This is a genomic window from Cyanobium sp. NS01 (genome assembly GCF_014280235.1).
Classification (GTDB): Bacteria; Cyanobacteriota; Cyanobacteriia; order PCC-6307; family Cyanobiaceae; genus NIES-981.
In genome coordinates this window covers 2,083,722-2,136,976 of the sequence record NZ_CP047940.1, presented here as the reverse complement: position 1 = coordinate 2,136,976, position 53,255 = coordinate 2,083,722, and the positions used below count along the sequence as shown (strand labels likewise).

61 protein-coding genes, 2 tRNA genes and 1 other RNA gene (2 of these 64 cut by a window edge) are annotated in these 53,255 nt (G+C 69.8%); 26 read left to right on the top strand and 38 right to left on the bottom strand.

The features are described from left to right. The 3 genes in view from CyaNS01_RS11135 to CyaNS01_RS11125 are tightly spaced (at most 56 nt apart) and all read right to left on the bottom strand, a layout consistent with a single transcriptional unit that may run on beyond the window. Positions 1–130: the 5' portion of an energy-coupling factor transporter transmembrane protein EcfT gene (locus tag CyaNS01_RS11135; protein WP_186697134.1), read on the bottom strand. Its footprint begins 821 nt before the window's first position; only the first 130 of its 951 coding nucleotides appear in the window; it begins with the start codon at positions 128–130; its stop codon lies off the left edge, out of view. Positions 131–141: 11 nt separating this feature from the next. After that, complete coding sequence (gene der, locus CyaNS01_RS11130; protein ID WP_186697133.1) at positions 142–1,506, bottom strand: ribosome biogenesis GTPase Der; 1,365 nt, start codon at positions 1,504–1,506, stop codon at positions 142–144. Positions 1,507–1,562: 56 nt separating this feature from the next. Then, entirely contained in the window at positions 1,563–2,054 is a 492-nt protein-coding gene (locus CyaNS01_RS11125; RefSeq protein ID WP_186697132.1) for a DUF1823 family protein, read from the bottom strand. 23 nt (positions 2,055–2,077) lie between these two features. Here CyaNS01_RS11125 and dusB point away from each other — a divergent pair, with 23 nt between their 5' ends. After that, positions 2,078–3,115, top strand: a complete 1,038-nt coding sequence (dusB, locus tag CyaNS01_RS11120; RefSeq protein ID WP_186697131.1) for a tRNA dihydrouridine synthase DusB — start codon at positions 2,078–2,080, stop codon at positions 3,113–3,115. On the opposite strand, the gene cobI is transcribed toward dusB, so the two are convergent. After that, positions 3,064–3,852, bottom strand: coding sequence for a precorrin-2 C(20)-methyltransferase (gene cobI / locus CyaNS01_RS11115; RefSeq protein ID WP_186697130.1), 789 nt, complete (start codon positions 3,850–3,852; stop codon positions 3,064–3,066). The two genes, dusB and cobI, sit on opposite strands and share 52 nt — an antisense overlap. Here cobI and CyaNS01_RS11110 point away from each other — a divergent pair. Then, complete coding sequence (locus CyaNS01_RS11110) at positions 3,851–4,420, top strand: acireductone dioxygenase (RefSeq protein WP_186697129.1); 570 nt, start codon at positions 3,851–3,853, stop codon at positions 4,418–4,420. The two genes, cobI and CyaNS01_RS11110, sit on opposite strands and share 2 nt — an antisense overlap. Positions 4,421–4,634: 214 nt before the next feature. Here CyaNS01_RS11110 and CyaNS01_RS11105 read toward each other — a convergent pair. Further along, positions 4,635–4,708 (bottom strand) — tRNA-Arg (locus tag CyaNS01_RS11105). Positions 4,709–4,797: 89 nt separating this feature from the next. On the opposite strand from CyaNS01_RS11105, the gene CyaNS01_RS11100 reads away from it, so the two are divergent. Beyond that, positions 4,798–5,679: a hypothetical protein gene (locus CyaNS01_RS11100; protein WP_186697128.1), complete on the top strand. Its 882-nt coding sequence runs from the start codon at positions 4,798–4,800 to the stop codon at positions 5,677–5,679. Between the two features lie 22 nt (positions 5,680–5,701). Here CyaNS01_RS11100 and CyaNS01_RS11095 read toward each other — a convergent pair whose 3' ends face one another. Together CyaNS01_RS11095 and rsmI are read right to left on the bottom strand one after the other, a co-directional pair. Continuing rightward, positions 5,702–5,929: a hypothetical protein gene (locus tag CyaNS01_RS11095; protein ID WP_186697127.1), complete on the bottom strand. Its 228-nt coding sequence runs from the start codon at positions 5,927–5,929 to the stop codon at positions 5,702–5,704. 35 nt (positions 5,930–5,964) lie between these two features. Further along, entirely contained in the window at positions 5,965–6,831 is an 867-nt protein-coding gene (gene rsmI, locus CyaNS01_RS11090; protein WP_186697126.1) for a 16S rRNA (cytidine(1402)-2'-O)-methyltransferase, read from the bottom strand. Positions 6,832–6,893: 62 nt separating this feature from the next. On the opposite strand from rsmI, the gene CyaNS01_RS11085 reads away from it, so the two are divergent. Further along, positions 6,894–7,820, top strand: a complete 927-nt coding sequence (locus CyaNS01_RS11085; RefSeq protein WP_186697125.1) for a 3'(2'),5'-bisphosphate nucleotidase CysQ — start codon at positions 6,894–6,896, stop codon at positions 7,818–7,820. 26 nt (positions 7,821–7,846) lie between these two features. Here CyaNS01_RS11085 and CyaNS01_RS11080 read toward each other — a convergent pair whose 3' ends face one another. From CyaNS01_RS11080 to CyaNS01_RS11045, 8 genes are all read right to left on the bottom strand, one after another. Continuing rightward, positions 7,847–9,973: a polyribonucleotide nucleotidyltransferase gene (locus tag CyaNS01_RS11080; protein ID WP_186697124.1), complete on the bottom strand. Its 2,127-nt coding sequence runs from the start codon at positions 9,971–9,973 to the stop codon at positions 7,847–7,849. A 90-nt stretch (positions 9,974–10,063) separates the two neighbouring features. After that, positions 10,064–10,366: a 30S ribosomal protein S14 gene (gene rpsN / locus CyaNS01_RS11075; protein ID WP_186697123.1), complete on the bottom strand. Its 303-nt coding sequence runs from the start codon at positions 10,364–10,366 to the stop codon at positions 10,064–10,066. Positions 10,367–10,402: 36 nt separating this feature from the next. Next, positions 10,403–11,056: an endonuclease III gene (nth, locus tag CyaNS01_RS11070; protein WP_186697122.1), complete on the bottom strand. Its 654-nt coding sequence runs from the start codon at positions 11,054–11,056 to the stop codon at positions 10,403–10,405. Between the two features lie 12 nt (positions 11,057–11,068). Then, positions 11,069–12,157 carry an RIP metalloprotease RseP gene (gene rseP / locus CyaNS01_RS11065; protein WP_186697121.1) on the bottom strand — a complete coding sequence of 363 codons (1,089 nt, stop codon included), beginning with the start codon at positions 12,155–12,157 and terminating at the stop codon, positions 11,069–11,071. Then, on the bottom strand, positions 12,158–12,919 hold the full coding sequence (locus CyaNS01_RS11060) for a pentapeptide repeat-containing protein (protein ID WP_186697120.1): 762 nt from the start codon (positions 12,917–12,919) through the stop codon (positions 12,158–12,160). It abuts the gene before it with no gap. A 30-nt stretch (positions 12,920–12,949) separates the two neighbouring features. Then, positions 12,950–14,221, bottom strand: a complete 1,272-nt coding sequence (gene serS, locus CyaNS01_RS11055; RefSeq protein WP_186697119.1) for a serine--tRNA ligase — start codon at positions 14,219–14,221, stop codon at positions 12,950–12,952. Positions 14,222–14,890: 669 nt separating this feature from the next. Next, positions 14,891–15,151, bottom strand: a complete 261-nt coding sequence (locus CyaNS01_RS11050; RefSeq protein ID WP_186697118.1) for a NifU family protein — start codon at positions 15,149–15,151, stop codon at positions 14,891–14,893. Positions 15,152–15,524: 373 nt separating this feature from the next. After that, positions 15,525–16,639, bottom strand: a protein-coding gene (locus CyaNS01_RS11045) for an IS3 family transposase (RefSeq protein WP_370561479.1) whose coding sequence is annotated in 2 segments (ribosomal slippage) — positions 15,525–16,378 and positions 16,378–16,639 — 1,116 coding nt in all. Because the reading frame shifts where the segments join, the coding sequence is not laid out codon by codon here. Positions 16,640–16,839: 200 nt separating this feature from the next. Between CyaNS01_RS11045 and lepA the strand changes: the two genes are divergently transcribed. The 6 genes from lepA to CyaNS01_RS11015 all read left to right on the top strand — a co-directional run bounded on the left by lepA (position 16,840) and on the right by CyaNS01_RS11015 (position 21,600). Then, positions 16,840–18,648, top strand: a complete 1,809-nt coding sequence (lepA, locus tag CyaNS01_RS11040) for a translation elongation factor 4 (RefSeq protein WP_186697117.1) — start codon at positions 16,840–16,842, stop codon at positions 18,646–18,648. 246 nt (positions 18,649–18,894) lie between these two features. Next, complete coding sequence (locus CyaNS01_RS11035; protein WP_186697116.1) at positions 18,895–19,329, top strand: hypothetical protein; 435 nt, start codon at positions 18,895–18,897, stop codon at positions 19,327–19,329. A gap of 158 nt (positions 19,330–19,487) precedes the next feature. After that, entirely contained in the window at positions 19,488–20,048 is a 561-nt protein-coding gene (locus CyaNS01_RS11030) for a hypothetical protein (protein ID WP_186697115.1), read from the top strand. Beyond that, positions 20,045–20,503: a hypothetical protein gene (locus CyaNS01_RS11025; RefSeq protein ID WP_186697114.1), complete on the top strand. Its 459-nt coding sequence runs from the start codon at positions 20,045–20,047 to the stop codon at positions 20,501–20,503. Before CyaNS01_RS11030 ends, CyaNS01_RS11025 begins: the two co-directional genes overlap by 4 nt. Next, positions 20,500–21,003 (top strand): prepilin-type N-terminal cleavage/methylation domain-containing protein, encoded by a 504-nt coding sequence (locus CyaNS01_RS11020; RefSeq protein ID WP_225875653.1) that lies wholly within the window; start codon positions 20,500–20,502, stop codon positions 21,001–21,003. The genes CyaNS01_RS11025 and CyaNS01_RS11020 overlap by 4 nt, the downstream gene beginning before the upstream one ends. A 9-nt stretch (positions 21,004–21,012) precedes the next feature. Further along, positions 21,013–21,600: a prepilin-type cleavage/methylation domain-containing protein gene (locus CyaNS01_RS11015; RefSeq protein WP_186697113.1), complete on the top strand. Its 588-nt coding sequence runs from the start codon at positions 21,013–21,015 to the stop codon at positions 21,598–21,600. 161 nt (positions 21,601–21,761) lie between these two features. Here the strand turns inward: CyaNS01_RS11015 and CyaNS01_RS11010 are convergent, their stop codons facing one another. Continuing rightward, entirely contained in the window at positions 21,762–22,238 is a 477-nt protein-coding gene (locus CyaNS01_RS11010) for a type IV pilin protein (protein ID WP_186697112.1), read from the bottom strand. Between the two features lie 395 nt (positions 22,239–22,633). On the opposite strand from CyaNS01_RS11010, the gene CyaNS01_RS11005 reads away from it, so the two are divergent. Together CyaNS01_RS11005 and CyaNS01_RS11000 are read left to right on the top strand one after the other, a co-directional pair. Next, complete coding sequence (locus CyaNS01_RS11005) at positions 22,634–23,458, top strand: ABC transporter permease (RefSeq protein ID WP_186700701.1); 825 nt, start codon at positions 22,634–22,636, stop codon at positions 23,456–23,458. Positions 23,459–23,536: 78 nt separating this feature from the next. Next, a complete protein-coding gene (locus CyaNS01_RS11000) occupies positions 23,537–23,785 on the top strand; it encodes a hypothetical protein (RefSeq protein ID WP_186697111.1) in 249 nt (82 codons plus the stop codon). Here CyaNS01_RS11000 and CyaNS01_RS10995 read toward each other — a convergent pair. The 3 genes from CyaNS01_RS10995 to trmH all read right to left on the bottom strand — a co-directional run bounded on the left by CyaNS01_RS10995 (position 23,772) and on the right by trmH (position 25,925). Continuing rightward, a complete protein-coding gene (locus tag CyaNS01_RS10995; protein ID WP_225875652.1) occupies positions 23,772–24,470 on the bottom strand; it encodes a fructokinase in 699 nt (232 codons plus the stop codon). The two genes, CyaNS01_RS11000 and CyaNS01_RS10995, sit on opposite strands and share 14 nt — an antisense overlap. 48 nt (positions 24,471–24,518) lie before the next feature. Beyond that, positions 24,519–24,869 (bottom strand): hypothetical protein, encoded by a 351-nt coding sequence (locus CyaNS01_RS10990; RefSeq protein ID WP_186697109.1) that lies wholly within the window; start codon positions 24,867–24,869, stop codon positions 24,519–24,521. Positions 24,870–25,235: 366 nt separating this feature from the next. After that, on the bottom strand, positions 25,236–25,925 hold the full coding sequence (trmH, locus tag CyaNS01_RS10985) for a tRNA (guanosine(18)-2'-O)-methyltransferase TrmH (protein ID WP_186697108.1): 690 nt from the start codon (positions 25,923–25,925) through the stop codon (positions 25,236–25,238). A 15-nt stretch (positions 25,926–25,940) separates the two neighbouring features. Between trmH and CyaNS01_RS10980 the strand changes: the two genes are divergently transcribed. Both CyaNS01_RS10980 and CyaNS01_RS10975 read left to right on the top strand, forming a co-directional pair. Beyond that, positions 25,941–26,282 carry an MGMT family protein gene (locus CyaNS01_RS10980; RefSeq protein WP_186697107.1) on the top strand — a complete coding sequence of 114 codons (342 nt, stop codon included), beginning with the start codon at positions 25,941–25,943 and terminating at the stop codon, positions 26,280–26,282. Next, positions 26,275–27,705, top strand: a complete 1,431-nt coding sequence (locus CyaNS01_RS10975) for a 16S rRNA (cytosine(967)-C(5))-methyltransferase (protein WP_193912791.1) — start codon at positions 26,275–26,277, stop codon at positions 27,703–27,705. Before CyaNS01_RS10980 ends, CyaNS01_RS10975 begins: the two co-directional genes overlap by 8 nt. Before the next feature lie 12 nt (positions 27,706–27,717). Here the strand turns inward: CyaNS01_RS10975 and CyaNS01_RS10970 are convergent, their stop codons facing one another. The 3 genes from CyaNS01_RS10970 to CyaNS01_RS10960 are packed head-to-tail and all read right to left on the bottom strand — an operon-like array spanning position 27,718 to position 31,158. After that, positions 27,718–29,952: a transglycosylase domain-containing protein gene (locus tag CyaNS01_RS10970; RefSeq protein ID WP_370561511.1), complete on the bottom strand. Its 2,235-nt coding sequence runs from the start codon at positions 29,950–29,952 to the stop codon at positions 27,718–27,720. Between the two features lies 1 nt (position 29,953). Then, positions 29,954–30,934 carry a chlorophyll synthase ChlG gene (gene chlG, locus CyaNS01_RS10965; RefSeq protein WP_186697105.1) on the bottom strand — a complete coding sequence of 327 codons (981 nt, stop codon included), beginning with the start codon at positions 30,932–30,934 and terminating at the stop codon, positions 29,954–29,956. A gap of 8 nt (positions 30,935–30,942) precedes the next feature. After that, positions 30,943–31,158, bottom strand: coding sequence for a DUF2862 domain-containing protein (locus CyaNS01_RS10960; protein ID WP_186700697.1), 216 nt, complete (start codon positions 31,156–31,158; stop codon positions 30,943–30,945). Positions 31,159–31,271: 113 nt separating this feature from the next. On the opposite strand from CyaNS01_RS10960, the gene hisF reads away from it, so the two are divergent. The 3 genes from hisF to ubiE all read left to right on the top strand — a co-directional run bounded on the left by hisF (position 31,272) and on the right by ubiE (position 33,187). Then, complete coding sequence (hisF, locus tag CyaNS01_RS10955; RefSeq protein WP_186697104.1) at positions 31,272–32,075, top strand: imidazole glycerol phosphate synthase subunit HisF; 804 nt, start codon at positions 31,272–31,274, stop codon at positions 32,073–32,075. Between the two features lie 76 nt (positions 32,076–32,151). Further along, a complete protein-coding gene (locus CyaNS01_RS10950) occupies positions 32,152–32,478 on the top strand; it encodes a hypothetical protein (protein WP_186697103.1) in 327 nt (108 codons plus the stop codon). After that, positions 32,465–33,187 carry a bifunctional demethylmenaquinone methyltransferase/2-methoxy-6-polyprenyl-1,4-benzoquinol methylase UbiE gene (ubiE, locus tag CyaNS01_RS10945; RefSeq protein ID WP_186697102.1) on the top strand — a complete coding sequence of 241 codons (723 nt, stop codon included), beginning with the start codon at positions 32,465–32,467 and terminating at the stop codon, positions 33,185–33,187. Before CyaNS01_RS10950 ends, ubiE begins: the two co-directional genes overlap by 14 nt. A gap of 64 nt (positions 33,188–33,251) precedes the next feature. Here the strand turns inward: ubiE and CyaNS01_RS10940 are convergent, their stop codons facing one another. Together CyaNS01_RS10940 and CyaNS01_RS10935 are read right to left on the bottom strand one after the other, a co-directional pair. Then, positions 33,252–33,581, bottom strand: coding sequence for a hypothetical protein (locus CyaNS01_RS10940; protein ID WP_186697101.1), 330 nt, complete (start codon positions 33,579–33,581; stop codon positions 33,252–33,254). A gap of 81 nt (positions 33,582–33,662) precedes the next feature. Continuing rightward, positions 33,663–33,815 carry a hypothetical protein gene (locus CyaNS01_RS10935; protein WP_186697100.1) on the bottom strand — a complete coding sequence of 51 codons (153 nt, stop codon included), beginning with the start codon at positions 33,813–33,815 and terminating at the stop codon, positions 33,663–33,665. Positions 33,816–33,988: 173 nt separating this feature from the next. Here CyaNS01_RS10935 and glyQ point away from each other — a divergent pair, with 173 nt between their 5' ends. The 7 genes from glyQ to CyaNS01_RS10900 all read left to right on the top strand — a co-directional run bounded on the left by glyQ (position 33,989) and on the right by CyaNS01_RS10900 (position 39,477). Beyond that, positions 33,989–34,906 (top strand): glycine--tRNA ligase subunit alpha, encoded by a 918-nt coding sequence (glyQ, locus tag CyaNS01_RS10930; protein ID WP_186697099.1) that lies wholly within the window; start codon positions 33,989–33,991, stop codon positions 34,904–34,906. Continuing rightward, complete coding sequence (locus CyaNS01_RS10925; protein ID WP_225875651.1) at positions 34,903–35,094, top strand: hypothetical protein; 192 nt, start codon at positions 34,903–34,905, stop codon at positions 35,092–35,094. Before glyQ ends, CyaNS01_RS10925 begins: the two co-directional genes overlap by 4 nt. An 87-nt stretch (positions 35,095–35,181) precedes the next feature. Then, positions 35,182–37,173 carry a ComEC/Rec2 family competence protein gene (locus CyaNS01_RS10920; protein WP_225875650.1) on the top strand — a complete coding sequence of 664 codons (1,992 nt, stop codon included), beginning with the start codon at positions 35,182–35,184 and terminating at the stop codon, positions 37,171–37,173. Positions 37,174–37,214: 41 nt separating this feature from the next. After that, a tRNA-Ser gene (locus CyaNS01_RS10915) sits at positions 37,215–37,299 on the top strand. Then, positions 37,275–38,645, top strand: coding sequence for an META domain-containing protein (locus CyaNS01_RS10910; RefSeq protein WP_186697097.1), 1,371 nt, complete (start codon positions 37,275–37,277; stop codon positions 38,643–38,645). The genes CyaNS01_RS10915 and CyaNS01_RS10910 overlap by 25 nt, the downstream gene beginning before the upstream one ends. Before the next feature lie 235 nt (positions 38,646–38,880). After that, complete coding sequence (locus tag CyaNS01_RS10905; protein ID WP_186697096.1) at positions 38,881–39,072, top strand: hypothetical protein; 192 nt, start codon at positions 38,881–38,883, stop codon at positions 39,070–39,072. 57 nt (positions 39,073–39,129) lie between these two features. Further along, positions 39,130–39,477: a YciI family protein gene (locus CyaNS01_RS10900; protein ID WP_186697095.1), complete on the top strand. Its 348-nt coding sequence runs from the start codon at positions 39,130–39,132 to the stop codon at positions 39,475–39,477. On the opposite strand, the gene CyaNS01_RS10895 is transcribed toward CyaNS01_RS10900, so the two are convergent. The 7 genes from CyaNS01_RS10895 to CyaNS01_RS10865 form a co-directional block, all read right to left on the bottom strand. Further along, positions 39,448–39,690: a hypothetical protein gene (locus tag CyaNS01_RS10895; RefSeq protein ID WP_186697094.1), complete on the bottom strand. Its 243-nt coding sequence runs from the start codon at positions 39,688–39,690 to the stop codon at positions 39,448–39,450. The genes CyaNS01_RS10900 and CyaNS01_RS10895 overlap by 30 nt on opposite strands. A 50-nt stretch (positions 39,691–39,740) precedes the next feature. Further along, on the bottom strand, positions 39,741–40,754 hold the full coding sequence (cbiB, locus tag CyaNS01_RS10890; protein ID WP_186697093.1) for an adenosylcobinamide-phosphate synthase CbiB: 1,014 nt from the start codon (positions 40,752–40,754) through the stop codon (positions 39,741–39,743). Positions 40,755–40,788: 34 nt separating this feature from the next. Then, on the bottom strand, positions 40,789–41,751 hold the full coding sequence (locus CyaNS01_RS10885; RefSeq protein ID WP_225875649.1) for a hypothetical protein: 963 nt from the start codon (positions 41,749–41,751) through the stop codon (positions 40,789–40,791). Positions 41,752–41,822: 71 nt separating this feature from the next. Continuing rightward, positions 41,823–42,818, bottom strand: coding sequence for a ketol-acid reductoisomerase (gene ilvC, locus CyaNS01_RS10880; RefSeq protein WP_186697092.1), 996 nt, complete (start codon positions 42,816–42,818; stop codon positions 41,823–41,825). A gap of 64 nt (positions 42,819–42,882) precedes the next feature. Further along, the gene (locus tag CyaNS01_RS10875) at positions 42,883–43,485 is read right to left on the bottom strand and encodes an ATP-dependent Clp protease proteolytic subunit (protein ID WP_186697091.1); all 603 of its coding nucleotides are present in this window, start codon (positions 43,483–43,485) and stop codon (positions 42,883–42,885) included. Positions 43,486–43,545: 60 nt separating this feature from the next. Continuing rightward, positions 43,546–44,244 (bottom strand): ATP-dependent Clp protease proteolytic subunit, encoded by a 699-nt coding sequence (locus CyaNS01_RS10870; RefSeq protein WP_186697090.1) that lies wholly within the window; start codon positions 44,242–44,244, stop codon positions 43,546–43,548. A 31-nt stretch (positions 44,245–44,275) separates the two neighbouring features. Continuing rightward, positions 44,276–45,442, bottom strand: coding sequence for a PIN/TRAM domain-containing protein (locus tag CyaNS01_RS10865; protein WP_225875648.1), 1,167 nt, complete (start codon positions 45,440–45,442; stop codon positions 44,276–44,278). Positions 45,443–45,524: 82 nt separating this feature from the next. Between CyaNS01_RS10865 and hemW the strand changes: the two genes are divergently transcribed. Continuing rightward, positions 45,525–46,877 carry a radical SAM family heme chaperone HemW gene (gene hemW, locus CyaNS01_RS10860; protein ID WP_225875647.1) on the top strand — a complete coding sequence of 451 codons (1,353 nt, stop codon included), beginning with the start codon at positions 45,525–45,527 and terminating at the stop codon, positions 46,875–46,877. On the opposite strand, the gene panB is transcribed toward hemW, so the two are convergent. Next, positions 46,765–47,577 carry a 3-methyl-2-oxobutanoate hydroxymethyltransferase gene (gene panB, locus CyaNS01_RS10855; RefSeq protein ID WP_186700684.1) on the bottom strand — a complete coding sequence of 271 codons (813 nt, stop codon included), beginning with the start codon at positions 47,575–47,577 and terminating at the stop codon, positions 46,765–46,767. The two genes, hemW and panB, sit on opposite strands and share 113 nt — an antisense overlap. Positions 47,578–47,627: 50 nt before the next feature. Between panB and ffs the strand changes: the two genes are divergently transcribed. Further along, an RNA gene (ffs, locus tag CyaNS01_RS10850) (signal recognition particle sRNA small type) lies at positions 47,628–47,724 on the top strand. Between the two features lie 131 nt (positions 47,725–47,855). Here the strand turns inward: ffs and ftsZ are convergent. The 6 genes from ftsZ to glsA all read right to left on the bottom strand — a co-directional run. Next, complete coding sequence (gene ftsZ, locus CyaNS01_RS10845) at positions 47,856–48,968, bottom strand: cell division protein FtsZ (protein WP_225875646.1); 1,113 nt, start codon at positions 48,966–48,968, stop codon at positions 47,856–47,858. A 266-nt stretch (positions 48,969–49,234) separates the two neighbouring features. Further along, complete coding sequence (locus CyaNS01_RS10840; protein WP_186697088.1) at positions 49,235–50,050, bottom strand: cell division protein FtsQ/DivIB; 816 nt, start codon at positions 50,048–50,050, stop codon at positions 49,235–49,237. Then, positions 50,047–50,457: a hypothetical protein gene (locus CyaNS01_RS10835; protein ID WP_186697087.1), complete on the bottom strand. Its 411-nt coding sequence runs from the start codon at positions 50,455–50,457 to the stop codon at positions 50,047–50,049. The genes CyaNS01_RS10840 and CyaNS01_RS10835 overlap by 4 nt, the downstream gene beginning before the upstream one ends. Further along, positions 50,454–51,623, bottom strand: coding sequence for a D-alanine--D-alanine ligase family protein (locus CyaNS01_RS10830; RefSeq protein WP_186697086.1), 1,170 nt, complete (start codon positions 51,621–51,623; stop codon positions 50,454–50,456). Before CyaNS01_RS10830 ends, CyaNS01_RS10835 begins: the two co-directional genes overlap by 4 nt. 29 nt (positions 51,624–51,652) lie before the next feature. Continuing rightward, positions 51,653–53,077, bottom strand: coding sequence for a tRNA (N6-isopentenyl adenosine(37)-C2)-methylthiotransferase MiaB (miaB, locus tag CyaNS01_RS10825; RefSeq protein WP_225875645.1), 1,425 nt, complete (start codon positions 53,075–53,077; stop codon positions 51,653–51,655). A gap of 61 nt (positions 53,078–53,138) precedes the next feature. Further along, positions 53,139–53,255 carry the final stretch of a glutaminase A gene (glsA, locus tag CyaNS01_RS10820; RefSeq protein WP_186697085.1) on the bottom strand. 1,725 nt of this gene lie beyond the right edge of the window, so the window shows 117 of its 1,842 coding nt (coding positions 1,726–1,842); its start codon lies off the right edge, out of view — the gene reads right to left on this strand; it ends in the stop codon at positions 53,139–53,141.

Here is a 53,255-nt window from a genome sequence, read left to right as displayed (position 1 = left end):
TCACCAGGAAGGCCATGGTCCAGGCCAGCTTGAGGCGGGGATCCAGCCGCCGCAGCCAGCTGCCACGCCCGCCCTCACCGCCCTCCTCGGCCACGAACTGGCCGATCGGCATCTGGCGGAGGAGGTCCAAGGGCAGGAGGCTCAGCGGCCGCGATTCTGCTGGCGCAGCTGATCGCGCTCGGCGTCGCGCTGCTGCTTGCCACGCCAGAACAGCTTGATCGGCGTGCCCTCGAAGCCCAGGCCCTCGCGGATCTGGCGCTCCACGTAGCGGCGGTAGGTGTCGCCGAACAGTTTGGGCTCGTTCACGAACAGGGTGAAGCTGGGCGGCCGCACCGCCACCTGGGTGCCGTAGTAGAGCCGGCCCTGGCGGCCGCCGCGGCTGGTGGGCGGCGAGCGCCAGCTCAGGGCCTCGGTGAGCACCTCGTTCACCACCGAGGTGGTGACGCGGCGGCGGTGCTGCTCCACCGCCAGCAGGGCCAGCGGAAAGATCGCCTGCACCCGCTGGCCGCTGAGGGCAGAGGTGAACAGCATCGGCGCCCAGTCGAGGAAGTAGAGCTTGGCCCGGAGCTCGCGCTCCATCGCCGGCATGGTGTGGCTGTCCTTCTCGATGGCATCCCACTTGTTCACCACCACCACGCAGGCGCGGCCGTCCTCCTCGATGCGGCCCGCCAGGCGCTGGTCCTGCTCGGTGACGCCATCGAGGGCATCGATCACCAGCACGCACACATCGCTGCGCTCGATCGCCTTGAAGCTGCGGTTGATGCCGAAGTATTCGGGGCCGTAGCTCACCGAGCGGCGGCGGCGGATGCCGGCGGTGTCGAGCAGCTTCCAGCTCTTGCCCTCCCGCTCGATCGTGGTGTCGATCGTGTCGCGGGTGGTGCCGCGGATCGGGCTCACGATCGCCCGGTTTTCGCCGCACACGGCGTTCAGCAGGCTGGACTTGCCCACGTTGGGGCGGCCGATGATCGCCAGCTGGATCGGCTCCTCGCTCTCCACCTGCTCGGTGGGGGGCAGGTGGCCGATCACGGCGTCGAGCAGGTCGCCGGTGCCGGCGCCGTGGATGGCCGAGATCGGATGGGGTTCGCCCAGGCCAAGCCCCCAGAAGTCCGCCGCCATCGCCAGGCCGGCATCGGGCGACTCGCACTTGTTCACCGCCAGCAGCACCGGCACCCCCTGGCCCCGCAGCCACTCGGCGATCGACTGGTCGGCGCCGGTGCAGCCCTGCTGGCCATCCACGATCACCAGGGCCACGGCCGCCTCGGCCAGGGCCAGGTTGGCCTGCTCGCGGATCTCGGGCAGGAATTCACTGTCGTCATCGAACACCAGGCCGCCGGTGTCCACCACCCGGAAGCTGCGGTCGCCCCAGAAGCCCTCCTGGTAGGTGCGGTCCCGCGTCACGCCGGGCTGGTCGTGCACGATCGCCTCGCGGCTGCGGCAGAGCCGGTTCACCAGGGTGGATTTGCCCACGTTGGGGCGGCCGATGATGGCGACGACCGGTAAGGCCAAGAGTCTTATCGCAACGACTGTCCTTCCTTGACAGTACAGATGGGTCGGCAGGGCGCTCAGGAGATCGGCGGGTCGCCGGGGTGGCCGCGCACCGGATCGGCGGGGGCGTCCAGCAGCGGCGGCAGCGGCCCCAGCTCCGGCAGCGGTTCGCCGCGCTCGGCCAGCTGGGCCAGCAGCCAGGTCACCGCCGTGGCGCGGCGGGTGCGGCGCGGGTAGAGCTCGCCGATGCGGTAGCCGCCGAAGCCCAGTTGCTGCTTGAGCAGCTGCTTGTGGGGCTTGGCGATCGAGCGGGTGAGCCGAACGCTGGCGGGGCGCTCGGCGATCAGCTGCGGGGCGAGGGGGAACGACTCCCGCCAGTCCGCCCCCGTGGCCGGGCCCGCGCTCCAGGTGCCGGAGCCATCGGGCCCATACCCCAGGCGCGGCCAGATCAGCTCACACACGAAGCGATCGCTGAGGCGGTCGGCCAGCACCGCCTCCAGCAGCGCCCGGCTGAGGGGGTAGGCCTCGGCCGCCGGGGCGGCCTGGGCAGGAGCGGCGGGGGGAAGCACGGCCTCATCCCAGAATCCTCGCCATGATCGCCGCCCCTGCCCCTGAACTGCTGCTGCTGGCCGGCCACGGCACGCCGCGGCGGTTGCGCTGCAGGGTGCTGCAGTCGCCCCTGGCGGGGGTGAGTGATCGGATCTTCCGGGGGCTGGTGCGGCGCTGGGCCCCCGATGCCCTGCTGTTCACCGAGATGGTGAACGCCACCAGCCTGGAGCTGGGCCACGGCCTGCAGAAGGTGGAGGAGCTGGGGGCTGAGAGCGGGCCGATCGGGGTGCAGCTGTTCGACCACCGGCCGCAGGCGATGGCCGATGCGGCCCGGCGCGCCGAGGCGGCGGGCGCCTTCCTGATCGACATCAACATGGGCTGCCCCGTGAAGAAGATCGCTCACAAAGGCGGCGGCAGCGGCCTGATCCGCGACCCCGAGCTGGCCGCCCGGATTGTGGACACGGTGGCGGCGGCGGTGTCCATTCCCGTCACGGTGAAGACGCGGCTGGGCTGGTGCGGCGGCGGGGCTGACACCGCCGTGGCGTGGTGCCGCCGGCTGGAGCAGGCCGGCGCCCAGCTGATCACCCTGCACGGCCGCACCCGCGAGCAGGCCTTCAGGGGCCGTGCCGACTGGGGGGCCATCGCCGCGGTGAAGCGGGCCCTGAGCATCCCGGTGATCGCCAACGGCGACGTGGCCAGCCCCGCCGATGCCCTGCGCTGCCTGGCCGCCACCGGCGCCGATGGCCTGATGGTGGGCCGGGGAACCATGGGGGCGCCCTGGCTGGTGGGCCAGATCGACGCCGCCCTCAGCGGCCGGCCCATCCCCCCCAGCCCGGACGCCGGTGAGCGCATCCTGCTGGCCGCCGAGCAGTTGCAGGCCCTGGTGGCGGCCCGGGGGGATCACGGCCTGCTGATCGCCCGCAAACACATGGGCTGGACCTGCCAGGGCTTCCCCGGGGCGCCGCGGCTGCGCCATGCCCTGATGCGGGCGCCGACGCCGGCCGATGCCCTGGCCCTGCTGGAGGACGCCTACGGCAGCACCGCCGGCCAGCCCTGGCGGATCAGCAGCAGCGAGAAGTAGGGCTGCTCCGCCGCCGGCAGCGCCAGGGCCGGGGCCACCTGCTGGTCGGGCCAGCCCACCCGCTGGGCGAACAGGGCTGCCTCCAGCAGGCCCCGGGCCGCCAGCAGGGGGCGCACCCAGCGCCAGCGGTGGCCCAGCTTGAGCAGGGCCAGCACCGTGGCGGAGGCCGCTGCCTGCGCCAGCAGCGCCTCCAGCTCGGCAGGGCTCTCGGGGGTGGGCCGGATCAGCAGGCTCTCCTGCTGCAGGGCCAGGGGCCAGGCGCCGGCCGCCGCAGCCGCCGCCACCGACGCGATGCCGGGGATCAGCCGCAGCGGGCAGCCGGGATGGCGCTGGCGCAGGGCCAGCAGCACATAGCTGCTGCTGGCGAACAGCGACACGTCGCCCTCACACAGCAGCACCACCGCCAGGCCAGCGGCCACCTCCGCCGCCAGGGCATCGGCGGCGGCGTGCCAGGCGGCGATGCGGGGGGCCGCCTCCGCCACCATCGGGAACAGCAGCGGCAGGCGGCGCTGCTGCGGACTCAGCCACGGGGCGGCGATCGCTGCGGCCATGCCCTCGGCGCCCTCGCGTGCCACCGGGTAGGCCACCACGGCGGCCTGCCGCAGGCTGCGCACCGCCGCCACGGTGAGCAGCTCCGGGTCGCCGGGGCCCACGCCCACCAGGGTGAGACCAGGTGTGGCAGGGGCAGGGCCTGCTGCTGCAGTTTCTAGGCTGTCGCCCAGCGGCGCGGACGCCATGACTCTCCTGGCCATCTATCGGAACCCTGCCACCCCAGGCGGCCAGCCCGAGCTGGCCCTGCGCAGCAGCGATGGCGCCAGCATCGCCGCTGAGCTGGCCCAGCGCGGCATCACCTTCCAGCGCTGGCCCGCCCGGGCCCAGCTGCCCGCCGGCGCCGACCAGGCCCAGATCCTCTCCGCCTATGCCGCCGAGGTGGCCCGGGTGCAGGAGGGGGGCGCCTACCCCAGCGTGGATGCGATCCGCCTGGCCCCCGACCACCCCGATCGCCAGGCCCTGCGTCAGAAGTTCCTGGCCGAGCACACCCACAGCGAAGACGAAGTGCGCTTCTTCGTGGAGGGCCGCGGCCTCTTCTGCCTGCACCTGGGGGAGGAGGTGGCCCAGGTGCTGTGTGAAGCCGGCGACTGGATCGCCGTGCCCGCCGGCACCCGCCACTGGTTCGACATGGGTCCCGAACCCCACTTCTGTGCGCTGCGGTTCTTCGTCAACCCCGAGGGCTGGGTGGCGCAGTTCACAGGCGATCCGATTGCCCAGGCCTATCCCCTGCTCGATGCGCTGCAGGTGGCTTAGCTGTGTGTTCTCGCCAGGCCAGAGGCCTCAGCCAGCGCTCCCGGGCCGTCTCGGAATGAGGCAGAAGAGCCCGCTGGGATCGTGATTGACGCTGCACGGATCCACATCCACAACAACTGCGTGGCACGCACCCCATCGGCGGCGAGCTTCCGCTCGAAGGCGCCCAGCTCCGGCGCCTGGGTGAGCTTGAAGCGGCCCTGCTGAGCTGTGACAGCGCCCCCTGATGGATTCGAACCATCGACCGGCTGCTTAGAAGGCAGCTGCTCTATCCAGCTGAGCTAAGGGAGCGGGTCGGCCCGGCGGGCCGGCTGGGGCCATTGTGCCAGCAGCTCCCGGTCAGGCCCTTAAAGTGCCCTGCTGCTCTGGTTGGACGGTGGATGGTGGCTAGCCGGCTTTCCGAGGGCCAGAAGAAGGAGATCGTGGCGCGCTACCGGGCGGGAGACACCAGCACGGAGCTGGGCAAGCTGTATGGCTGCAGTGCCAACACCATCAGCCGCACCCTGAAGGCGTGTCTCGATTCGGCTGAGTATGAGCAGCTCAAGCAGCGGCGCGGCAGGCAGGCTGCTGCCGCAGCGCAGCCGGCCCCGGCCGCCGCCGCTGCTGCTCCGCCGATCCGCCTGCAGGAGAAGCCCCCAGAGGCCGAGCCGGCGCCACCAGCGGCTGAGCCGGCCGCCGGATCCGAGCCAGCAGAGAGCATTTTCGATCCGGATGAAGACCCCGTGGATGGCGGTCGACGGCGGGTGTGGGCCATCGACGACGCCGATGACTTCGGCGACGACCCCGACACGGACGACACCAACGCCGACGACCCCGACGGCGAGGACGCAGGCAGCGAGGACGACGGCCCTGAGACCTTCGTGACCGTGCCGGTGCTGGCCCTCGACCATTCGCCTGAGCCGATCAGCTGCCGGCCCCTCTCCGAGGCGGAGCTGCCCAGCACCGCCTTCCTGCTGGTGGACAAGATGGTGGAGTTGCTGGCCAGGCCGCTCCGGGAGTTCACCGAACTGGGGCCCCTTCCCCAGGACGAGGAGGAGCGCCAGGCGGTGGGCGTGTTCGGCAATCAGCGCCTGGCCAAGCGGCACTGCGGCCGCAACCAGCGGGTGATCCCACTGCCGAATCCCAGCCTGCTGCTGCTCACCGCCCCCTACCTGAGCGCCCAGGGCATCAGCCGCGTGGTGATCGATGGCAGCCTCTACGCCCTGCCGGAGCCAGGCACCCAGGCCGCGGCGAACCCCCCGGCCAGCGGTTCCGAGGCCTAGTTCCGGGGCCTAGTTCCGGGGCCTAGTTCCGGGGCCCCGGCCAGAGCAGGGCCGCCGAGCATCCGCCACTGACCACCCCGGCCACCAGGGCCAGCCCCACCAGGAAGCCGGCTGGCAGGGGGGCGGTGCTGCCCGCCCCCACCCAAAGCTTCGGGCGCTGCTCCAGGTTCTGGGCGCCCAGGCAGAGCAGCAGCAGCAGCAGAGCGCCGCCGGAGAGGCTGGCCAGCACCAGGCGCAGGCGCACGAGCATGGCAGCGGAGCGCGATCTGGCAGGAGTCTGCCTGCTCAGCCGCCGCGGTGCAGCAGGGCGTAGAGATCGCGGCGGCTGTGGCCGCTGCGCTCCGCCAGGTTCCGGGCCGCATCGCGGCCGCTGAGGCCGCCGGCCACCAGGGCTTCGAGCTCCTGGAGCAGAGCTGCCTCATCCCAGGCGGCTGGAGCCGCGGCCGGGGCGCCACCCAGCACGAGAGTGCACTCCCCCTGGGGAGGGGTGCGGCGGAAGTGCTCCAGGGCCGCCATCACCGTGGGGCCCACCTGCTCCTCGTGGCGCTTGGTGAGTTCGCGGGCCACCCGCAGGGGCCGGTCTCCGACCGTGGCCAGTAGGTCTTCGAGCAGATCCAGCAGGCGATGCGGCGCTTCGTAGAGCACCAGGGTGCGCTCGTCCTGGGCCAGCTCCTGCAGGCGCTGGCGGCGTTGGCTGGCCCGTGGCGGCAGGAAGCCCTCGAAGCAGAAGCGGCCGCAGGGCAGTCCACTGCTCACCAGGGCGGTGGTCACGGCGCTGGGTCCGGGGACGCAGATCACGGCCAGCCCGGCGGCGCGGGCGGCGGCCACCAGGAGTTCGCCGGGGTCGGAGATGCCCGGCAGGCCCGCATCGCTGATCACGGCGATGGCCTCACCGGCCTGCAGGGCGGCCAGCAGTTCGGGCAGCCGGGCGGCCTGGTTGTGCTGATGGAACGACAGCAGCCGCGGGCCATGGTCGCGGCCGCGCAGGCCCAGCTGGTGCAGCAGCAGGCCACTGCGGCGGGTGTCTTCGCAGGCGATGCGGTTCACCCCCGCCAGCACCTGCCGGGCCCGGGGCGAGAGGTCGCCGAGATGGCCGATCGGCGTGCCCACCAGGTAGAGCACCCCCGGCGCCGGTTCTGGCTGTTGGGTCACGGGATCAGGTCGCTTCGGGGATCAGCTGGGTTCTCCTGCACAATGCCCCCTGCAGCACCAGCATGTTGGCCACCACCCTCACCCTGCCCTCAGGCATCGCCCTGGAGGAGCTGCTGGCGGTGCTGCGGCGGCTGAGCTGGGGCGCAGCCGACATCCTGCGCGCCTATGCCCGCGGCGAGCAACCCCCCTACGGCTTTGCCGCCGCCCTCAGCGTGGACTCCGGCGGCGAGGGGCCGGTGAGTGCCGCTGACCTGGCCGTGAACCGCTGGTTGCTCGATGGCCTGGGCGGCGCCTTCCCTGACGCCGACTGGACCCTGCTCAGCGAGGAGACCGCCAGCGAGCAGCTCACGGCCGGCCAGCCCCTGGCGGCCGAGTGGATCTGGATCCTCGATCCCCTCGATGGCACCAAGGACTTTCTGCAGGGCACCGGCGAGTACGCCGTGCACCTGGCCCTGGTGCGCGCTGGCGCGCCGGTGCTGGGGGTGGTGCTGCTGCCGGAGATGGAGGAGCTCTGGATCGGCGTGGTGGCAGCTGATGGCAGTGAGGCCTGGTGCGAGAGCCGCAGCGGTGAGCGCAGCCCGGCCCGGCTCAGCGGGCGGCGCGAGCTGGGGGAGCTGGTGCTGGTGGCCAGCCGCAACCACCGCGACCAGCGGCTGGAGCAGCTGCTCGGCGCCCTGGAGCTGGGCGACACCAAGGCGATCGGCAGCGTGGGCGGCAAGGTGGCCACGATCCTGCGGGGCGAGACCGACCTCTACATCTCGCTTTCGGGCAAGAGTGCCCCGAAGGACTGGGACATGGCCGCGCCCGAGGCGGTGCTGCGGGCGGCCGGCGGCAGCTTCAGCCACGCCGATGGCGCGCCGCTCACCTACAACAGCGGCGACGTGCGCCAGGCCGGCTGCCTGATTGCCAGCCATGGCCTGGCCCACGGCCAGCTGTGTGAGCGGGCCGCGGCGGCCATGGCCGTGATCGACCCTGGCTTCCCGCTCTGACCCCAGCCCCTCAGACGGGCCCCGGCTCAGACGGGCACGGGGGTGTCGGCCTGGGGCACGCCGCGCAGGGTGAGGTTGATGCGGCCGCGGTTGTCGATCTCGCGCACGCGCACGGTCACCTGATCGCCCACATTCACCACATCCTCCACCTTCTCCACCCTCGATTCGCTGAGCTGGGAGATGTGGATCATGCCCTCCTTGCCGGGCAGGATCTGCACGAAGGCGCCGATGGGGATCACGCGGGTGACCCCGCCGCTGAACACTTCCCCTTCCGTGATGCGGCGGGTGAGGCCCTCGATGATCCTCTGGGCCTCCTCGGCGGCGGCGCCGTCGTGGCTGGCAATGGTCACCACGCCACCGTCTTCGATGTCGATCTTGGTGTTGGTGCGCTCGGTGATGCCCTTGATCGTGCGGCCGCCGGGGCCGATCACGGTGCCGATCAGTTCCGGATCGATGCGGAAGCTGAGCAGGCGCGGGGCGTGGGGGCTGAGGCTCTGGTTGGGCTTGTCGATCGCCTCGAGCATCTTCTCAAGGATGTGCAGCCGGGCCGGACGGGCCTGGTTGATGGCCTCGGCCACGGTGCTCACGGCCAGGCCGGTGATCTTCATGTCCATCTGCAGGGCGGTGATGCCCTTCTCGGTGCCCGCCACCTTGAAGTCCATGTCACCGAGGAAGTCCTCCATGCCCTGGATGTCGGTGAGGATGCGCACCTCCTCGCCCTCCTTGATCAGGCCCATGGCGGCGCCGCTCACGGGGGCCTTCAGGGGCACACCCGCATCCATCAGGGCCAGGGTGCTGCCGCACACCGAGCCCATGGAGGTGGAGCCGTTGGAGCTGAGGCACTCCGACACCACGCGCAGCACGTAGGGGAAGGATTCCTTGGCGGGCAGCACCGGAATGATCGCCCGCTCCGCCAGGGCGCCGTGGCCGATCTCGCGGCGGCCGGGGGAGCGCATCGGCTTGGTTTCGCCGGTGGAGTAGGGGGGGAAGTTGTAGTGGTGCAGGTAGGTCTTCTCGGTGGACGGGTTGAGGTCGTCCATCTCCTGGGCGTCGCTGGGGGTGCCGAGGGTGGCGCAGGAGAGCACCTGGGTGAGGCCGCGCTGGAACAGGGCCGAGCCGTGCACGCGCTTGGGCAGCACGCCGGCGGCAGCCTGGATCGGACGCACCTCATCGAGGCTGCGGCCATCGACGCGCTTGCCTTCGCCCACGATCTGGGCGCGCATCAGCTGCTTGGTGAGGCGCTTGTAGGCGTTGCCGAGGGCCTTGCCGCCGGAGGCCTTGCGGATGGGGTCGTCCTCACCGAGGCCGGCGATCTTCTGGCCCACCTCGGCCTTGATGGCGTCGAGTTTCTCATCGCGCTCGGCCTTGCTGAGGCTGAACTGCTTGAGCAGCTCGCCGATGGGCTGGCTGCACTCCGCTGCCAGGAAGCCGGGCAGGGCGGGATCTTCCTCCAACGGTTCGGGGATCACCTGCTCGATGCCCAGCTCCTTGAGCAGGTTCTGCTGGGCCTTGATCAGTTCGCACACCGCTTCGTAGCCGAAGTCGATGGCCTCGATCACATCCTGCTCGGGCAGCTGGTTGGCGCCCGCCTCCACCATGATCACGCCCTGGGGGGTGCCGGCCACCACCAGGTCGAGCTCGGAGCGCTCGGTTTCGCGGTAGGTGGGGTTGAGCACGAAGTCGTCACCCAGCAGGCCCACGCGCACGGCGGCCATGGGGCCGTTGAAGGGAATCCTGGCCAGCAGGGTGGCCATCGAGGCGCCGGTCACGGCGAGCACATCGGGCGGCACCCGTTCATCCAGCGACAGGCAGGTGGCCACGATCTGGAGGTCGTCGCGCATCCAGTTCGGGAACAGCGGCCGCATCGGGCGGTCGATCAGGCGGCAGATCAGCGTGGCGCGCTCGGGGGGGCGCGACTCGCGGCGCATGAAGCTGCCGGGGATGCGCCCGGCGGCGTAGAGGCGCTCCTCGTAGTCGCAGATCAGGGGGAGGAAATCGATGCCTTCACGGCCTTTGGAGCGGGTGGCGGTCACCAGAACCGACGTATCACCACACTCCACCATCACAGCACCCCCTGCCTGGGGAGCAAATCGCCCGGTGGTCAGCCGGATCTCCCGACCATCGAAGGAGATCGACTGAGTTTGTCCTTGCACTTGGCCTTATCTCTCTTTGTCAACCACCATTCTCGCATTCAGCCGTGCTGGGGTGCGGCAGCGCCCCGCCAGCACGGCTGGAGGTGAGGCTCACCAGGACGACTTGACCACACCGGGCAGTTCACCCTTGTGGGCGCGGTCGCGCAGCTGGTTGCGGCAGAGGCCGAAGTCGCGGTAGACGCCGCGGGGCTTGCCGGTGGCCCAGCAGCGGTTGCGCACCCGGTTGGGGGCGCTGTTGCGCGGCAGGGACTGGATCTTGCGGTGGATCTCCAGCCGCTCCATCGGATCGGCGGCGGCTTCGAAGGCGGCCTTCAGGGCAGCGCGCTTGACGGAGAAGCGCTCCACCATCTTCTTGCGCTTGACGTCGCGCGCAATCATCGACTTCTTCGCCATGCGGGCCGGAGTGGTAGCGGTCAGGGATCGTTGAGCCTACCGCGTGGCCCCTGCCCCCATCGGGCAGAGGTCGGCGATCGGGCAGCTGGGGCAGCGGGGGCTGCGGGCCGTGCAGACGGCGCGGCCATGGAAGATCAGCCGGATCGAGAGGGTCTGCCACTCGGGCTGGGGGATCAGCTTCATCAGATCCGGCTCGATGCGGCGCGGTTCGCTGTGGCGGCTGAGGCGCAGCCGCTGGGCCAGGCGGCTCACGTGGGTGTCCACCGTGACGCCGGCGTTGATGCCGTAGCACCAGGCCAGCACCACCGAGGCGGTCTTGCGGGCCACGCCCGGCAACTCCAGCAGCTGCTCCATCGTGCGCGGCACCTCGCCGCCATGGCGCTCGATCAGCAGCCGTGAGGCGGCCACGATGTTCTTCGCCTTGTTGCGGAAGAACCCTGCCGAGTGCACGTAGGGCTCCACTTCGGTGGCATCCACCACGGCGGCGCTGGCGGCGTCGGGGAAGCGCTCGAACAGGGCCGGGGTGATCCGGTTCACCCGTTCATCGGTGCACTGGGCCGAGAGCATGGTGGCCACCAGCAGCTCGTAGGGCGTGCGCCAGTCGAGGGAGCAGGTGGCATCGGGGTAGAGCACGCCGAGGCGCTCCAGGATCTGGGGCGCCCGCTGGCGGGCCGTGGCGAGGCGGGGCATGGGGTGGCCCGATCAGCGCCCGAGCAGTTGCTGCACGGCGGGGAGCTGGGAGGTGTCCTTCACGATCAGCAGCATGCTGAGGCCCACCAGGAACACAAAGCCCGACTGCATGAAGGCCATCTGGAAGCGTTGCGGCAGCGGCCGCCCCCGCACGCCCTCCAGCAGCAGCAGGGCGAGCTGGCCGCCATCGAGCAGCGGCAGCGGCAGGGCGTTGAGCACCGCCAGGTTGATCGAGATCAGTGCGGTGAACAGAAAGAGGCTGCCGCCGCCCTGCTGGGCCAGGGTGGCGCCCATCTCCACGATCTTCACGGGTCCGGACACCTGGGAGGCCGTTTCACCGAAGTGGGTGACCAGGGTGACAAAGCCGCCGGCGGTGCGCTTCAGCAGCAGCCAGCTGTCGCGGCTGGCCTGGCCCATCACCTCCAGGGGGCTGCGGGCCGGGCGGAACAGCTCGGTGCCGTTGGGCTGGAGCTGGGCGCCGATGCGGCCCACGCCATCGAGATCGCTGGGGGTGAGCCGCAGGGCCAGGCGCTGATCGCCGCGTTCGGCCACCAGCGTGAGATCGCGCTCCGGCGCCGCCTTGATCTGCTCCACCAGGGAGGCCACGGCCTGCTGGCCGCCGCCGATGTCCTCACCGGCCAGGGCCACGATCCGATCGCCCGGCTGCAGGCCGGCGACGGCGGCGGGCTGGCCGGGCAGCACGCCCGACACCAGCACCCCAGGCGCGGAGGTGAAGCCGGCCGGCAGGCCCACCACCACCCCCTGAGCCACCAGCACCAGCCAGGCCAGCAGCAGGTTGGCCAGCACCCCGGCGGCGATCACCAGGGCGCGCTGGTGCAGGGGGCGGTTGGTGAGCAGGTCGGGATCGTTCTTGGCGATCGGGCTGTCCTCGTCGTCGTCGGGGAAGGCCACGAAGCCACCCAGGGGGATGGCCCGCAGGGCGAACTGCACGCCCCGGCGCTGGCGCTCCAGCAGCACCGGCCCGAAGCCGATCGAGAAGCTGCTCACTCGGATGCCCTGCCAGGTGGCCGCGAAGAAATGGCCGGCCTCGTGCACCACGATCAGTCCCGCCAGGATCGCCAGTGCCGTGAGAACGCCCATTCAGGTCGTGTCGCTGAGAACATCCATTGTGGGGCCGCTGGCGGCGGTACCGCTTGGCGGCAGGGGCTGATCGGAGAGGGCCTGGCTGAGATCGGCATCCTGGAAGTCGGTGCCGGTGAGGCGGGCGCCGCGCAGATCGGCCTGGTGCAGCCGGGCCCGCAGGAAGCTGGCGCCACGGAGATCGGCCGCGGAGAGATCGGCGCCGCTGAGGTCGGCGTCGCTGAAATCGGCCCCCTGCAGGTCCACGCCGTGGAGGTCGGCATGGCGCAGCACCGTGCCGGAGAAGTTGGCGCCCCGCCAGCGGCTGAAGGGAATGTGCAGGCCCTCGAGGTTGGCGCGCTGCAGATCGAAGTCGTCCTGCCAGATCCCAGCGGCTGAGAGATCCTCCAGGGCGCGGATGCGGCCGAGGCTGTTGGTGGTGCCGGCCTGTCGGTCAGAGAGCAGCAGATCGAGCATCTCGTGGTGCTCGCGCTCGCGGCGCTTGCCCGCCTCGAAGATGAACACGAAGGCGGCGGCCACGATGCTGAACGCTTCGGCGTTGTCGATGCTGATGATCTCGAGATAGTTGCTGGTGAGGCAATCGGGCTCCAGGCGGGCGCGATGGCAGTTCTCGAAGCGGTTCACCGCCGACAACAGCACGAAGGAGCAGGCCGCGGCGATCAGCACCCGGAACTGGAAGGAGCGATCGAGCTGGCGGAAGAAGGGTGAGCGGCGGCGCCGCTGCTGCTGGTCGTACCAGGTGCTGGTGGGCCTCTGTCTCATGGCGTGGGGGGCTGTTCAGGTGCCTGCGGCTCAAGCGATCCGCTCGCCTCCGAAGTAGGGCGCCAGGGCGGCGGGCAGCATCACCGAGCCATCGGCCTGCTGGCCGTTTTCGAGCAGGGCGGCCATGGTGCGGCCCACGGCCAGGCCGCTGCCGTTGAGGGTGTGCAGCAGCTGGGTGGTCTTGCCCTGCTTGAAGCGGATGGCGGAGCGGCGGGCCTGGAAGTCGTGGCAGAGGGAGCAGCTGGAGATCTCGCGGTAGGCGCCGGCGCCGGGCAGCCACACCTCCAGGTCGAAGGTGCGGGCGGCGGAGAAGCCGAGATCGGCGCCGCAGAGCTCGATGCGGCGGTAGGGGAGCTGCAGGGCCTCGAGGATTGATTCCGCCTGGGCGGTGATCAGCTCCAGGGCCGCCGCCGACTGGTCGGGATGGCAGAACCAGTAGAGCTCCACCTTGTTGAACTGGTGCAGGCGGATCAGGCCGCGGGTGTCGCGGCCGTAGGAGCCGGCCTCACGGCGGAAGCAGGGGGTGTAGGCGCAGTAGCGCAGGGGCAGCTGCTCGGCGGGGATCACCTCATCGCGGTGCAGGGAGGTGAGCGGCACCTCGGCGGTGGGGGTGAGCCAGAGGTCGTCGCCGGCGCACTGGAAGCTCTCCTCGGCGAACTTGGGCAGCTGGCCCGATCCTGTGAGGCTGGCGGAGTTCACCAGCACCGGCGGCAGCACCTCGGTGTAGCCGCAGGCGGTGTGGTGATCGAGCATGAAGCCGATCAGGGCGCGCTCGAGGCGCGCGCCGGCCCCCAGCAGGGTGATGAAGCGGCTCTGGGCGATGCGCACCGAGCGCTCGGTTTCCCACAGGCCCAGGCGCTCGCCGATCTCCCAGTGCTCCTGCAGGCCGGCGGGGGGCCGCGGCTCGCCCCAGCGCTTCACCTCCACGTTGTCGGCCTCGCTGCGGCCTTCAGGCACCTCGGGGGCGGGCAGGTTGGGCAGGGTGAGCAGCTGCTCGCGCAGCTGGCTCTGCAGCGCCTTCTCCTCCTCCTCCAGCACCGCCACCTGCTGCTTCACCCGGTTGCCCTGCTCCCGCAGGGCCGCCACCTCCGGCCCGCCCGGATCGGCGCCGCCGCGGATCAGCTGGCCCACCTCCTTGCCGATGCGGTTGCCCTCGGCCTGCAGGCCGCTGCGGCGCTGCTCGAGGTCGCGCTCCTCGGTGGCCACCAGCTGCAGGCCGATCAGATCCACGCTCAGGCCGCGGCGGGCCAGCTGGCTCACGATCTGGTCGGGATGGCTGCGCAGCAGGCGCTGATCGAGCACGGCAGGGGGGCGGATCGAGGCAGCCTAAAAGCAGGCCTGGCAGCGGCTTGGGGCATGACCCCGTGGGCCTTCAGTCGATGAAGAGCTGCACGCCGGCGCGCAGGATGAGGTAGCGCGGGGGGCAGGGTCACGGGGTGAGTGGGATCGCGGTGGAGGCCTACGACGCCACCGTGAGGACCAGGTGGGCGCGGGTACAGGCTGAGGCCGGCGTCCTTCTCTCTGGTATGGAACAGCGAGGCTGCCTCGGCTTGGCCGGCGAGCCGGGCGGAGGCATCGGTGTGTCTGTTTGATCGTGTGCCGAAAGTTGGGGGTTGGGACCGAAGCTGAACCCCATTCAGGCTGCCAATTTTAGTGGGCTGATCAAGATGATCATGCAGGTGCCTGACTTCAACAGCACCGCGAGCCCGGTGGGGATGATGGCCAATTGAAATGATCCACTCGATCAGGCGGGGGCGATAAATCCAGAGATTGAGAGCTTGTGGCTACGCCTGCATTGTGCGTTTAATTTGATTTGGTTTTGATTTGATAGTTATTTCAAGAGGGAATCCGGCTGCTACTTGGCTAGAGCTTCGACAAAATGCGTTTTGATCCATTCAATAGTTGTATGGTGACAATAATCGTGATTGTCCCCAGAGTCTCTTGTGAGCCCTTATGTCGACAGGGTCGGCTTCAGAGCACCTGCACCACCTCGCTGACTTCAGGAATGGCCTCCCGCAGCTTGCGTTCGATGCCCATCTTCAGGGTCATGGTGCTGCTCGGGCAGCTCCCACAGGCTCCCTGCAACCGCACTTTCACAATAGGCCCCTCGATTTCCACCACCTCGACGTTGCCCCCATCGGCCATCAGGTAAGGGCGCAGCTCATCAAGGGTGCGCTCCACGTTCTCCACGGTGAGGGCACGAGGATCAAGAGTGGGCGTCTCAGTGGTCATGACGTCAGTTCGGGAATCAGCTCCATCCTAATGAGGGGCTCCTCTGGGTGGCTAGATCTGGGGTTTGCCCATGTCAGGGCCCAGGGAAAGCGTTTGCCGAAGCCGATTTTCCTGGCCAGGGCCCGGGGCGTTTGGCTGATGAAGCAGCCAAGGCTGGGTTGACCAGAGCTTGGGCTGCCGCATGCTCCGGCAAGCCAGCTGCTGGTGGCATGCCAATCCTGCTCGACGGCCCTTTTAGGGCTCGCGCAAGCGAGCTCGGCTGTCAGGTTCAGTGGATTGGTCCTGGGCGGGCTGGTAGGTGAATGTTCGTGATACCACCCCCTGACGTGACCCCCTTTATCGGTCCAGGGCTTATGAGAGTGGGTGGTTGTGGTCATGCTGCAGCTCCCTGTTGAGCTGCCTCCAGGGGCGTACGCCCCTGGAGGGCCGAGTGCGGCCTGAGTGAGTTGTACTCCCAGCGCCAACGATCGGCCAGGATCTGCGCCTCGGGGGCTGTTGTGAACAGCTCGGTGTTGAGGAACTCATCCCGGAACCGGCCGTTGAACGACTCGGCGAATCCGTTCTCCCACGGGGATCCTGGCTCGATGTAGGCCGTGCTGGTAGTGCTGCTGGCCTCGCACCAGTCCCGTAGGGCCTGGGCAATGAACTCCGGCCCGTTGTCCGATCGGATGTACGCCGGTGCTGGGTAGAGGCTGGTGAGTTCCTCCAGCACGGCCACCACGTCCTTGGCCTTGCAGCGCCTGCCGACCCGGATCGCCAGGCAGAGGCGGCTGTGCTCATCGATCACGTTCAGGAACTTGAGCCTGCGCCCATCAGCGGTGGCGTCGAACTGGAAGTCCATGGCCCACACCTGGTGGGGATGCTCAGCCCGATGACGCCGCACCGAGCCGTCCGCGGGCCGTGCCCGCTTTCGCTTCCTGGGAGTGGGCCGCTGCAGCCCCTCCTCGCGCCAGAGCCGTTGCACCCGTTTGTGGTTCACGGTCCAGCCCTCCCGCCGCAGCAGGCGGTAGGCCATCCGGCGGCCCCAACGGATGTGGTCCGCGGCGATCTCGCGGAGACGCTGCCGGAGCTTGGCCTCCTCGATCGAGACGACCTTGCCGCCATGGCGCTGGGTGCTGCGGTGCTGGCCCACCACTCGGCAGGCCAGGCGTTCAGAGGCCCGGTAACGCTCCTGCAGGACCGTGACGGCCCTGCGGCGACGCTCCGGGCTCAGAAGTTTCCCTCGGCGAGGTCCTTGAGCATGGCCTTCTCCAACTCTGCTTCCGCCAAAAGCTTCTTGAGCCGGGCGTTCTCCTTCTCCAGCTGGGTCAGCCGTCTGGCCTCCTCGGCCTGCATGCCCCCGTACTGCTGCCTCCAGCGGTGGTAGGTCGGTTGCGTGACCTCGATGACGCGGCAGACGTCGGCGACGGTTTTTCCCTGGGCGATCAACTGCTCGGCCGTCTTGAGCTTGCGGATGATCTGCTCGGCTGTGTGCCTGGTGCGTTTCATGGTCGAGTCCCCGGCCCAGTTTGGCCGGCTGAAGACTCTCATTCACCCTGGACCGGTTTCCGGGGTCCACATCACCCCCACCCCCGCCTTTAGGAAGCCCTCCTGAGTGGGGCTTCTCCAGGGGGCTCCCCTGCCCCTGCCTAGGATCATGCTGCCTCCGCCCCTGGCTTCGACCTGCGGGAGCGGCTGAATCTGAGCGCATGACCGACGTTTCTGTTTCCCGCATCCGCAACTTCTGCATCATTGCCCACATCGACCACGGCAAATCCACCCTCGCCGATCGACTGCTGCAGGACACCGGCACCGTGGCCGTTCGCGACATGCAGGAGCAGTTTCTCGACAACATGGAGCTGGAGCGTGAACGGGGCATCACGATCAAGCTGCAGGCGGCGCGGATGGATTACACCGCCGCCGATGGCACCGACTACATCCTCAACCTGATCGACACCCCCGGCCATGTGGACTTCTCCTATGAGGTGAGTCGCTCGCTGCAGGCCTGCGAAGGGGCCCTGCTGGTGGTGGATGCGAGCCAGGGGGTGGAGGCCCAGACCCTGGCGAATGTATATCTCGCCCTGGAGAATGATCTGGAGATCATTCCGGTGCTCAACAAGATCGATCTGCCCGGTGCCGATCCGGAGCGGATCAAGGAGGAGATCGAGGCGATCATCGGCCTTGATTGCTCCAGGGCGATCGCCTGTTCGGCCAAGACCGGCCTCGGCGTGCCGGACATCCTGGAGGCGGTGGTGGAGCGGGTGCCGCCTCCGGCCAACCGGATGGCCGAGCCGCTGCAGGCCCTGATCTTCGACTCCTACTACGACGCCTACCGCGGCGTGATCGTGTACTTCCGGGTGATGGCCGGCTCGATCAGCCGCAAGGACAAAGTGCTGCTGATGGCCTCCGGCAAGAGCTACGAGCTCGATGAGGTGGGTGTGATGGCGCCGGATCAGCGCCAGGTGGAGAGCCTCCACGCCGGCGAGGTGGGCTACCTGGCCGCCTCGATCAAGGCCGTGGCCGATGCCCGCGTGGGCGACACGATCACCCTGGCCGCCAACCCGGCGGCGGCGGCCCTGCCGGGCTACACCGAGGCGAAGCCGATGGTGTTCTGCGGGCTGTTCCCCACCGATGCCGATCAATACCCCGATCTGCGCGAGGCCCTCGACAGGCTCCAGCTCTCCGATGCGGCCCTGCGCTACGAGCCGGAAACCAGCAGTGCCATGGGCTTCGGCTTCCGCTGCGGCTTCCTGGGGCTGCTGCACATGGAGATCGTGCAGGAGCGGCTGGAGCGGGAATACAACCTCGATCTGATTGTTACCGCCCCATCGGTGATCTATCAGGTGAACCTGCTGGATGGCTCGATGCTGATGGTGGATAATCCCGCCACCCTGCCGGATCCGCAGAAGCGTGAATCGATCGAAGAGCCCTATGTGAAGCTCGAGATCTATACCCCCAACACCTTCAACGGCACCCTGATGGAGCTGTGTCAGGAGCGGCGCGGCGAGTTTGTGGACATGAAGTACATCACCACCGATCGGGTGACGCTCCACTACGAGATGCCGCTGGCTGAGGTGGTAACGGATTTCTTCGATCAGATGAAGAGCCGCACCAAGGGCTATGCCTCCATGGAATACCAACTGATCGGCTACCGCCGCAATGAGCTGGTGCGCCTCGATGTGCTGATCAACAGCGAGAAGGCCGATCCCCTCACCACCATCGTGCACCGCGACAAGGCCTACAACGTGGGCAAGGGGCTGGTGGAGAAGCTGAAGGAACTGATCCCCCGCCAGCAGTTCAAGATTCCCATCCAGGCCTCGATCGGCAGCCGTGTGATCGCCTCGGAGAGCATCAGTGCCATGCGCAAGGACGTGCTCGCCAAGTGCTATGGCGGGGACATCTCCCGCAAGAAAAAACTGCTGAAGAAACAGGCCAAGGGCAAGAAACGCATGAAGGCCATGGGCAAGGTGGAGGTACCCCAGGAGGCCTTCATGGCCGTGCTCAAGCTCAACAGCTGATCGCTGCAGCCTGGCGCAAGAGGTGGCAGTCAGTTCCCGATCTGGCTGCGGCCACTCTTGCCAGTCACGCCGCCAGCGTTACAACTTCTGCTCCACTGGACGCCATGCGTGTCTGCCGCACTCTCGACTTTCGTCAGCAAGCCTGACTGGATCTCGGCCCGACGGGTCAAAGGTCGCAAATCGTCGATCATTCAGCTCACAGGAGGCTCCAGCTGGCTGAATCAGCCGGTTTCATGGAGCGCCACCATGAAGGTGTCGTCGCTGAAGCAACGGCAAGCCGCTGCCGAAGGCAGGGCAAATCCCCGGGACATCGTCACCGGCTTCCGGGTGAACAACGCCATGGCCCGCAACTGGATCTTCCAGGGATCCAGGGGCAGTGATCTGATCGACTTTCAGTCAACGGCCGGAGCGATCACCAAGCGTTCCCAGAGTGTGATCAATTTCGGTAGAGATGAGGTGCGTGATCGCTTCTTCTTCACCAACAACACACGTACCCACGGACCGTTCAATCACATGCAGCGCTTCGTGATCCGCAACTTCGGCCGCGAAGATCAGGTGACCCTGCGCAACATCGGCCGTCGTTTCCGCTTCAACGATCTGGTGTCTTACGGCAACGGCGTGATGGGTTTCCCCGGCGTGGATCCCACCAAGCTGCGGGTGGTGCCGATTGCGGGGCTCTGATCCCTCGCCAGAGCCGCGCGGCGGGAGTGTGGCAACGCTGAGCCGTGCCCTGCGCCTGCTCGCCCGTGGCTCTCTGGTCACGACGGCGTTCCCGCCCTCTTAGCCGCCGATGGCAGCCCGCCCCCAGGGCGGCTGCCTCGGCCGGTTTTCTGCTGCCGTTGGCTTCCACGGCCTCGCTGTTTCTTGTGCTGAGCAGCCTGTCGCTGCAGGCCATGGCCCTGCAGGAGCGTCGCCAGCTGGTTGTACGCCAACGCCTGCAGGCCCGGGAGGACCGTCTGCAGGCTGCCGCCCAGGCCGTGGCCGGCAGCCTGCAACGCCGCCACCGCTGCCTGATTGCCCTGCCCGAGTCGGCCTGGCAGTGGCAGAGCGAGCAGCCGGGTGGCTGCGCCCAGTCGGGGGAGGTTGAAGCGTTGCTGCGAGGGCCGTTGCTGGCCAGCCAGCCAGCCCCGCAGAGCGCTTCCTACACCCTGCTGCAGTACTGCCCGCAGGTGGCGGAACCACCCGCGGCGCCGGCAGCGGCCCCGGCACCTGTGCTGGAGGCCCATTTGCTCCTCGAGATCGAGGAGGACGGAGCCACCTATCGCTCCGCCTCCAGGTTGCTGTGGAGCTGGGGGCCTGGCCCCATGCCGCGGCTGAGGGGCTTCCAGCATCTGGGGCTGCGCAGCGCCGCGGGGGCGTTGCCGCCCTGCCCTCTGGCCAGCTCCGAGGCGAACCCATGAGCCTGGTGGAACTGATCGTGTCGGCGGCGGTGTTCACCGCCTCAGCCAGCTCCTCGCTGCAGCTGTGGAGTGCCACCAGCCGCTGGAGCCTGGGCTCGGAGCACCAGCTGCAGGCCCTGCAGCAGCTCGATCAGGAGCTGCTGGCGGTGGAGGCCACGCTGCAGAGCTGGGCGGGCAGGCAGCAGGCGGAGGAGCCGCTGCGGGCTGATTGCAGCCTGATCGCGGGGTTGCTGCCCACCACCACCACCGCCCGGCCCGATGCCCTTGAGGGCAGCGCCGTTCAGGTGACGCTGCGCCAGGCCGGCAACGAGGGCCGATTCCTGGTGAGGGCCGAGCTGCCAGGCCTGGGCCTCAGCCGCGAGCGCCAGCTCGATCCCGCCGCCTACGGCCTCTGCGGCGGTGAGAACGCCGATCACGACGCAGGGGCCCCTGCCCTGGAGGCGGAGGAGCTGTGATCAGGAGCCACTGCCGGCCACGCTTTTGCACCATCTGCCGAAGCAGCGGCGGCTTTTCGCTGGCGGAGGCGCTGGTGGTGCTCACCCTGCTGGGCCTGATGGCGGCCCTGGTGATCGACAGCGGCCGCCGCCAGCTGGCGGCGGTGAAGGTGGAGTCCGCCGCCCGGCGGCTCGGCACCTTGCTGGAGGACAGCCGCGAGCGGGCCGAGGACCGTCGCCAGCCCCTGGATCTGCCCCTGCACGGGGAGGAGGGCCTGGAGGCCAGGGTGCTGGAGGGCGACAGCAGCCTGCGGCTCCACCACAGCCTGCCCTCGCAGCTGCGCTTCACGGCCAATGGCCTGGCGATCGATGGCGGCACCGTGGTGATCGGCAGCGCCGGCACCGACCTGCGCCGCTGCCTGGTGATGTCTCCGCCGCTGGGGATCGTGCGGGTGGGCCGCTACCACGGCGATCCCGGCGCCCTGGCCAGTGACGCCTGCCTGCCTGACGCCAGCCTCTGAGTCTGAGCCATGGTCCTGCGCCGCCGCTGCCGCCTGAACCCGCCCGCCCGCCGCTTGGCCGGGGGGTTCTCCCTGGTGGAGCTCTCACTCACGCTGCTGCTGGGCTCGGTGCTCAGCGCCCTGATGCTGCAGCTGCTGCTCAGCGAGGGCCGCCACGGCCAGAAGCTGGCCCGGCTGCTGCGGGAGCGCCAGAGCAGCGCCCGGGCCGTGCAGCTGATCCGCGCCGAGCTGCAGCAGGCCAGGGAGGTGCGGCTGGGCGGGGCGATCCAGGCCGGCCTGGCCGGCAGCTGCGCCACGGCCGGGCGGCAGCTGGTGCTGCAGCTCCACTCCCCCGCCGGCACGATCACCTACGCCCGCGGCCCCGCCAGAGATCCGATCTGGCGCGGAGAGGTGGTGTGGCGCTGTGGCCCCGCCTACGACCGCCTGGGAGCCCTCACCTCCGCCGCTCCCCAGACCCGGGTGCTGATCGATGCCCTGCCGCCGGGCGCGGGATTAGCGGCGGTGTCGCAGCAGGGGGTGGTGCAGGTGCGGCTGGATCGGCTCGGCGGGCATCAGGTCATCCAGGCGATCAGCCGCGGGAGCGACGCAGTCCCTTGATCTCATCGCCTGCTGGCACGATCAAGACGGATGCGGCAACCCACGGCTCAGGCTTGCGAACTTAGATGCACAGTAGCCTGAAACGTCGATTGGAGTCGAACGTTTCAGGCCACATCATGAGTCAACTTCGGTGGCAAACCTGGAGGCCGATCCGGTTGGAGTCAGCTCCGGGTGGGATTGCACGAAGGTGCGGTTCCTGCCGTCCAGCCACTTGCAGCTGCGCAGGTTGTGAGACTTGTCGCACCAGCTGATGTGACCGTGGCGACAGGTGCTGTGGTCAGGTTGAAGTCAGCTGCGCTTGCTGTGAAGTCAACCTGGGTTCCTGCGGCAGGACAGGGACCGCCGGTGATGTTTGCAGGAATCACTAAGTCATCCTGTTCACCCGTCACTTGGGCTGCCGTGCAGGCGCGCGCCATATCCATGACAGCTATCTGGGCTGCGTTGATGCGGGCTCTGCCTTGCTGGTTCAGGAAGGCTGGAATCGCAATCGCTGACAGTACGCCGATGATGATCACAACGATCAACAGCTCCATCAGGGTGAAGCCGGTTTTAAGGCCTTTGTGTTTTTTGTTTGCATTGCTAAGAACTTGGAGCAGCGAGCGCTGGGCCAGGAACCTGGCCTGAAGGGACGTGGTCATGGTGAGGATCTGCTTGAGGTAGCACGAACGTCATTCAGTGTTGACACGCACGGCGCGTTTGCCAAGTCACTATGACGAAGGACTCCCTGAGGACCGTCTTTCAGCGTGACCATGGGGCTGCCAGAGATAGCGGATCAAGCGGTTGCAGCGCTGGCAGCAAAGACTTTTGAGGCTGTTGCCTCATCCGTGGAGCTAATCACGCTTCGCCAGTCAGCGGCTCGGTCTGCCCCGAGCATGAGTCTCAACTCTGGGTGTTGAGTGCAAGCCGGAGGAGTTGAAGTCTGTTAGTCAGGAGCCGCCGCGCAAGCGGGCCAGGGGGGGCGGGGGTTGAATGGGCCCACCCGATCCGCGCCTGAGTGCCGTTCCGCTGGCAACCCACCACCCTCTCGGCCCGCATGGCCCGCTGGGGGGTGGTGATCGTGCTCACCTATGTCCTGGTGGCCGTGCTCACGCCGTTGCTGGTGCAGCTCGGCTGGCTGCCTGATCCAAACGCCGGCTTGCAGAACCCCATCTACGCCCCGCCGTCGCCGGCCCACTGGTGCGGCACCGACCGGCTCGGCCGGGACGTGTGCGTGCGCACCCTCTCGGCCAGCGGCGTGGCCCTGCAGGTGGTGGCTCTGGCCCTGGTGGTGGCGTTGATCGTGGGGGTGCCCCTCGGCATGGTGAGCGGCTATCTGGGCGGCTGGGTGGACCGGCTGCTGGTGCTGCTGATGGACACCCTCTACACCCTGCCGGTGCTGCTGCTCTCGGTGGTGCTGGCCTTCCTGCTGGGGCGCGGCCTCCCCAATGCCGCCGCCGCCCTCTGCGTGGTGTACATCCCCCAGTACTTCCGCGTGGTGCGCAACCAGACGGCCCAGGTGAAGGCCGAGCTCTACGTGGAGGCGGCCCGCTCGCTGGGCGCCGGGCCCGCCTGGATCCTGCGCAACTACCTGTTCCGCAACGTGATCACCTCGGTGCCGGTGCTGCTCACGCTCAATGCCGCCGATGCCGTCCTGGTGCTGGGGGGTCTGGGCTTTCTGGGGCTCGGCCTGCCGGAGACCATTCCCGAGTGGGGCGGCGACCTGCAGCAGGCCCTCACGGCCCTGCCCACCGGTATCTGGTGGACCGCCCTCTACCCCGGCCTGGCCATGTTCGTGCTGGTGCTGGGGCTGTCGTTTCTGGGGGAGGGCCTGGAGAGCTGGCTGAGCGGCAACGCCCAGACCGGCCGCGCGGCGCGCTGAGGCCCAGCCCGCCGCAGCGCCGATCGCCCACCGGCATCAGAATGGGATCTCTCACGTGGCCCGGGTCGGGCGCTGGCGATGCCCTGGTGGTTGGATCTGGTGCTGCTCAGCCTCGCCGCGACGCTCTGGTTCAGTGGCAGCGCCGATCGCGACGACGTCTGGAGCCTGCTGCAGCGAATGCTGGCGGTGGTGTCGGTGGCGGTGGTGCTGCTGGGCGGGCGCCAGATCCCCCTGGAACTGCTGGCCCTGGGGGTGGCCCTGTGGCTGCCCAGTGCCGGCAGCCGCCGCCTCTCGACCGGCGATGCAGCCCGTCTCAGCCGTCGCTGAGGGGTGCAGAGCCAGCCAGGGCGGCGCTGAGCAGCTGTTCGGCCATGCCATCCGGGTCGGCCACGGCGTCGAGGCCCGGGCCGGCATTCCCCAACAGCTCGGGGTGGCTGGAGAGGTTGTCAAGCAGCCGGGTCAGGAACAGGTCGTGGTCCTGCAGCATCGAGGCCTCCAGACTGCCCTGGCGTCCGCCGATGCACCAATCGAGAGCGCCGCTGTCAGCGCGGATCAGCACAGCGGGCCGCTGGGGGAGGCTGTCGTGGCGATGCACCCGCACCGGATCCGCGCTGCCGAAAAAGGCCTCGGCCTCCTCACGGCTGCAACGGATCAGCTGAGCACTCCAGGCCAGCGGCTGGACACGCCGCAGCACCTCGGCGCTCGGCGGCGCCTGGGGCGGCAGGCCCCAGCGTTGCGGTTGCCAGTCCAGATCGAGGGCCACCGAGACACCGCTGGGGATGGCCCGTTCCAGGATCATGCTCACCGCCTGCGCGTGCTGGGCCTCGATCACTGAATTGCTGGAGACCAGCAACCAGAAAGAGTCCCTGATTCTGGGCAGCATGGCCTCAGTGAGGGCGGCGGGGCTGTCGGCGCTGGAGGCGATCTGCAGGGCCTGGCTGAGATCGAACAGCGGGGTGTGCCGATCGGTCTGGGTCGGGCGGGTGGTTGTGGGGGTGGATGTGGGGGTCAACTTCATCGTGAGGAAAGCGGAACAGCTGAACAGGGCACGACGGCCTGCTCAGCTCTGGCTGCTCACGAACTCGTGGAAACGCCCAGCAAGATCCTGGAAGAAGCTGTCGCTTTGCTGCAGCAGGGAGTCCCAGCTGTCCTTGGTGGCCTGCTGGAGGCTCTCCAGCTGGACCTGGGCCTGGTCGCGGGCCTGGCGCAGTTCGGCGAGCCGCTTCTCGGTTTCGGCGCGCACGCTTTCGGCGGCGTTCTGCAGGCCCTGCTGCAGCTGGTCGATCTGGGCAGACCAGGCCTCGATCTGGGCCTGCTTCTTGTCGAGGATTGCCTGGCGGAGCTGCTCATCCGCGAGGCGCTGATCCAGCTCGCTGCGGCTGGCCTGCATCGTGGTGTTGGTGGGGGTCATGGATGGTTCCTGAAGTGCAACAACGGATGCGCCCTTGCTCTCGCCTGTTGGGGAGTGTCTGGAAGGAAACGCCAGAGCAGCGCCACAAGGCGTGAAGGCTGAGGGGAGACGTGCTTCCGAAATCCACTGTCAACGCGTCATTGCCAGAGCTGTTGGCAAGCGCAGAGAGACGAGCTGGATGTGACTGTTAAGTCGGAAGCGAACGTTGCGTCCGTTATTTCGAGCCTAGCACGAAGTGATTGGTTGTCAACTCTCTGGCGCGTGATCAGTGACGTTCCGAGATCACAATTCTGCCCAGATCGGTTGTGCTCAGAGGCCTATCGGAGGCTGTGACGGCTGAACCTGAAGCCGCTGCATGCCAGCCGCCTAGTAGCGCAGCCGCACCGTGCGGGGCAGGGCTTCGCTGATGGCGCCTTCGGCATCGAGGGGGGGATAGGGCCGGCCCTGCTGGCGGCACCAGGCGGCCACCTCCGGGTAGGCCCATTCGAACAGCAGCTGCCCGTAGCGCTCCGGTCCCACCCCCTCGCCCTGGCTGGGCAGCAGCCCGGCGGCCTGGCGCTGGCGCAGGGCCTCGAACAGCAGCGTGGCCGTGGCCACGCTCACATTCAGCGACTGCACCATGCCGCTCATCGGAATCATGATCGCCTGGTCCACCAGGGCAATCGCCGCCGGGCTCAGCCCCCACTTCTCGGCCCCCAGCACGAAGGCGGTGGGGCCGGTGAAGTCGCAGCTGCGGTAGTCCACCGCCGTGGCGCTGAGGTGGGTGCCGTAGAGGCGGAAGCCCTGCTGCCGCAGGGTCTGCAGGCCATCGGCGGCGCTGGCGTGGCGCTGCAGCGGCACCCATTTCTGGCTGCCCTGGGCCGTGGTGTTGAACAGGGGCAGGCGCCCCTCCAGGCACACCGCGTGGGCCTCCAGCACCCCCACCGCATCGCAGCTGCGCAGGATCGCCGAGAGGTTGTGGGGTTTGTGCACCTCCTCCAGCAGCACCGTGAGGTCGGCCATGCGGTGATTCAGCACCGCCTTGAGGCGCTCGAAGCGGCGGGGCAGCAGCGGCATGGGCACGATGGCGGCATGGAGGCTCCCAGCTTCGACCAGCGCGTCTACGCCGCCGTGGCCCGCATCCCGCAAGGGCGCCTCGCCACCTACGGCCACATCGCCGAGTCGATCGGTGCCTACGGCTGCGCCCGCCAGGTGGGCTGGGCCCTGCGCCGGCTGCCCCTGCCCTCCGAGCTGCCCTGGCACCGGGTGGTGAACGCCCAGGGGCGGATCAGCTTCAACCCCAGCCGGGAGGGGAGCGACTGGATCCAGCGGCAGCTGCTGCTGGCCGAGGGCATCCCGGTGGATGGGGAAGGCCGTCTGCCCCTGGGGCGCTATCTGTGGGTGCCCCCCCTCGACCCACCACTGCTTGCCTGAGCCCGTCTCCGCTGTCCCGGCTGACGCCGCCGATCGAGCCGCCCGCTCCGACTCCCCAGCGGCGGCCGGTCTGGCGTCGCGGCGGCTGGCCTGGGAGGTGCTGCTGGCCGTGGGCGGCGGCGCCTACGCCGATGTGGCCCTGGAGCGGGCCCTGCAGCGCAGCAGCCTCGAGGGGGTGGACCGAGCCCTCGCCACCGAGCTGGCCTACGGCGCCATCCGCCAGCGGCTGCTGCTCGATGCCTGGCTCGATGGCCTCGGACGGGTGCCGGCCCTGCGCCAGCCGCCCAAGCTGCGCTGGCTGCTGCACCTGGGGCTCTACCAGCTGCTGTTCAGTGGGCGGGTGCCGGCCTCAGCGGCGGTGAGCACCACCGTGGAGCTGGCCAAGCGGGGTGGCCTGGCCCGCCTGGCGCCGGTGGCCAATGGCATGCTCCGCCAGCTGTTGCGCCGCCGGGCCGGGCTCGCCAGCAGCGCTGGAGCCGGCGGGCCCGGCCTGGAGCTGGAGCCCTGGAGCGGCCTGGAGCTGCCTGCCGGGGCGGCCGCCAGCCTCGCCCTGCGCCAGTCGCTGCCCGTGTGGCTGGCTGAGCTGCTGCTGCAGTGGCTGCCGCCTGAGCAGGCCGAGGCCTTTGCCCTGGCGGCCAACCAGCCCCCTGGCCTCGACCTGCGGGTGAACCCCCTGCGCTGCAGCCGCGACGCCCTGCTTGAGGCCCTGGAATCGGCGGGGCTGGCGGCGGCGGTGCTGCCAGGGAACGATGACGGCCTGGCCCTGGAGGGGCGGGTGGGGGATCTGCGCCGCCTGCCCGGGTTTCAGCAGGGCCACTGGAGCGTGCAGGACCGCACCGCCCAGCAGGTGGTGGCCCTGCTCGATCCCCAGCCCGGCGAGCGACTGCTCGATGCCTGTGCCGCCCCTGGCGGCAAGTGCACCCAGATGGCGGAGCGGATCGGGGATCGGGGCGAGGTGTGGGCCATCGACCGCTCCGCGGCGCGCTTGCAGCGGCTGGAGCGCAATGCCGCCCGGCTGGGTCTGGGCTGTGTCAGCAGCCTGGCGGCCGATGCGGCCGAGCTGGCGGTGGTGCGTCCCGACTGGTTGGGCCACTTTGATCGCATCCTCGTGGACGCCCCCTGTTCGGGGCTGGGCACCCTGGCCCGCCACGCCGATGCCCGCTGGCGGCTGCAGCCCGCCGCGATCCCGGAGCTGGTGCGGCTGCAGCGGGCCCTGCTGGAGGGGGTGCTGCCGCTGTTGCGGCCCGGCGGCCAGCTGGTGTACGCCACCTGCACCGTGCATCCGGCCGAGAACGACGAACAGGTGAAGGCCCTGCTGGCCGCCCATCCGGGCTGGGAGCTGCTGCGGCAGTGGCAGGCCTGGCCCCGGCCCGGCGGCGGCGATGGCTTCTTTGCCGCCCTGTTGCGGGCACCAGGGGGGTAGCGCTGAAGGGCCTCAGGGCGGCGGTGGTGGTGCGGGGGCCGGTGGTGGCGGCGGCGGTGGCGCCGGGGCTGGCGCAGGCGCAGCAACCGGGGCTGGTGGGGAGGGTGCCGGGGCTGGAGCGGGCGTAGGCGCCGCTGCTGGGGCTCGGGCTGGAGCGGGCGCCGGAGCTGGAGCAGGGGCAGGCCTTGGTGCGGCGGCTGGTGCTCGCTCTGCTGCCGGGCGGGCCGGTGGTTCAGCCGAGCGGGGCGGCGGGGTCCAGGACGATTCCGGTTCGCCCGTGGAGGCGGGATCTTGCGGGGCCTCATTCCTGGGGGCACGCTGCGCCGGCGCATCGGACCTGGGGGCCTGGCGCGGGCTGCTCGGCCGGGCCGGTTTGGCGGGCTTCTTGAAGGTGTCAGCGAGGGCGGGTTTGGGCGGGAACGCCTGCACCGGCAGGTCTTTGGTGATCGCGCCCATGAAGCGCCGCCAGGTATAGGCGGCCACCACGCTGGTGCTCTTGGTCTCGCGGCTGTTGTCGTAGCCGAGCCACACGCCCGTGGTGAGCTGGGGGATCGAGCCGATGAACCAGAGGTCGCGGCCCCCTTCCGAGGTTCCGGTCTTGCCGGCCACGGGGTGCCGGCCGAGGGAGGCGGGGCCGCCGGTGCCACCGCGCACCACCTGCTGCAGCATCCAGGTCATGGCGTCGGCGATCGTGCTGTCCACGGCCCTGCGGCCGGGGTCCCCGTCGGTGCGGCGGCTCCAGAGCAGTTCGCCATCGGGGCCGAGGATCTCCTCGAACGGCGTGGGCTTCACAAACACGCCCCGGTTGTTGATGGCGGCGTAGGCGGCGGTCATGTCGAGCACCCTGTCCTCCTCTGCGCCCAGAGCAAGGGGATAGAACTTGCCCAGGGGCTGGGTGATGCCCAGGCTGCGGGCCGTGGCGATCACCTTGTCGAAGCCCACCTCCTGCAGCAGCCCCACCGCCACGGTGTTCACCGAGTTCTGGAAGGCTCGCACCATCGTGATCTTGCCCAGGAAGCCCTTGCTGAAGTTCTTGGGGCAATAGCCGGCAAAACAGCGCCTGCGGTCCTCCACCGTGCGCTCCGGTCGCATGCCCTCCTTGAGGGCTGTGAGATACACGAACAGCTTGAACGTGGAGCCGGTGGAGCGCAGGGCCTGGGTGGCCCGGTTGAACTGGCTTTCTTCGTAGTCGCGGCCGCCCACCATGGCCCGCACCAGCCCGGTGCCGGGCTCCATGGCCACCAGGGCCCCCTCCAGGCCGCCGGGGGTGGATGCCGTGATCGCCTTCTGGGCCTGTTCCTGCCAGTCGAGATTGACGCTGCTGCGCACCGTCACCCCGCCCACCTCCAGCTGCTCGGGGGTGAGCACCTCGGTGAGCTCCTGTTCCACCCAGGTGCTGAAGAAGGGTGCCTGGCTCACCCAGTATTTGGGGTCGGCCGGTTTGAGGGCCAGGGGTGAGCCCTCGGCCTCCATCTGCTGGGCCAGCGTGATGTAGCCCTCCTCGCGCATGCGGCGCAGCACGATCGCCCGGCGTTGCAGGGCCAGATCGGGGTTCACCAGCGGCGAGTACACCGAGGGGGCGGGGGGCAGCCCGGCGATCAGGGCGGCCTCCGCCAGGTTGAGGTCGCTGGGAGCCTTGGAGAAGTAGATCCAGGCCGCATCCGCCACCCCGTAGGCGCTGGAGCCCAGATACACCAGATTCAGATACTCGGTGAGGATCTGGCGTTTGCTGAGCTGGCGCTCGAGCTTGCTGGCCAGGGCCGCTTCCTTCAGCTTGCGGGCGATGGTGCGGTCCTGGCTGAGGAACACGGTGCGGGCCAGCTGCTGGGTGATCGTGCTGGCTCCCTCCTCCACCGAGCCGCGCGAGATGTTGCGCACCATGGCCCGGGCGATGCCGGTGGGGTCGATGCCGTCGTGCTGGTAGAAGCGACGGTCTTCCGCCGCCACGAAGGCCTGCTCCACCAGGGGCGGGATCGAGCTGGCGGAGAGCTTCTCCCGCGACACCGGGCCCACCTTGTGCACCACCTGGCCATCGGCCGCGAGGATGGTGAGGGTGCCGGGCCGGTTGAAGTGGTTGATGCCGCGGGCATCCGGCAGCAGGCTGTCGAAGCTGGCCACCAACGCCGCCTGGCCCACGGCCACCCCAGCACCGAGGGTGGTGGCCACTGCGGCGATGATCACCAGGTTGCGCTTGCCGCCTCCCGTACGGCGGGGCTGGCGCGCTTTGGCAGGAACGGCGGTGCTCACCTCATGCCACCAGGGCGCTGTGGCCGATGGCCAGGGCTGTGACCAACATGCCCAGCACCAGGAACGGCTGGGCGCTGGCCTGATACTTCACATCGAAGGCCACCGGATCGCGCAGCAGCCACACATCCTGAAAGGTGATCTGGGGCACGATCAGCAACACCAGCAGCACGGCGGCGAAGTGCTGGCCGATGGCGATCAGCACCGCCACCATGGCCAGCTGGAACACATCAATCATGGCGGCGCTGATCCAGCTTGCGCCGGTGATGCCGAACACCACAGGCAGGGATTGCAGCCCCAGGGCCCGGTCGCCCTCCACGCTCTTGAAGTCGTTCACCACGGCAATGCCGAGGCCGGCCAGGGAGTAGGCCAGGGTGAGCAGGGCGGTGGTCCAGGTGAGGTGGCCGAACAGGGCCTGTCCAGCCCACCAGGGCAGGGCGATGTAGCTGGCGCCCAGGGCGTAGTTGCCGAGCCAGCCGTTCTGCTTGAGCTTCAGGGGCGGGGCTGAATAGATGAAGCTCACGAAGGAGCCCCCCAGGGCCAGCAGCAGCAGCACCGGCGTGGTGTGGCCGGCCCAGCGGTCCAGCCCCCAGGCCACGGCCAGGCCTGCCAGCAGCAGCACCCAGATCTGAAGCTTCACCTGGGGCAGGGGAATGGCGCCGGAGGGAATGGGCCGGTAGGGCTCGTTGATCGCGTCGATGTCGCGGTCGTAGTAGTCGTTGATCGTCTGGGTGTAGCCCGCCAGCAGCGGGCCGCTCATCAGCATGCAGGCGATCGAAGCGGCCACGTTCGGCAGGGTCCAGGTGAACTGGCCCGAAGCGGCCGCGCCACAGAGCACGCCCCAGATCAGGGGAATCCAGGTGACCGGCTTCATCAGCTGCAGCCGGATCTTCCAGATGCTGCTGCTGCCGCCGGCACCCTTCATGCCCAGCAGCTGACGGGCCGCCGAACCCCTTGGGGCCTCAGGGTTTGGGCTGTTGGTCAAGGCCGGTTTCAGGCGAGGGTGACTTCATCGTCGAAGAACCAGGCGCTCTGGCCGGCGCCGAGATCCACCACCAGGCCGATGCCCTGGCCATCCACGGTGCGGAAGCCGGTCACCGTGCCGGTGGGGTCGCTCTTGAGGGCCTCGACCAGAACGGCGGGGATGCGATCACGCACACGCAGCACGCGCACCTTGGAGCCGATCGTGATCGGGGCTGCATGCACCATCACCGTCGAGACAGTCAAAGTCCAGCAACCTTAACAGCGAAGAGCCGTTGGACCGCTGCCCTGAGGCTGCACTGGCCCAGCATGGTGCGCACCCACCGGCCTGCCCCTCCGCCATGGTTGCCAAGCGCATCATTCCCTGCCTCGACGTGGCCGATGGCCGGGTGGTGAAGGGCATCAATTTCGTCGGTCTGCGCGATGCCGGCGACCCCGTGGAGCTGGCCTGCCGCTACAGCGCCGCCGGTGCCGATGAGCTCGTGTTCCTCGACATCGCCGCCAGCCACCAGGGCCGCTCCACCCTGGTGGAACTGGTGCAGCGCACCGCCGAGGCGGTGACGATCCCCTTCACCGTGGGCGGCGGCATCGCCAGCGTGGAGGGGATCACGGCCCTGCTCCGGGCCGGCGCCGACAAGGTGAGCCTCAACTCCGCCGCCGTGCGCGATCCCGAACTGGTGAGCCGCGGCGCCGAGCGCTTCGGGGTGCAGTGCATCGTGGTGGCGATCGATGCTCGCCGCCGCGGCGCCGGCGAGCGGCCGGGCTGGGATGTGTACGTGAAGGGGGGCCGCGAGAACACCGGGCTCGATGCCCTGGCCTGGGCGCGGCGGGTGGTGGCCCTGGGGGCCGGCGAGATCCTGCTCACCTCGATGGATGGGGACGGCACCCAGGCCGGCTACGACCTGCCCCTCACCCGCGCCGTGGCCGAGGCGGTGGCGGTGCCCGTGATCGCCTCCGGCGGGGCCGGCTGTCTCGACCACATCGCTGCGGCGCTGTCGGACGGGCCAGGCGGCGGCGGCGCCTCGGCGGCCCTGCTGGCCTCCCTGCTCCACGACGGCATTCTCAGCGTGGAGGCGATCAAGACCGATCTGCTGGCCAGGGGCCTGCCGATCAGGCCCCTGCCGCATCGTCACGCCGGGACGTAACGGCTTGTTACTTTGGTTACGGAAGATGGCGTGGCGTTCCGCTCGTGCTTCCCTCCACGGCAGGCCAGCGCCAGAGATGTTCTTCCACCCCTTGCCACCCCCCTACGCCACCGTGCTGCCGCTGGTGATGCTGGTGGCCGTGGTGGCCCTGGTGGCCTGGGCGCTGCAGCTGATGCAGGCCGCCAATGACCGCCAGGAGTTCTCCCTGATGCTGGCCGGCTGCATGGTGTGCTCCGCCGCCGTGGGCCTGGCCACCGTGACGGTGATCATGGTCACGGCCCCCCAGCGGCTGCCGGTGCTGAGTCTGGAGTCGTCGCCGCCGGGTGGCGTCAGCCTCGACGCCGTGTCACTGCCTGAGATGCTGCCGGATTCACTGGTGTTCCCCTGGGATGGGCAGCTTTGAGCCGGGGCAGCCGCAGCAGGTTCAGAGCCTGTTCGAGCAGATTGCCCCGCGCTACGACCTCCTCAACGACCTGCTCAGCCTCGGCCTGCACCGGGTGTGGAAGTGCCAGGCGATCGCCTGGCTGAGCCCGCGTCCGGGTCAGACCCTGCTCGATCTCTGCTGCGGCACGGGCGATCTGGCCCTGGTGCTGGCCTCAAGGGTGCGCCCTGCCGGCAGGGTGATCGGTCTGGATGCCGCCGCGGCGCCCCTGCAGCTGGCGGCCCGCCGTTCCGCCCGCGCCCCCTGGCTGGTCTTGGAGTGGCGCCAGGGCGATGCCCTGGCCAGTGGTCTGCCGGACGGGATGGCGGCGGGCGTGGCCATGGCCTACGGGCTGCGCAACCTGGCCGATCCCGCCGCGGGGCTGGCGGAGGTGCGGCGCCTGCTGCGGCCCGGCGGGCGGGCCGCCGTGCTGGATTTCAACCGCCCGGATGGCGCTGGCCTGCAGGGGCGGCTCACGGCGGGCCTGCAGAAGCTCTGCCTGCGTGGCCTGGTGGTGCCGGCCGCCAGCCTGGCCGGCCTGGAGGAGCACTACGCCTACCTCGAGCCCAGCCTGGCCCGCTTGCCCACAGGCGCCGAGCAGGAACGCCTGGCCCGCCGGCTCGGCTTCCGCCGGGTGCATCACCGGCCCCTGGCGGCTGGATTGATGGGCCTGCTGGAGCTGCAGGCCTGAGTGGGTCGCCAGGCCCCGGGGCCGAACAGCTCCAGGCTCTCGGCCAGGTCAGCGGGGCTGGAGGTCAGATGGCTGGGCAGGCCTCCAGCCAGGTGTCCAGTGCAAACCAGCGCTGCAGGCCGCAGAAGCTGTGGCAGGTCTTCAGGTCGTCCATTTCGGGGTCGCTGGAGATGCGATCGAGATCCACAGGCAGGAAGCGCGGATCGGCGTTCACCTCCAGCATGCGGCGGATCGTGCGGCCGGCCACATGCTCGATCTCAACGCAGATCTGGTCGTCCAGTGAGTTCAGGGATCTGAGTTTTTCGGCATAGGTGAGGCCGGAAAATTCCTGCTGCGGCTTATGGGCCCAGCGCTCGTCTGTTCTGAGGTGGTAGCGCACCGAGGAGAGAATCAACCGGGCCGGGTTGCGGGTGCTGTGGATTCCCCTGAAGTCAAGAGCGTCGAGATCGAGGCGCCAGCGGCAGTTGTTCTGGAACTAGCAATCCCACTGCTCCGGCAGGCGCAGCTGGCGCTGATTGTGCTTGGTGTCGAGCCAGAGCCGTAGGCCCGTGAGGCGCTTCAGGGTTTTGAGGGTTTTGCTGAAAAATTTCGAGCCGGTCTTGTGGTGGGTGCCGACGACAAACTTCAACGCTCAGGGCCGATCTGATCGGCTCACTGTCGAGCTCCGGCCTGCCCTTGTCAAATGGCTGCCGGGGCTGGCGCCGTCTCCAGAGGGTGCTGTGCCATGGCAACGTTGTTCGGCGCCGGTTCGCTGGCCAAGCCCCTTCCCTCTCTGCCCCCTCCGCCGGGCACCAGGCCCCGATGCACTTCCAGGACATCATCAGCACCCTCAACCGCTTCTGGGCTGAGCAGGGCTGTCTGATCCTGCAGCCCTACGACACCGAGAAGGGCGCCGGCACCATGAGTCCGCACACGGTGCTGCGGGCGATCGGGCCCGAGCCCTGGGCGGTGGCCTACCCCGAGCCCTGCCGCCGCCCCACCGACGGCCGCTACGGCGACAACCCCAACCGGGCCCAGCACTACTTCCAGTACCAGGTGCTGATCAAGCCGTCGCCCGATGCCATCCAGGAGACCTACCTGGCTTCCCTGGAGACCCTGGGCATCCGCGCCGCCGACCACGACATCCGCTTCGTGGAGGACAACTGGGAATCCCCCACCCTCGGCGCCTGGGGCGTGGGCTGGGAGGTGTGGCTCGATGGCATGGAGGTGACCCAGTTCACCTACTTCCAGCAGTGCGGCGGGCTCGACTGCCGGCCGGTGTCGATCGAGATCACCTATGGCCTCGAGCGTCTGGCCATGTATCTGCAGGACGTGGAGAGCATCTGGGATCTCGCCTGGAACGGCGTGCGCAGCTACGGCGACATCTGGCTGCCCTTCGAGAAGGGCCAGTGCACCTACAACTTCGAGGCCTCCAACCCCGAGCGGCTGCAGCAGCTGTTCGCCCTCTACGAGGCCGAGGCCGGCGATCTGGTGGAGCGGGGCCTGCCGGCCCCGGCGCTGGATTACGTGCTCAAGTGCAGCCACACCTTCAACCTGCTGGAGGCCCGCGGCGTGATCTCGGTGACCGAGCGCACGGCCACGATCGGCCGCATCCGCGTGCTGGCCCGCCAGGTGGCCGAGGCCTGGCTGGCGGAGCGCACGGCGCTGGGCTTCCCGCTGCTCAGCCCCGAGCGGCGCCAGGCCTGGCTCGAGGCCCAGGCCCCGCAGCCCGTGGCGTGACGCCCCTGCGTCGGCGCCTGCTGCTGGCGGTGCTGCTGCTGGGCAGTTTCCAGCTGGGGCGCAGCAGCGAGCGCCAGATCTGGCCCTGCCGGCTGCGGCCTCTGGCCGCCCTGGTGGAGCCCCTGCTGCAGAGGGAGCTCCCCAGCGAGCAGCTGTGCGACCTGCTGCTGCGGCTGCCCGGCAGCTGAGGGTTGGCCCGGGGGCGGCAGAGGGCATGAAGCCGCCGTGGCAACGCTGGGGCCATGGGATTGCCCTCAGGCCCGCTGCGAGAGCCCGTGCCAGTGCCACCATCGCGGTCGCGCCCCAGGCGGCGGCGGATCGTCTGGGCGGCCCTGGTGGCGCTGGTGCTGCTGCGGGCCCTGTGGGTGTCGCTCACGCCGCCCCTGGCGGCCCCCGGGGATCCGGTGTGGCAGCTCGATGCCCCAGGGGCTGGTGGCGGCGCTCCACTGGTCGTGACGCTGCGCGGCACCCTGCTCAGTGATCCCCAGCCGACGGGGCCGGATGGGACCTGCCGGGCCCTGCTGCAGCTGCCCCAGGGGCGCACCGAGCTGCGCCTGGCCTCCTGCGGCGGCCTCCAGCAGGGCTGGCGCGTCGAGGCCCATGGCCGGCTCAGGCAGCCTCAGCCGGCTCCCCACCCGCTCCTGGCCGGGCCGGCGGAGCGGCTGCGGCGCCAGGGGGCGGCCACCCAGCTGCAGGTGGAGCAGGCCACGGTGCTGGCCCGTCCCCCAACTCCCCTGGCCGACCTGCGCCGCCAGCTGGCCCAGCGGCTGCTGGCTGGCGTGGGAGCGGAGCGGGGCGGGCTGCTGGCGGCCCTGGTGCTCGGCAGCGCGCGGGTGCCCCTGCCGCTGGAGCTCAAGGAGGCCTTCCGCGCCGCGGGACTCTCCCATGCCCTGGCCGCCTCCGGCTTCCATCTCAGCGTGCTGCTGGGAGCGGTGCTCCCCCTGGGGCGCCGCCTGCCGCGCTGGCCGCGGCTGGGGCTGGCTGGCGCGGCCATGCTGCTGTTCGTGCTGCTGGCCGGCCCGCAGCCCTCGGTGCTGCGGGCCGTGCTGATGGGCGGCCTGGCCCTGGCGGTGCTGGAGAGCGGCGGCCGCGGGCGGCCCTTTGGGATCCTGATGGCCAGTGCCCTGATTCTGTTGCTGTGGCGGCCCGAGTGGCTGGCCGATGTGGGCTTCCAGCTCAGCGTGGTGGCCACGGCCGCTCTCGTGGTCTGCGCCTCTCCCCTGGAGCAGGGCCTGCGCCGCCGGCTGCCGCCCTGGTGCCCGGGCTGGCTCGCCGCCGCCAGCGCCGTGCCCCTCGCCGCCTCGCTCTGGACCCTGCCGCTGCAGCTGTTCCACTTCGGCGTGGTGCCCCTCTACGCCGTGCCGGCCAATCTGGTGGCGGCGCCGCTGCTCACCCCCCTCACCCTGGGGGCGATGGCCCTGGCCCTGGTGGCCGTGCTGGTGCCTCCCCTGCTCGGCCTGCTGTTGCCGCCGGTGGCCTGGTGCTCTGGCCTGCTGGTGCTCGTGGTGAAGGGCTTCGCGGCGCTGCCCATGGCCCAGTGGCAGCTGGGCAGGCCGGAGCCCCTGCTGGTGCTGCTGCTCGCCGCAGGTCTGCTGGGGCTGAGTTTGCCGGGCCCCGCGGGCCTGCCGCGGCTGGGCCGCCGGCTGGCGCCGGCGCTGCTGCTGCTGGCGGCCCTGGGCCACCTGGCCCTGCTGCGGGCCGACCAGCTCGTGCTGGTGCACCAGGGCCACCGCGACCTGCTGCTGGCCCGCCACCAGGGCCGGGCGGCGCTGGTGAGCCTCCAGGCCGATGGCTTCAGTTGCCGTCAGGCCCGCCAGCTCGCCACCGGTTTCGGCATCCCCCGCCTGGACTGGGCTCTGCTGCTGGATCCCGTGGCCCCGGCCGAGCCCGCCTGCTGGCAGGCCCAGGCGGGGCTGGTGCTGGCCAGTGCCGATGGCAGCCTGCCGCTGCAGCCTGGCCAGTGGCTGGGCAGCCCAGGGCTGGTGGCCGAGCCCCTCAGCGCCGACAGCCGGGCCATCAGCCTCGTGCTGGGGCAGCGGCGCTGGCTGCTGCTACCCGACCGCCAGGCCCTCAGGGCCTGGCGGGCCACCGAAGCCAAGGCTTGGGACGGCATCTGGCTGGGGGTGCTGCCGCGGCGGCCCGAGCGCCAGGCCGTGACCGCCGCCAGCCGCGGAGCCATCTGGCTGAGCGGCGGCGGGCCGGCCGATGCCCCGCCGGGCTGGAGCGCCAGCGGCCCGCGGGGCTGGCTGCAGCAGGGCTGGGGCTGAGCGGTCCGTAAAGTCGTGGCCGGAGCTTCGGGCTCCTGGCTGGAGAGGTGGCTGAGTGGTCGAAAGCGAACGACTCGAAATCGTTTGAAGGGCAACCTTCCGTGGGTTCGAATCCCACCCTCTCCGTTTCCCACCCGACTTCCAGGCCCCGCTCCGAGACCCCGTTGTCCATCAGCCTGGCCATGAAGCATCACAGCCCTGTTTGCCTGGTTGGAGGGATCCTCACGGCGGCGCTGGTGCTGCAGGCCCCCGCCCAGGCCGGCACGCTCTCGGGCACGGGCAGTGACCGGGAGCGGATCGCCCTGCCTCCCGATGCGGTGTTTGAGGTGGTGATCGAGGACATCGCCCGGGTCGATGCCCCCGCCACTCCGCTGGGCCAGGTGCGCCTGGAGCCCGCCGGCCAGCCGCCTTTTCGTTTCTCCATCCCCTACAGCGAGGGTGATCTGAGCCCCACGGGCCGCCAGCCATCCGCGCAGGCAGCCCTCGGCCGTCTGCCGGCCAGCTGGCGCGGCGAACTGCCCGCCGCCAGCGGCCGCAGCCGCTGGCAGGTGGACCTGTTCAGCGATGGCAGCTTCCAGCTGCGCCAGACTTTTCTGGATCGCCCTGCCCCCAACAGCTTTGATGACATCGGCCGCTGGCGCCTGGAGCCGCAGGGGCCTCGCCTGGTGCTGCGGGGCGGCCGGGAAGCACCCGTGCTGCTGCAACCCATCGACGGCGGTGCCGCCCTGCGCAAGCTCGACCTGCAGGGTGAGCCGATCCGCTCATCCCTGAACGATCGCCTGATGCGGCTGCCGGCAGCGGAGCCGATTGAGCCCCGCCTCCATCTGCAGGGGATGTTCCGCTACCTGGCCGATGCCGCCAGCATCCGGCTCTGTGCCACCGGCGCGCGCCTGCCGGTGTCGATGGAGGCCGACTATCTGGCGCTGGAGCGGGCCTACCTGGGGGCCCAGGCGGCGGGATCGGCCGGCCAGCCGCTGCTGGTGAATCTGGAGGGACTGATCAGCCAGCGCCCCTCCGCCGAGCCCGGTCAGGGGCTGCGGCGCACCCTGGTGGTGGAGCGTTTCGTGGGGGTGCACCCCGGCGAGGGCTGCCCGAAGACCGATGGCGCCGCCATGCCTTCGGCTGCCCCAGCGCCCGGGCCCAGCCTGAGGGGCACGCTCTGGAGGCTGCAGGCCCTGCAGGATGGGGATGGCCCTGAGCTGCGGCTCGATGCCGACGCCGACCGGGTGAGTGGCAGCGGCGGCTGCAACCGGCTCATCGGCGGCTTCCAGCTCGAGGGCGAACAACTCCGCTTTTCCGAGCTGGCCAGCACCAAGATGGCCTGCCCAGCTGCGCTGATGGCCATGGAGCAGCGCTACATGGAGGCGCTGGGCCAGGTGCGCCGCTGGAGCATCGACAAGCGCAACCTGCTGCTCCAGGACGGACAGGGGCGCAAGCTGCTGCTGTTCAAGCCAGCCCCACCAACCCCCTGAGCCAGCACCGCTGGGCGTGCCCAACGGCGCCCCAGGACCAGGCAAGAAAAAAGGCGGTACCCAAGAGGGTGCCCGCCCAGAGGAACGTCTTCGTGAAAGATTGTATTACAGAGCGTGAACGGGCTTTCTCAGGATCAGGCCTACTCCAGGGTGGGCTCTGGTGGGTCGCCGCTTTCGTGGCGGCCTCCTGCTGAACGCCCTAGCGTCTGGATGGCCAGGTTGCTCGTCGAGGGCGATGCGCATCACCCAGTACGACGGTCAGTTTCTGATGTCCCTCAGTGCCCAGGAGGCCTCCAGGCTGATGGACACCTGCGCGGTGGTGGTGCTGGCCGCCAATGCTGAACCCGCCGTGCCCTTGCCCGTTGAGATGACGTCTCTGCTGGCCGATCTGCTGGAAGGTCTGCGCAGCCAGGCGAGTGTGGAGTGACGCCTCCGCTGGGGCTCAGGGGTAGCAGAGTGCCCGAAGTCGCAGGTGGGCGGAGCGATGCCCTGGTTTGTGAAGCTGGAGGAGGGTCTGGTGGACAAGGCCCACTTCGATGCGGTGGTGCCGTTGCATCTGGCCTGGTTGGCTGAGCTCGAAGCCCAGGGCCATCGCCCCGTGAGTGGCTACTGGGCCGACCGCCGTGGTGCTGAGGGTGCCGGCGGCATGCTGCTGTTCTGGGCCGGGTCGTGGGATCAGGCCTCCCGGCTGGTGCGCCACGATCCCCTGATCGAGCAGGGATGTGTGAGCTGGACCCTGCACGAATGGACACCGGTGTTCGGCGTTCCGGCTCCGGTCTCGCCGCCTGCCACCGCCGCTGCCTCAGGAATGAAACAGCAGCACCAGTCCTGAGCTGATCTGGTGAAATTCCCGCTCCTCGCGGCTGAGGTCGAGCCCCACCTGCAAGGCCTCCTTGAGGGCGTCCTCATAGGGCGGGGCCGAGGGTGCGGTGCCGGCATGCCAGAGCGCGGCGATGCCCACGGGTGTGGCATGCCACCGGAAGCAGGCTGTGGTCCCGATGTCCGGCTCCTGGAGGGCTTCTTCAAGGAGGTCGCGAATCGGCATGGGCCCTGGGACGTGCCCGCAGCTTCGGCAGGATCCGTCCATCCGGGCAATCAGCTGAGAGCTTTCGTGATGAAAGGCGGCAGCCCCGCCACCAGAAGGGCTGCGGCCAGCCAGAGCGCTTGCAGCCGCAGCGACAGCCGCAGCATGCGCCGCACAGCAGCGGCATCCGCTGCCGGCCGGCCCTGCGCCAGCAGCGGTTTGCGGCGCAGGCAGCCGCCATAGCGGTTGCTGCCCCCCAGCTGCACCCCCACGGCGTGGGCATAGGCCGCCTGGGACACCCCCGCATTCGGCGAGGGATCGGGCGCTCCATCCCGCAGGGCGAGCTCCAGCCCCCGCCAGGCTCCCGCCAGCCCCTGGCCGGCGGCGAGCGGCAGGCTCACGGCCACCAGGCGGCAGGGCAGCCACACCAGCAGGTCGTCGAGCCGGGCTCCGGCCGTGCCCAGCCAGGCCAGGCTGCCGCGGCGGTAGCCCAGCATCGAATCGAGGGTGCTGGCCGCCTTGAAGCTCCAGCCCAGGGCCAGAGGACCAGGCAGGCCCGGTGCCAACGGGCTCAGAACCGCCCCGGCCAGCATCCAGAACAGGGGAGCGAACAGGCCGTCCACGGCGTTCTCACTGGCGGTTTCTGCCAGGGCGCGCAGGATCTCCTCCCTGCTGAGCTGGTCGGTGTCGCGGCCCACGATGCGCCCCAGCTGCCGCCGGGCCGGCTCCGGATCCGCCGCCGGCAGCAGCGCCAGCACCCCGTTCACGGCGTCGTCGAGGCTGCGGCCGGCCAGGGCGCTGGCCAGCCCCACCACCAGCACCGCCACCCCCAGGGCGCTCTGGGCCGCCCAGCGCTCCAGCAGCCAGCCGGCAGCACCGCTGAGCCCCACCACCAGCAGCGTGATCGCCGCCCCGGCCAGGCGCAGCCGGCCGGGGCGGCCGGCGGCCCAGCCCTCGGCCAGCCGTCGCAGCCGGGCAATGCCCCAGCCCATCACCTGCACCGGATGGAGCCAGCGCTGGGGATCGCCCAGGCCGCGATCGAGCAGGGCGGCCGTGAGCACCTGCAACACCAGCAGCAGCGGCATCAGCGTGAAAGTGGGATCGGCGGGATCAACGGGATCAGCGGCAGCGGCCCAGGGGCCAGGCCAGCGCCGCGAAGGCCAGCAGCTGCAGCGGCAGGGCCAGGCCGAGGCCGAGCAGCTGGCTCAGCAGACCCATGCCGAGGCTGCCGGCCAGGCCGCCCACCGCCCCGGAGCGCTGCAGCACCGTCCAGCGCAGGGGGGCGTCTCCCAGGGGGCCCAGGGCTCCCACCAGGGCGGCATCACTGGCCGCGGCCAGCCCCCCCAGGGGCAGGAACAGCAGCACCGCGCTCCAGCCCGGAACCAGCTGGGACGTCCCCAGCAGGACCGCCATCAGGCCATAGCGCAGCGGCCCGTTCAGGGGCGGCAGCAGTCCCGTCAAGCCCCGGCCGAGCCCGTAGGCCGCCAGCAGCATGGCGAAATCAAAGCAGTCGCCCTCGCCCACCGCCCGCACCCACAGGGGTAACAGGGCGAACAGACCCCCGAAGAGCAGGCCCTGCAGTGCGCAGAGCCGGCTGAAGGGGATGGTCTGAGCCGGAGCCTTCGGGAGCTCACCCTCGGCGACCGCGGGGCCCCTGCCCCGGCCCCGCACGGCCAGCAGCAGCCCCAGTGGCAGCAACAGCAGCAGGGCCGGCCCGAACTGCAGGGCTGCCGGGAACAGCAGGGCCGTGAGCAGATAGCCCACCAGGGAGCCCAGGTCGGAGCCGCGCCGCAGCTGCTCGATCGAGCTGCCCGGCTGGCGCAGCAGTCGCCGCTGCAGGGGCAGCCCGGAGAGTTCAGCGCCGAGGGCGAACAGCAGCACGGCCAGCAGCGATGCCGCCAGCAGCAACGGCGCAGGCAGCCACTGCAGCGCCTGGGCCGCTGCCACCGCCAGCAGTGCCAGCACCGCCAGCAGCTGCAGGGCATAGGCCCAGGCACGACGCCGCAGCGGCAGCAGGGCCGGCAGGGTGCCGAGGGCCGGCAGCAGGCTGTTGAGCAGCGGTGAGGGGCTGAGCCCGCTCACCAGCCAGGCCGTGGAAGCCAGGGTGAGGCTGCCCCCTGCCTGGGTGCTGCCCCAGAGCAGGGAGGGGGGAATCAGGCTGCCTTGAGCCAGGAGAACATGGCCCGCAGACCTGTGCCCACCTGCTCGATCGGATGCTCGGCGTCCCGCTGGCGGATCTTGGCCATCTCGGGCTTGCCGGCCTCGCACTCGGCCACGAAGTTGCGGGCGAAGGTGCCGTCCTGGATGTCGGCCAGGATGCGCTTCATCTCGGCCTTGGTGGCGGCGGTGATCAGGCGCGGGCCGCTCACATAGTCGCCGTATTCGGCGGTGTTGGAGATCGAATCGCGCATGGCGGTGAGGCCGCCCTTCACCATCAGATCCACGATCAGCTTCACCTCGTGCAGGCACTCGAAATAGGCCAGCTCGGGCTGATAGCCCGCCTCCACCAGGGTTTCAAAGCCTGCCTTCACCAGTTCGCTGAGGCCACCGCAGAGCACGGCCTGCTCGCCGAACAGGTCGGTTTCGGTTTCCTCCTTGAAGTTGGTTTCGAGGATGCCGGCGCGGGTGCCGCCGATGCCCTTGGCGTAGGCCATGGCCAGGGCACGGGCGTTGCCGCTGGCGTCCTGCTGCACCGCAAACAGGGCCGGCACACCCATGCCGTTCTGGTATTCCCAGCGCACGGTGTGGCCGGGACCCTTCGGGGCGATCATCACCACGTCCACCTCGGCCGGGGGCTGGATCAGCCCGAAGCGGATGTTGAAGCCATGGGCGAAGCTCAGCACCTTGCCGGCGCTGAGGTGGGGAGCAATCTCCGCCTCGTAGATCGCCTTCTGGATCTCATCGGGCAGCAGCACCATGATCCAGTCGGCCTTGGCGCAGGCAGCGGCCACGCTGAGCACCTCGAGGCCATCGGCCCTCGCCTTTTCGGCGGAACGGCTGCCCTCGTACAGACCCACCACCACGGCAACGCCGCTGTCCTTGAGGTTCAGGGCGTGGGCATGGCCCTGGGAGCCGTAGCCGATGATGGCCACCGTCTTGCCCGCCAGCAGGCTGAGATCGGCATCGGAGTCGTAGAAGAGCTGGGCCATCCGGGCTGAAGCTGAGGGCGGGGAGCAGTGTTCGAGCTTACGCAAGGGCCGCCGGCCGGCCGGCTCAGGCCTCGCTGGGGTGGGCGATCACCCGATCGATCAGGCCGTACTCCTTGGCCTCGGCGGCGCTGAGGAAGTAGTCGCGATCGGTGTCCTTCTGGATCTTTTCGAAGTTCTGGCCAGTCATGTCGGCCATGCTGTGGTTGAGCATGTCCTTGATCCGCAGGATCTCCTTCGCCTCGATGGCGATGTCGCTGGCCTGGCGCTGGCTGGTGCCCCCGAGGGGCTGGTGGATCATGATCCGGCTGTGGGGCAGGGCCAGCCGCTTGCCCTTCGTGCCGGCCGCCAGCAGGAAGGCCCCCATGGAGGCAGCCAGGCCCACGCAGATGGTCACCACGTCACTCTTGACGTACTGCATCGTGTCATAGATGGCCAGACCCGCCGTCACCGATCCTCCCGGTGAATTGATGTACACGTAGATCGGCTTGGAGTTGTCCTCGGAGTCGAGGTACAGCATCTGGGCGACCAGCGCATTGGCCACGGCGTCATTCACTTCCGAGCCGAGGAAGAGGATCCGCTCCACGCCGAGGCGGGTGTAGATGTCAACCCAACGCTCGTACTGGCTGCCGGGCAGGCGGTAGGGAACGCTGGGGGTGCCGATGGGCATGGCTGGGAGGCGGCGGGTGTTGGTGGTGGAGTGAACTGGGGGGTGGGCCCTGGGCCCGGATCAGCCGATGCCGGCGGGGCTGCGCTGGGCGGCCAGGGGGGTGCCGCTGGGGAGGTCCTTCTGGCTGGTGAGCACGCGGTCGATCAGTCCGTACTCCAGGGCCTGGTCGGCGGTGAGGTAGGTCATGCGGTCGGAGTCGCGGGAGAGCTCCTCAACGCTGCGGCCGGTGTTCGTGGCCAGCATGCCCAGCATGGTGCGCTTGTTGTGCAGCACTTCCTGGGCCCGGATCTGGATGTCGCTGGCCTGACCGCGGGCGCCGCTGCGGGGTTGGTGCAGCACGATCGTGGCGTGGGGCAGGGCCGCCCGCTGTCCCTTGGTGCCGGCGCTGAGGATCATCGCCGCGGTGCCCATCGCCTGGCCGATGCAGATGGTGTGCACCGGTGGCTTCACATAACTGATCGTGTCAGCAATGGCGAAGGCCTCGGTTTCGAAGCCGATCGCATCGCCTGTGAACCAGGAGGTGCCGGTGGAGTTGATGTAGAAGAAAATGGGCTTGTCTGGGTTGTCGAACTCCAGATAGAGCAGTTGCGCGATGATCAGCTCGGTCACATCGATGCCCATCTGGCGCTTGGCCTCGTCGTCGCTGAACAGCGGCAAGCCCAGATACACAATCCGCTCCTTGAGCAGCAGGGAGGGGAGGTCCGGCGGCGGTGTGCGCATCACGGCGGAATCGCCGTAGTAAGGAGCTGACACCGACATCCGTTGACCCTGACAGGCACTGGATCGGAGCCTAGCGGGAGGCCCTCGGCTTGCGCTTGCTGGCGGGAGGTGTGGATCGCTCCCCCCCCCGCTCGTTGCCATGGCTGCCCGCCTCGGTGGCGGTGGCATGGAGCACGGGCTCGCGCCGGGCGAAGACGATGCGGCCGGTTGGGTTCTGCAGGGCGCCGGTGACCACCACCGGCAGGCGCTCGCCGATGTTCTCGCGGGCTCCCTCCACCACCACCATGGTGCCGTCATCCAGGTAGCCCACGCCCTGGTCGGCCTCCTTGCCCTCACGGGCGATCTTGAGCTGGAACTCATCGCCGGGCTGCACCTCGGGCCGCAGGGCGATCACCAGCTCACTGAGGTTGAGCACCTTGAGGCTCTTCAGCTCGGCCACCTTGGCCAGGTTGTAGTCGGTGGTGAGCAGGGTGCCGCCGGTGTCGGCGGTGAGGGCCTGCAGCTTGTCGTCCACCCCCTTGCCCTCGTAGCGGGTGCTGTTCACCACCAGGCGGCGCACGTACTGCTCGCGCAGCTCGGTGAGCAGCTTGAGGCCGCGGCGGCCGCGGCCGCGCTTCTCGGCATTGCTGGAATCGGCCAGGGCCTGGAGTTCGTCGATCACGCACTGGGCCACGATCACCTGGCCCTCCAGCACACCGGAGTCGAGCAGGCCGCGCAGGCGCCCATCGATCACCACGCTGGTGTCGAGGATCTTGGCGCTGGCAGGCTGCAGCACCCCTTCGGCCACCAGCAGGGCCTCGGTGCTGCTGGGGTTGAACAGGCGCAGCAGGGTGCGGCCATGCACCTCGGCCAGGTTGTAGCCGGACACGCCGAAAAACACGTTGCTCAGCACCGCTGCTAGGGGCTTCACGAACACCACCTCCCAGGGCAGGGGGAGCAGCAGGATCGGTGCCAGCAGCAGGTTGGCCACCAGCAGGCCGAGAATCAGCCCAACGGCGCGGCTGACCAGCAGGTCGGTGGGCATGCTGCGCACCTGGCGCATCAGGCTGCGGCGCAGCTGGCCGAAGAACACCCCGGCGATCAGCCCGAAGAAGGCCCCGAAGCCGCCCAGCACCGTGCGCAGGCCCTCGGGGTTGTCCACCTCGGCCAGCATCGCCCTGGGCAGCAGGTCCACCCCCAGCCATCCGGCGGCGGCACCGGAGATCATGAACAGGATGAGGATGAGGGAGTCCACCATTGACGCTGTGTGGCGAGCTCCGGGCGATCCAGTGCGCAGCATGGCTGAAACCCGCCGGTTTGGCCTGCGGAGGTAACCGCACTTGATCGCCTCCACACCGTTGGTGCGGCCGCTGGGGTCCGCCGCCCTGCCCCCCCGCAGCGCCTACCTGCACATCCCCTTCTGTCACCGGCGCTGCTTCTACTGCGACTTTCCTGTGGTGCCCCTGGGCGACCGGGCCGGGGCGGCCCAGGGCCAGCCCGGTTCCGCCTCGATTGCGGCCTACCTGGAGCTGTTGCTGCGGGAGATCGCCCTGGCCCCCTGGCCCGTGGGCCCGCCACCGCCGCCACTGTCCACGGTGTATCTGGGCGGCGGCACCCCCTCGCTGCTGGAGCCGCAGCAGGTGGGGGCGCTGCTGGGGGCCCTGGAGCGGCGCTTCGGGCTGGTGCCAGGGGCGGAGATCAGCCTGGAACTGGATCCCGCCAGCTTCGATCGCGCCCGCCTGCTGGCCTACCTGGACGCCGGCGTGAACCGGGTGAGCCTCGGTGGCCAGAGCTTTGACGACACCGTGCTGCAGCAGCTGGGGCGACGCCACAGCGGCCACGACCTGCGCCAGGCCTGCCGCTGGCTGGCCCAGGCCCGGCGCGACGGCGGCCTGGCCAGCTGGAGCCTGGATCTGATCCAGGCGGTGCCCGGCCAGAACCTGGAGGGCTGGCGAGACCAGCTGCGCCAGGCGGTTGCCACGGGCGCTCCCCACCTCTCGGTGTACGACCTCACGATCGAGCCCGGCACCGTGTTCGCGAGGCGCCTGGAGCAGGGCCGGCTGGCCCTGCCCGACGACGATCTGGCCGCCGACCTGATGGAGCTCAGCAGCGCCGCGCTGGGGGCGGCCGGCTATGGCCACTACGAGGTGTCCAACTACGCCCTGGCCGGCCACGCCTCGCGCCATAACCGCGTGTACTGGAGCGGGGCGGGCTGGTGGGGCTTTGGCATGGGGGCCACGGCGGCCCCCTGGGGGGAGCGCCAGGCCAGGCCCCGCACGCGGGAGGCCTACGCCCGCTGGCTGGAGCAGCAGGCCGCGTCGCTGGCTCAGGTCGGGACGCTGGGCCAGGCCGGCGCGTTCCAGGCGGTGGGGATGCCCCTCGATGAGCGCCTGATGGTGGGGTTGCGGCGGCGGGAGGGGGTGCGGCCTGCCCAGCTGCTGCGGGCTGAGGGCTGGCAGGAGCAGAGGATCAGGGCCGAGCTGGGCCAGCTCAGGCAACGGCTGCAGCCCTGGCTGGCCCGGGAGCTGCTGCTGCTGGAAGGGGAGCGCTGGCGGTTGAGTGATCCCCAGGGCCTGGCCCTCAGCAATGCGGTGTTGCGGGAGCTGTGGTGCTGGATGGACGACTCTGGGCTGCAAGCCACAGGCGCAGCGCCTCCAGCGCCAGGGAGCGACCCTGCAGCAGCGGCGGGCTGAAGGGCGGTTGGCTGCCGGTGAGCCCGAGCAGGTCGGCGGTCACCCGCACCTGTCCGTCACAGCTGTCGCCGGCACCGATGCCGATCACGGGGATGGTGAGCGTGTGGCTGAGTTCTGTGGCGGCCTCCGCCGGCACATGCTCCACCACCAGGGCGAAGCAGCCGGCCTGCTCCAGGGCGCGGGCCGCGGTCCGCAGCCGTTCACGGCTGGCGGCATCGGTGGCCTGGCGCCGGTAGCCCGTGCGGTGCACGGACTGGGGCGTCAGCCCCACATGGCCCATCACCGGAATGCCGCTGCGCACCAGCCGGTCGATCACCGCCAGGGTTTCGGGTTCAGCACCTTCCAGCTTCACCGCCGCTGCGGGGCTCTCCTTCAGCACCCGGCCGGCGGCCGCCACGGCGTCATCGGGTTGACACTGATAGCTGAGGAAAGGCAGATCGCAGATGAGCAGGGGTTCATGGCCCGCCGCGCAGGCGCTGGCCATGCCGCGCGCCGTGGCGCGGCAGTGATGCAGCATCTCGTCGAGGGTCACCGGCAGGGTGGTGGGGTGGCCCAGCACCACCATGGCGAGCGAATCGCCCACCAGCACCGCATCGGCTCCCGCTTCGGCCACGAGGGCACCGGAGAGGGCATCCCAGGCGGTGAGCACGGTGATCGGCAGGCCCGCCTGTTTGCGACGGGCCAGATCGGCGGGGCGCACGGGCACGGGGCGCAGGGCGAGAGGGAGGGGGCCATTGCTAGCATCCACACGACTCGGACCCACGCGGCCCAGACGCCCAAACCTGGTCAGGACCGGAAGGCAGCAGCCACACGGGATGCTCAGGGCAGGCGTGGAATCCGGGTCACCCCCTTCGGGCTGCCCATCCGCAGCCGTGCAGCACCGCCAGCGCGGCCATGAATGGATCGGCCGGCGGAGTTCACCACTCACGTCTGATTGGGCTCTCTGTTGGAGCTGCTAAGCGATGGCGGCGGTAGCCCTCAGCTCTCCTGATCACCCGGCCGCGTCTGGCGGTTCAGCAGGAACGGCGGGATCTTGGCGCCGCGCTCTTCGGGTGTGGGAGTGGGGGTGAACGGCGGGCTGGTGGCGAAGCTCACCGCCGGTCGTTCGGGGCGGTAGGTGGTGCCACCTGCGAAGCCGGTGGCGATCACCGTCACATGGATCTCGCCCTCCAGCCGCTCGTCCACGACGGCGCCCACGATGATGTTGGCGTCGGGGTCGACCACGTCATAGATCACCTCCGAGGCCGTGGTCATGTCCTCCAGGGTCATGTCGATGCCGCCGCTGATGTTGATCACGCAGCCCTTGGCGCCATCGATGCGGGCCGACTCCAGCAGCGGGCTGCTCATGGCGGCCTGGGCCGCCTCGCTGGCGCGGCTGCGACCCGAGCCCACGCCGATGCCCAGCAGGGCGGTGCCGGCATCGGCCATCACCGAGCGCACGTCAGCGAAGTCCACGTTCACCAGGCCGGGTTTGGTGATGATGTCGCTGATGCCCTTCACGCCCATGCGCAGCACGTCATCGGCGGCGCGGAAGGCCTCATTGAGGGGAGCGCCGGCGATCTCGTCCCGCAGGCGGTCATTGGGAATCACGATCAGGGTATCGACATGCTCGGCCAGCCGGGCAATGCCCTCCTCGGCCTGGCGCATCCGCTTACGGCCCTCGAATCCGAACGGCTTGGTGACGATGCCCACGGTGAGCGCCCCCACCTCCTTGGCCACTTCCGCCAGGATCGGCGCCGCGCCCGTGCCGGTGCCGCCGCCCATGCCGGCGGCAATGAAGATGAGATCGGCACCCTGGAGCGACTCCTGCAGTTCAGCCCGGGATTCCTCCGCGGCCTTCTGGCCGATCACCGGGTTGCCGCCGGCACCGAGACCACGGGTGAGCTTCTGCCCCAGCTGAGTGCGCTTCTGGGCCGCCGACTGCAACAGCGCCTGGGCATCGGTGTTCAGCACCCTGTAGCCCAGCCCGTGCAGCTCAGAGGCAATCATCCGATTCACGGCGTTGCTGCCGCCACCACCTACACCGATCACCTCGATCCGGGCCGTCTGGCTGGGAACAATGCCGGCGGCATGAGTCGGGGTATGGGTCATCGCGTCGCGGTTGGTGAGGGCACCATTGGCCGTCGGGCTCGCAGGCAGAGTAATCGAATCACCCGTTGGGATCGGCGGCACGGAATTGGGGCCGTCGTCTTGCGCCATGGGGCTGGAATGCCGGTGAGCTGGGCGCATTATGTCCGCAAGTGGCCACCGTGACTTTGTTCGATGGCGACCCTTTGCTCTTTTGCCCACGGAACGGGTGGGCTTATCTCATCGGCCAAGCCGGTTGAAGGCCCGATCAACCTCTGCTGAGCAGAGGCTCAAGGGGAGGCTGGCTTGGCTGTGGGCGCTTTCTTGAGGGCGAGCTCGGGCTGTTCCGGATCAGTGAGGTCGAGAGTTCTGAGTGGTTTGCCCTTGAGCTGAGCTGGGAGGGTCTTGACGAGGTGAGCCAGCACCTCCAGGCGGCGGGGGAGCTGGGCGTCGGCTGGCCCCAGGCGCACCAGCCCCAGGCTGGCGCTTCGCAGCCACAGGCCTCCATCAGGAGCAAAACGGATCTCCAGCAGATCGCTGCCCAGGGCGTCGCGGCGCTCCAGAACCTCAGCCAGCACCGGCCGAAGCCGCGGTTGCCAGCCGCTCACCAGCAGGCCCGAAGCCGCTGCATCGGCCATCAGCGCCCCCTGGCGGCTGTTCATCCAGTAGCCGGAGCGATCCACGAAGCCGGTCTCGTTGCCCTGGGCGGTGCGCCGCCGGGCGCGGGCCACGGCCTGGCGGTCGGTGAGCTGCACCTGCAGCCGCGGCGGTGCCATCAGCCGCGTCACCCGCACCTCCTCCACGGGCAGGGCCTCGGCGAGGGAGGCGGCGACCTGGCTGGGCTCCAGGCTGAGCAGGGTCTGGGGGAAGGTCAGCCCCGCAGCCTCGATCACCTGCTCGGCGCCCACCTGCTTGCTGCCCAGCACCTCCACCTGCTGCGGGTCGCTGAGGGTCCAGCCCTGGCGCAGCAGGGTGTAGCCCAGGCCGCCGGCGAGGCCGAGCAGCACCAGCAGCCGCCAGCCGTTGCGCAGCCGCTCGCGGCGGCGCTCAAGGCGCAGCTGGCGTCTGCGCTCAGCTCCTGGGGGAAGGGGCCTGGACGGACTCACAGCTCGCAGCGGGAACTGGCCATCAGTTCATCCATCCAGCGCCGGGCTCGCTCGGCATCGGCGAAGGGGAGATCCTTCTGGGCGCCGCCCCCCACCAGGCGCAGCCGGCAGGCCCCCTGGGATTCCTCGGTGAGGGGCGCCTCGCCCGATCCGAGCGCCAGCAGTTCCACCAGCTCCAGTTGCTTGATGCTGAAGGAGTCCTGCTCCACCAGGGCGCCGGCATCGAAGGTGCTCCAGCTCAGCACCCCGTCCACCAGCCGGGCGGCACCGCAGCCGTCGAGCTTGGCCAGTTCAGACCCCTCGGCCCAGTCCCGGAACAGCTGTTGCCGCCGCCGCTCCAGCCAGCCCAGGGACGTGAGCAGCACGAAGACGAGCAGCAGGGGCAGCCAGAGCAAGCCGTGAATCATGGGGAGACTCCTTTGAAGCGTCCTGGGGCCGGGTCGGCAGGGGAAGGCCACTCCAGGGCGGCCTGGATCAGTTCATCCACCAGGGTGTCCAGGTCGACGCCCGTGGCCTGCCACAGCATCGGGTACATGCTGAGGCTGGTGAAGCCAGGCAGGGTGTTGATTTCATTGAGCCAGAGGCCGCCACCCGCCGTCTCGCTCCCCGCCTCGCCCTCAGCCTTGCTCCCCACCTCGCCCTCGGCGTAGAAGAAATCGACCCGGGCCAGCCCCGAGGCGTTCAGGGCCTCGCAGGCCTGCACGGCCATGCTGCGGGCCCGCTCCGCCACCGCCTCCGGCACCGGTGCGGGGATCAGGGTGCGGCTCCTGCCATCGCTGTACTTGGTCTCGTAGTCGTACCAGTCGGCGTCGAAGCGGATTTCCCCCAGCACCGAGGCACTGAAGGGCCTGGGGCCGCCGCCGCGCACGGCGCACTCCAGCTCCCGGGCGGTGACGCCCTGCTCCACCACCACCCGCGGATCGAGGTCGGCGGCATCGCGCAGGCCCTCAAGCAGCGAGGGCCGATCCCTGGCCTTGCTGATGCCCACGGAGGAGCCCAGGTTGGCGGGCTTCACGAAGCAGGGGTAACTGAGCTGGGCCTCCAGCCGATCCAGCACGGCCTCGGCATCGCTCTGGACTTCGGCGGCGCTCACGGCGGCATAGGGCACCTGAGGAAGTCCTGAGGCGGCAAAGGCGGCCTTCATGGCCAGCTTGTCCATGCCCACGGCCGAACCGAGCACCCCGGAGCCCACGAACGGCACCTGCATGAGGGCGAACAAGCCCTGGATCGTGCCGTCCTCGCCGTTGGGGCCGTGCAGCACCGGGAACCACACCTGCACCGCCAGGGCTGCATCGGGAAAGCCCTGGAAGCCGGAGCGTTCCGTGCCGGGAGCGAGCTGGGTCGCGTTCGCCGGAGTGCCCTGGGCCAGCACCCGGTCGGCCAGTTCCGGACCCCACCAGCGGCCGCGCTGGTCGATGTAGAAACAGCTCAGGGCGTAGCGGGCGGCATTGGCTTCAGCCCGCAGGGCGGCGGCCACCGTGGCGGCCGAGCGGATGGAGATGGCGTGCTCGCCGGAAGCCCCGCCGAAGATCAGGCCCACATGGATCCGGCCTTGGCTTGGGGCAGGGGTCATCGCGGCGGGCAGCCATCCCGGGCTGTAACTCAGGCCAGTGTGCCGCTCAGCGAGAAGGCCCGCACCTCCTCGATGCGCACGTTCACCAGATCGCCGGCCTGCACGGCCGGAGCCCCTGAGCCAGGGCCGGCCCCGGCCGGCTGATCAGCGCTGAAGAAGGTGAGCCGGTTGGTGCGGGTGCGGCCCATCCACTGACTGGCCTGGCGGGGGTTGGGGCCCTCCACCAGCACCTGCTCGAGGCGGCCCTGATAGCGGGCGCTGCGCCGCCGTGCCGTGCGCTCCACCAGGGCATTGAGCTCCTGCAGACGCTCCACCTTCACGGTCTCGCTGAGCTGATCAGGCCAGTCAGCGGCAGGGGTGTTGGGGCGTGGCGAGTAGGCGGCGGTGTTCACCTGATCGAAGCCGATCTCCTCGATCAGGGCCAGGGTGCGGCGGAACTGGGCCTCGGATTCGCCTGGAAACGCCACGATCACATCGGCGCTGATCGCCGCATCGGGCATGCGCTCACGGATGCGGCTGAGGATGCGGCGGTAGCGCTCCACCGTGTAGCCCCGGGCCATCGCCTTCAGCACGGCGTCATCGCCGCTCTGGAAGGGGATATGGAAATGCTCACACACCTTCGGCAGGGCGGCGCAGGCATCGATCAGCCGCTCGGTGAAGTAGCGGGGGTGGCTGGTGGCAAAGCGGATCCGCTCCAGGCCCTCCACGTCGTGGACGTGGTGCAGCAGGTCGGTGAGGGTGTGCTGGCGGCGGCCCTCGGGGGTGATGCCGGGCAGGTCGCGGCCATAGGCATCGATGTTCTGCCCGAGCAGGGTGATCTCGCGGAAGCCCCGCGCCGCCAGCCCCTCCATCTCGAGGCGGATGGCCTCGGGCCGGCGGCTCTGCTCCTGGCCGCGCACCGAGGGCACCACGCAGTAGGTGCAGCGTTCGTTGCAGCCGTAGATCACGTTCACCCAGGCGCACACGGCGCTGTCGCGGCGGGCGGTGGTGATGTCCTCAAGGATGTGGTGCTCGCCGGTGGCCACCACCTGCTGGCCCTGCTCCACCTGGGCCAGCAGGGTGTCGAGCCGGTTGGCGTGCTGGGGGCCCATCACCAGATCGAGCTCAGGCACGCGCCGCAGCAGCGCCTCACCCTCCTGCTGAGCCACACAGCCCGCCACCACCAGGGTGAGGTGGGGGTTGAGGCGCTTGCGCTGGGCCTGGCGGCCCAGGTAGCTGTACACCTTCTGCTCGGCGTTGTCGCGGATGGTGCAGGTGTTGTAGAGCACCAGATCGGCGCTGAGCTCGGCGCTGGCCTGGCGGTAGCCCAGGGTCTCGAGGATTCCGGCCATGCGCTCGGAATCCGCCTTGTTCATCTGGCAGCCGAAGGTGGTGATCCAGTAGCTGCCCGGGCCCGGCCCCGCGGGGCTCTGGGCAGCTGGTGGCGCCAGTTGGAGGGAGTGGGTTGCCGTCATTGCACCATTTTCCCGCATGGCGGCCGGGGCCGCCTTTAACCCATGGCGGCCGGGGCCGGCTTCAGCCCTCCTCCAGCAGCACCAGCTCCTGGTTGGTGCGCTCGAGCTTGCAGGCCAGCTCGCCGTGGAGCAACCGCATCAGCTGGATCAGCACGGCGGGATGCTGCAGCTCCAGCTG

Bases quoted from the DNA above. Each gene is read 5' to 3' on its own strand.
- CyaNS01_RS11060 (WP_186697120.1), bottom strand. From the start codon at position 12,919: ATGAGACAGAGGCCCACCAGCACCTGGTACGACCAGCAGCAGCGGCGC.
- miaB (WP_225875645.1), bottom strand. From the start codon at position 53,077: ATGACGGCAACCCACTCCCTCCAACTGGCGCCACCAGCTGCCCAGAGC.
- CyaNS01_RS11035 (WP_186697116.1), top strand. From the start codon at position 18,895: ATGAAGGTGTCGTCGCTGAAGCAACGGCAAGCCGCTGCCGAAGGCAGG.
- CyaNS01_RS11015 (WP_186697113.1), top strand. From the start codon at position 21,013: ATGGTCCTGCGCCGCCGCTGCCGCCTGAACCCGCCCGCCCGCCGCTTG.
- CyaNS01_RS10870 (WP_186697090.1), bottom strand. From the start codon at position 44,244: ATGTCGGTGTCAGCTCCTTACTACGGCGATTCCGCCGTGATGCGCACA.
- lepA (WP_186697117.1), top strand. From the start codon at position 16,840: ATGACCGACGTTTCTGTTTCCCGCATCCGCAACTTCTGCATCATTGCC.
- CyaNS01_RS10900 (WP_186697095.1), top strand. From the start codon at position 39,130: ATGCCCTGGTTTGTGAAGCTGGAGGAGGGTCTGGTGGACAAGGCCCAC.
- nth (WP_186697122.1), bottom strand. From the start codon at position 11,056: ATGCCCCGCCTCGCCACGGCCCGCCAGCGGGCGCCCCAGATCCTGGAG.
- cbiB (WP_186697093.1), bottom strand. From the start codon at position 40,754: ATGCCGCTGCTGCTGGTGTTGCAGGTGCTCACGGCCGCCCTGCTCGAT.
- CyaNS01_RS10830 (WP_186697086.1), bottom strand. From the start codon at position 51,623: ATGACCCCTGCCCCAAGCCAAGGCCGGATCCATGTGGGCCTGATCTTC.
- CyaNS01_RS11050 (WP_186697118.1), bottom strand. From the start codon at position 15,151: ATGACCACTGAGACGCCCACTCTTGATCCTCGTGCCCTCACCGTGGAG.
- glyQ (WP_186697099.1), top strand. From the start codon at position 33,989: ATGCACTTCCAGGACATCATCAGCACCCTCAACCGCTTCTGGGCTGAG.
- CyaNS01_RS11100 (WP_186697128.1), top strand. From the start codon at position 4,798: ATGGTGGCTAGCCGGCTTTCCGAGGGCCAGAAGAAGGAGATCGTGGCG.
- cobI (WP_186697130.1), bottom strand. From the start codon at position 3,852: ATGGCGTCCGCGCCGCTGGGCGACAGCCTAGAAACTGCAGCAGCAGGC.
- ubiE (WP_186697102.1), top strand. From the start codon at position 32,465: ATGGGCAGCTTTGAGCCGGGGCAGCCGCAGCAGGTTCAGAGCCTGTTC.
- CyaNS01_RS10990 (WP_186697109.1), bottom strand. From the start codon at position 24,869: ATGACCCCCACCAACACCACGATGCAGGCCAGCCGCAGCGAGCTGGAT.
- CyaNS01_RS11110 (WP_186697129.1), top strand. From the start codon at position 3,851: ATGACTCTCCTGGCCATCTATCGGAACCCTGCCACCCCAGGCGGCCAG.
- ilvC (WP_186697092.1), bottom strand. From the start codon at position 42,818: ATGGCCCAGCTCTTCTACGACTCCGATGCCGATCTCAGCCTGCTGGCG.
- ftsZ (WP_225875646.1), bottom strand. From the start codon at position 48,968: ATGACCCATACCCCGACTCATGCCGCCGGCATTGTTCCCAGCCAGACG.
- hisF (WP_186697104.1), top strand. From the start codon at position 31,272: ATGGTTGCCAAGCGCATCATTCCCTGCCTCGACGTGGCCGATGGCCGG.
- CyaNS01_RS11000 (WP_186697111.1), top strand. From the start codon at position 23,537: ATGCCCTGGTGGTTGGATCTGGTGCTGCTCAGCCTCGCCGCGACGCTC.
- CyaNS01_RS10980 (WP_186697107.1), top strand. From the start codon at position 25,941: ATGGAGGCTCCCAGCTTCGACCAGCGCGTCTACGCCGCCGTGGCCCGC.
- CyaNS01_RS11005 (WP_186700701.1), top strand. From the start codon at position 22,634: ATGGCCCGCTGGGGGGTGGTGATCGTGCTCACCTATGTCCTGGTGGCC.
- CyaNS01_RS11085 (WP_186697125.1), top strand. From the start codon at position 6,894: ATGTTGGCCACCACCCTCACCCTGCCCTCAGGCATCGCCCTGGAGGAG.
- CyaNS01_RS11010 (WP_186697112.1), bottom strand. From the start codon at position 22,238: ATGACCACGTCCCTTCAGGCCAGGTTCCTGGCCCAGCGCTCGCTGCTC.
- CyaNS01_RS10950 (WP_186697103.1), top strand. From the start codon at position 32,152: ATGTTCTTCCACCCCTTGCCACCCCCCTACGCCACCGTGCTGCCGCTG.
- CyaNS01_RS10960 (WP_186700697.1), bottom strand. From the start codon at position 31,158: ATGGTGCATGCAGCCCCGATCACGATCGGCTCCAAGGTGCGCGTGCTG.
- CyaNS01_RS10895 (WP_186697094.1), bottom strand. From the start codon at position 39,690: ATGCCGATTCGCGACCTCCTTGAAGAAGCCCTCCAGGAGCCGGACATC.
- CyaNS01_RS11095 (WP_186697127.1), bottom strand. From the start codon at position 5,929: ATGCTCGTGCGCCTGCGCCTGGTGCTGGCCAGCCTCTCCGGCGGCGCT.
- rseP (WP_186697121.1), bottom strand. From the start codon at position 12,157: ATGGGCGTTCTCACGGCACTGGCGATCCTGGCGGGACTGATCGTGGTG.
- trmH (WP_186697108.1), bottom strand. From the start codon at position 25,925: ATGCCGCTGCTGCCCCGCCGCTTCGAGCGCCTCAAGGCGGTGCTGAAT.
- CyaNS01_RS10905 (WP_186697096.1), top strand. From the start codon at position 38,881: ATGCGCATCACCCAGTACGACGGTCAGTTTCTGATGTCCCTCAGTGCC.
- dusB (WP_186697131.1), top strand. From the start codon at position 2,078: ATGATCGCCGCCCCTGCCCCTGAACTGCTGCTGCTGGCCGGCCACGGC.
- CyaNS01_RS10865 (WP_225875648.1), bottom strand. From the start codon at position 45,442: ATGGTGGACTCCCTCATCCTCATCCTGTTCATGATCTCCGGTGCCGCC.
- CyaNS01_RS10875 (WP_186697091.1), bottom strand. From the start codon at position 43,485: ATGCCCATCGGCACCCCCAGCGTTCCCTACCGCCTGCCCGGCAGCCAG.
- CyaNS01_RS10835 (WP_186697087.1), bottom strand. From the start codon at position 50,457: ATGATTCACGGCTTGCTCTGGCTGCCCCTGCTGCTCGTCTTCGTGCTG.
- CyaNS01_RS11025 (WP_186697114.1), top strand. From the start codon at position 20,045: ATGAGCCTGGTGGAACTGATCGTGTCGGCGGCGGTGTTCACCGCCTCA.
- rpsN (WP_186697123.1), bottom strand. From the start codon at position 10,366: ATGGCGAAGAAGTCGATGATTGCGCGCGACGTCAAGCGCAAGAAGATG.